The following is a 57,671-nucleotide window of genomic DNA, read 5'->3' as shown; positions in this document are numbered from 1 at the left end:
GGGATAAAACTCAGGGTAAATAAGGTGTTATATTTATCGTATAGTCGATACTCTACGCCAATACTTGAGGCAATTTGTTGCTCTCTAATCAAGGCTTTAGACAAGCCGTTATCCAATACATAAGCCAACATATCTAGAGCGTAAGCATTGTGTGTATTGTCTGTGGTTTTGAGGCTCGGCACAGAAAAAGATAAGATGTAAAAAGGCAGCTGTGCTTTGAGCTTTAACACACGAGTATTGCTGGTTTGAGCAATAGAGGGGTTGTCAACATTGGTTATATTTGGATTAACTTTATAGCCGCCAAAATACTGCCGAGCCAGCACAATTACCTCGGCAGGATCTACATCGCCCACCACCACTAATGAGGCATTATTAGGTGCGTAATATTTTTCATACCAAGTGCGTAAATCATGCAAATGATAAGACTCTATGTCCGCTTGAAAGCCAATAATTGGCGCGTGATAAGCGCCATTTTTGTCAAAAGAAATCAGCTTTAAATGCTCATACACTTGGGCATTCGGGTTGTCCTCTATGCGTAATCGACGCTCTTCAATCACTACTTGTCTTTCTTTTTCAAATTCATCATTAGACAGTTGCAAATGACGCATTCTGTCTGCTTCCATTTTGATAGCAAGTGCTAATTTTGACTTGTGCATTTTTTGATAATAAGCGGTGTAATCTTTGGAAGTAAAGGCATTATCATTGCCGCCATTACGGGCAATAATTTTTGAAAATTCGCCAACTTTGTAATCCCGTGTGCCTTTAAACATCATATGCTCAAGCATATGTGAGATGCCTGTATTAGGGCGAGATTCGTCACTAGCACCAACCCGATACCAAAGTTGAGAAATAAATACAGGTGCACGCTTATCGGTTTTGATGATAATTTTCAGCCCATTGTCCAAGGTCGTTTGGGTGATGTTGTGTTTTTCAAGTTCAATTGCACAAGCAAAAGCACTAAAAAAGAAAGCAAAGGATAGTAAAATCAAATTTTTCATTATCAATATTATAAATGTTTAATTTTTTCAAAAAAAATAAATCCGATTTAATACAGCAGCCAACTTCTTTAAAACAGCGCTTAGCTAAATCTAGGCAAAAATTAGGTGCTGGCTTGTCGTCATTACTATTGGGTAAAAAAAACATTGATGAAGATTTGTTAGAGGCGTTAGAAATACTACTCATTACCGCAGATATTGGTATCAACACCACTGATAAAATCTTAGAATCTGTGCGTAAAAATGCCTCTCGAAAAATCCTTAAAGACTCTGATGCCTTGTATGATTTCTTAAAAGATGAATTAGCCAAATTGTTGATTGAAGATAACCAACTCAACATCAATAGCAGTGAAACTTTTGTTATTTTAGTTGTCGGTGTGAACGGCGCTGGCAAAACCACCACTATTGGCAAACTGGCTAAATCATTCCAAAACCAAGGCAAATCAGTAATGTTGGCAGCGGGTGATACTTTCCGCGCCGCCGCTGTTGAGCAGCTCAAAGTCTGGGGTAAACGCAACGATATAACGGTCGTTGCACAAGGCACAGGTGCTGATGCCGCCTCAGTCATCTTTGATGCCTACCAATCAGCACAAGCCAAAAATATCGATATTTTAATTGCCGATACCGCAGGACGCTTGCACACACAGGACAATCTTATGCAAGAATTAACCAAAATCAAGCGTGTCATCACCAAACAAAATGAAAATGCACCGCATGAAGTAATGCTGGTAATTGACGGTGGCTCAGGGCAAAATGCCATCAATCAAGCCAAAGAATTCAACAAAGCAGTTTCTTTAAGTGGTATTAGTATCACTAAACTAGACGGCACTGCCAAAGGCGGCGTGCTATTCGCCATCTCTGATGAACTCAATCTCCCTATTCGCTACATTGGCGTAGGTGAAGGGATTGACGATTTAAAACCGTTTAAAGCAAAAGAATTTATTGAAGCTTTGTTTGATTAATTTTTTTCAATGAACTTGTTAAGTTTTTGTAAGCGCTCTGTCTCTTGGTGCTTATAAAATAGCCCAATGAAACACTTAACTTTTGACGAAAAATATGCACTTATTAAAGCAAACTCATTGTCGCCATACATAACTGCCGTTGTAACCACAGGTATTTTTTGCCGGGCATCCTGCCGAGCTAAAAAACCAAAAGTGCAAAATGTGGTATTTTACGACAGTCAAAATGATGCCATTAAAGCAGGTTTTCGTCCTTGTAAAATTTGTAAACCAATGGGGATTGAAGGTAAAACACCTGACTATGTTGAAAAAATTATCCATGATTTGCAAAACGATCCTTATCTAAAAATCAAAGATTATGATTTGAGAAAACGAGGTATTGAGCCTAACAAAATTCGCCGCTGGTTTAAGGTTAATCATAATATGACCTTTCACGCTTATCAAAGAATGTTCAGAATTAACAAGGCTTACAATCAAATAAAAGGCGGAAATTCTATCACTAATACCGCTTTTGGACTGGGCTATGAGAGTTTAAGTAGCTTTAATCAAGGCTGGAAAAAGCTCTTCGGAACAAGTGATAAAAAGACAAATAAAATCGTGATTAATATCATTCGTTTTCCTACTAAAATTGGCACCATGTTTGCTTGTGCTACCACAAAGGGCTTGTGCTTATTGGAATTTAGTGATAGACGAATGTTAGAGACTGAATTTAAGGATTTGTGCGCTCGACTAAATGCGGTGATTTTGCCGGGTAGCAATCCATATTTGGACTTAGTGCAAATACAAATCGCAGAATATCTGGATGGCAAACGCAAAAATTTTGACCTTGATTTACACATGGTAGGCACCGATTTCCAGCGACAAGTGTGGCAAACCTTACTTAAAATCCCATATGGAAAGACTTGGAGTTACAAATACGAGGCAGAATTTATGCATAAACCAAGCGCTATTCGTGCAGTTGCCAGTGCCAATGGTTGTAACAAAATTGGCTTAATTGTGCCTTGTCATCGTGTCATCGCCTCAGATGGATCGCTCGGTGGTTATGGCGGCGGATTAGACAGAAAACAGTTTTTATTAACCTTAGAAAATAACAATAATTAAAAGTCTTAATGACTGCTTAAATAAATGTTATCATTGCCTTTGTAACTTGAGGAGTGCTAATGAAAAAAATTTTATACTTATTGCTGATATTAGTTTTTTCTCATTCTACTTATGCGGTAGAGAATAACACGCTATTTGACCAGCACTTTAATGATTATTCTGAAAATCTAGAAGATGCTATTGATGCCAAAAAAGAGGGGATTTTTATCTTTTTTCACATGGAAGAGTGTCCATTTTGCCAAAAAATGCGCCGTAATGTTCTGAGCCAAAAGCCTGTGATTGATTATTTTAAGCAGAATTTCTTAAACTTTGAAGTAGATATAGAGTCCAGCGTGGATTTGACTGATTTTAACGGCAACGACACTTTAGAGAAAATCTTTGCTCAACGCCATAATCTAGTTGGTGCCACACCTGTGCTCGCTTTTTTTGACTTAACTGGCAAGCGCATGGTACGCCGTACGGGTTTTGCCAATGAAAAAGACTTTTTACTGTTAGCAAATTATTTCGTTGAAAAAGCTTATAAAGATGAAAAATTTATACGCTATAAACGCAAACATCGGTGATTTTACTAATACCTAACTACCGCCTAAAAAGCTTGATAATCTTTGGATTTTTTGCATTCTCATCGCTTACCACAGCCGCTAAAACCCCCAATCCACTAAGCTTAGAGCAAGCATTTAAAATTGGGGAAAATCAAAGTTTTGAGGTGCAAAAACAACAATTAGCCATCAACGAAGGTTTGATTGACTTGCAAAGTGCGCAATCCAGTTTTGATTTTCAAGCTAACTTGGATTTGCAATTAGCACAAAGAAAGGAATTTTCTAATGGTGTTAATAATTCTCATGCCTTTATTCGCCTTGAAAAAACCCTGTTTGAGCAAAATGCTGATATTGATATTGGCACGGCTCAGCAAACAATTACCAGTGCCAAACAAGCCTTAGCCTATCTAAAAAAAGAGAAAAATATTGATATTATGAGTCGTTTTTTTGAGGTGATTTTAGTAGATATGCAGCTTGAAACCATGCTTGAACGCTTGGCAATCTCCGCCATTCAGGCAAACGATGTGCGAGATGATTTTGATATTAATAAAGCATCAGAGGTAGAGTTACTTGGCAAGCAAGCCATCACTCAACTAGATGTGAGCAGGCGCATAAGAATTGAGGCGCAACAAATCCTTAAGCGTGCAGAATTAGCAGATATTTTAGGCATTAAATACGAAGATCGCCCCGATGATTTGGTAAAGCCCAAGTTAAAGCATTATTTTTCTAAAGTGTTGGCCTCACTTGACGAATTAAGAGAAAGCGCCTTTAAAAACAACGCCGAACTACAAATTATGCGCCAAAATTTATCCTCGCTAAAACGCCAAATTAGTCACCATAAAAGTGATTACGGCGTGGTTATTAAAGGCAATATCAGAGTAGGAGAGCAAGCCTATCAGCGTGATAAAAATAGCAATTTACGCTTTGGTATCAACTTAACTATGCCGCTCGGCGAAGACAACAGTAAACGGCAAACTATTGCAAAACTGAAAGTTCGGATGAAACAGGTTGCGCTTGAAATCAAACAATTCAAACAAAATCTATCCTCGAAAATACTCACCTTTTGGCTTACGCTAAACGAGCTAAAACAAGTTCAAATATCACTCGCCACTGAGCTTGATTATCGTGATTTATACCTTGAACGCGCCAGAGCAAATTACGAAATGGAGCTAGAAAGTGATATTGGCGATGCGCTCATTCAGCTCACCAATACCGAATATAAACTGGCAAAAAACCAGTTCGATTTTGTTATTTGGTTTGAAAAACTTGCCTTACTCACAGGAGAAATACAATGAAAAATAAACTAATATTTTTACTATCATTAATGAGCATAAATGCACTAGCGCTGGATATATACCCGCTGGTTTCTGGTGAGATTACCCTGATTAAGCCTGCGGGAACTGCTGTCAAGCAAGGGGATTTGTTGATACAAATTGACAACACGCAAGCAAAATTAGAGCTGGATTATCTAAAAGCACTGCAAAAAACTTACCAGCAAAATTTTGACGACAAGCAGTTAGAACTCCAACAAACGCAAGAGTTGTACGACCGCTTGGTCTCTTCACACAGGGATTTAGATATCGTACAATTGATTTTTGACAAAGCCAAACGCGAATTAGAAGCGCATAGTATTAAGGTCAAAATTGCTGAAATTGAATTGACAAAATACCAAATCCACGCCCCTATTTCTGGCACGATTCAAGCCACGCCAAATTTAAGAAATGCTGCCAATATCAACGCACCAAAAGTATTGATGGTATTGGAATAGACTACTTTCTAGTGTTTTTCTCAATACGCAATACAGCCAGCATAATCACCAATATCATAAATATAGCCAGCGCTTCCCAGATTGCAAAATAGGCTGATTTTTCTATTCTCAATGAGCCAATTTGTAAAAAATTGCGCTGGTCTTTTCCTTTCATCTTTTGGAAAAAAGCCCGATCATGCCATTTGATAAAATTATCCATATCAATTTCACCGCCAACATTTGCAACTTGTTTGGTTAATTTTGCCAAAGATTTAACATAAGTCAGTTGCAATGATTGGGGAAATTGATTTAATTTAGTCCTAGTTGAAATCTTAACTTTCTGCCTAAGGTCAGTCTTATCGACAACTTTATCAGACAAATTACTCAAAGCGTTAACAATGTTGTCTATATACACATTAAATGTTTGGTTAAAACGCTGGTTATTGCTTAGGTCTTTGCCAATCCTTGTCTCCTGAGTGCGTATTAGTTTTTGGTAATCAGCAAGTTTAATTGTCGGCATTTCAACCTTATCATCAGCTTTAATATTGATTTTGTTATAGCCTACAGAAACTGCCACAACCAATACAATAATTGCAAACAACAAACCTATGGTTTGCGTAATTTTAAGAAAACTTTTTTCGATAAATCCTAACATAGTACTGCCTCTTTTTTTTAAAAATATCGCTTATTTTAAAATATCTCGTGCACCCATTTCAATTAATTTATCTGCTAGCTGTGTGCCCAGCACTTCAGCAGCATCAGCATCAGCAGCATCAGCAGACATCTGATGCTTTAAAATCACCCCAGAATCTACATTACCCACTAAACCTGTTAAGCTGAGCTGGTTGCCACTCAGCGTTGCAAATCCTGCAATTGGCACCGAACATCCGCCCTCTAAGCGTGCATTCATTGCCCGTTCTGCACGCACTCTGTAAGTCGCCTCTTGGTCGATTAATGGGCTGATTAAAACTAGAATTTCCTCGTCATTCTCACGAATCTCAATACCAACTGCACCCTGCCCTACCGCTGGTAATGATTGTTCGGCGGGTATTTGCTGTTTAATTCTGTCTTCAAAACCTAGACGAATAAGCCCAGCACACGCCAAAATAATACCGTCAAACTCGCCATTATCCAATTTTTGTAACCGCGTATTAACATTGCCACGCAAATCTAGAATTTCTAAATCAGGACGAATGGCTTTAAGCTGGACAATACGGCGCATTGAGCAAGTGCCTACTTTGGCATTTTGTGGCAAATTATCAATACTATCAAAATGATTAGAAACAAAGGCATCGAATGGATTTTCACGCTTTAAAATCGCACCCAGTGTAAACCCTTGAGGGATTTCATACGGCACATCCTTCATAGAATGCACGGCAATATCGGCTACACCTTCCATCATTCCTACTTCTAACTCTTTAATAAACAAACCTTTTCCGCCAATTTTAGACAACGGGGAATTTAAAATCTGATCACCTTTAGTGGTCATTTTTACCAGCTCAACTGTCAAATCTGGGTGGTGATATTCCAGCTTTGACTTTACATATTCTGCCTGCCAAAGCGCCAAGGGACTTTTGCGTGTAGCGATTTTTAGTGTTTTCATATAAAATACTAACTTTAAAGAGTAAACTATTTTACTGATGTTAATAGACGCAAAAGATTTTTTTGCCGATGGGCAAACGGCAAAACGCAAACAAATACCCATTTTGGTCATATTTTCGGCACCAAATTGCCTCTACTGTGAGTTGGTTAAACAGGAAGTGATTGAACCAATGAGTGAATTAGAAGAGTATAGAGACAAGGTAATTTTGCGTCATGTTTTTTATTCTTCATTAAAAGATGTGGTTGATTTTTCAGGTCAAATCAGCAATCACTCTAAATTTAGTTTTATCTACGATGCTAATTTTTACCCAGCATTGATGCTACTTGACAATAAGGGCAATATCCTTGGTAAAAAAATCGGCGTTACCTTGATTGAGACTTATTGGACCGAATTAGACACCTTGATTGCACAAGCAACCAAACAACTTAAGGCAGTATTATGATACCAACCAATCAATCTTGGGGCGGACGCTTCAGCCAACCAACCGACGAATTTGTAAAGATTTTTGGTGCCTCAGTATTTTTTGATAAAATCCTTGCCCCTTATGATATCGCTGGCTCGATTGCACACGCCACTATGCTATACGAAGTTGGTATTTTAACCGATGAGGAAAAATCACAAATTATTAAGGGCTTGAATACCATTCTTGCAGAGATTAAAGCCGATAAATTTAACTGGTCAATCGACTTAGAAGATGTGCATATGAATATCGAAGCTCGCTTGGTAGAGATGATTGGCAATGCAGGCAAAAAACTACACACAGGGCGCTCACGCAACGATCAAGTGGCAACCGATATTCGTCTATATTTGCGCGAGCAAATTGATGCTATCAGCAGTGAAATCAAACGCCTGCAAATAGCACTACTTGATTTGGCTGAAACAGAAACCAACACTATATTACCTGGATTTACACACCTGCAAGCCGCACAGCCTGTGAGTTTTGCTCATCATATGATGGCGTATTTTGAAATGCTGTCTCGTGATGCTGAGCGCTTGGTCGATTGTCGCAAACGCATGAATTCTATGCCGCTAGGATCGGCTGCATTAGCGGGGACAACTTACCCCATTAATCGTAGTCGCACAGCAACATTATTAGGCTTTGAAAATAGTTGTAATAATTCATTAGACGGCGTTAGTGATCGGGATTTTGCCATTGAGTTTTTATCCGTAGCAAGCATCATTATGATGCACCTATCGCGTTTTTCTGAGGAATTGATTTTGTGGTCAAGTGCGCAATTTGATTTTATTGAGTTGCCTGATAGCTTCTGCACAGGTTCATCGATTATGCCACAAAAGAAAAACCCCGATGTGCCAGAATTAGTGCGTGGAAAAACAGGTCGTGTATATGGCAATTTGACTTCGATGCTAACGATTATGAAATCTCAACCACTGGCTTACAACAAAGACAATCAGGAAGACAAAGAGCCACTATTTGACACAGTTGATACCCTTAAGGCTTGTTTGCGTGTGTTTGGCGATATGGTGCCAACCATCCGAACCAAACGCGATAATATGTACAACGCCGCCAAAAAAGGCTATACCACGGCGACCGATTTAGCCGATTATTTGGTTAAAAAAGGTCTGGCGTTTCGTGATGCACACGAAGTGGTGGGAAAATCAGTCGCCTACGGTATTCAAGAGAAAAAAGACCTTAGTGAATTAAGCCTAGAAGAATTGCAAAAATTTAACGCAGATATTGAGAGCGATGTGTTTGATATTCTTTCTTTAGAAGGCTCACTTTGTGCACGCGACCATCTCGGTGGCACTGCGCCAAAGCAAGTCATACAAGCCATTAAAACTGCACGAAAAGCCCTTAAATGAAAATAGTTTTTGCAGGTACACCTGAGTTTTCAGTCGGTGTTTTAACGGCATTGATTGATGCTAGGCACGATATTGTTGGCGTATATTGCCAGCCCGACCGCCCCAAAGGTCGTGGCAGAATACCAACCCTTTGCCCTGTTAAAGTAAAAGCACTGGCGCACAATCTGCTTGTTTTACAACCAGAAAGCCTTAAAGACGAAAGCACACAAATTGAACTCAAAAACCTAAACGCCGATATTATGGTAGTGGTGGCTTACGGTCAACTATTGACAAAATCTATATTAGACACACCAAAATACGGATGCCTCAATATTCACGCCTCACTATTGCCTCGTTGGCGTGGCGCAGCGCCAATTCAACGAGCTATTCTCGCAGGCGACAAAACCACAGGTATCGGTATTATGCAAATGAACGAAGGCTTGGATACGGGCGATATTTTGCTAGAAAAACCCTGCGAAATTACCAATACCGACACCGCACAATCTTTGCATGACAAACTCGCTATACTGGGTGCAGATGCCATTGTTGAGGCTTTAAAAAATCTTAAAGATTTATCGCCCACAGCGCAAAACAAGGCAGGGGCTACTTATGCCAAAAAACTCAAAAAAGAAGAGGCATGGGTAGATTGGACGCAATCCGCCGTACAAATTAGTCGCCAAATCAGGGCGTTTAACCCCTATCCCATCGCCCAAACCCATGCGAGTAGTGACAAATTTGATACCCAAGTTTTGCGTATTTTATCCACTTCTATAATAGACAATTTTAGAAGCAAGGCCTCTAAAAGTCCGGGAGGAATCATTGAATCCACTAAAGGTACTTGCTTCGTGACAACGGGTGACGGGCTGTTAAGTTTAGAGACTGTGCAGCTGGCAGGCAAAAAAGCACTCAATATTAAAGACTTTAGCAACGCCTACCAACTGACAAAACTCAAATAGAGACCTTTGCATAAATAGGGATGATTAGCAAAATTCAATTTTTGCCAGATTGGTGATTTTATTAAACCTTGTCCTAGCAGGGCTAAGGCTGGGTTTAAAAAATCGCCAAGCGGGTGAAAAGTGGATTTTTGATGATTATTCATATTTATGCAAAGGTCTCAAATAATCATACCACTCAAATCTGATAAATAAATTCGATGCTATCACCCATCACTCTATCCTACCTTTCATTGGACTAATCATCAATATTGCATTTATTCCCGCCTATCTTATTCTTTAATATTAGGATTAATCCACTGAATACTGTGCCAGTGGTATCTGCCTTTTTGTTTGCTAGGCAAGGTGCAGTTGTATTTACTACGACGATGTGTTAAAGGTTTTTTGGCAGTAATAGTAACACTTTGGCTACCTTGCCACACCATGGTTACGCCGCCATTGGCAAAGCAATTTAGGTTGGCTTTTTGGTGTTTGTTAAGGGATTTAGAGAATTCTAGAGTTAAGGTTGGTGGATTTTGAGTAAAGATTGGATGGGTGATTTTGGCTTTAATTGGCATGGGTAAAGTGTTAACTTTGGTTTTAAAACTGGGCATTTTGGCATAATGTGCTGCCATAGGAAAGCGGGGGAGATTTTGCTGATGACTGGCTTTGGAGATTACGCCAGAATGTTGTCCAAATGCCGTGTAACCCATTTTTTTAACTTGTTCTAAGATGGTTAAACTCGCTTCACCATAAGGATAAGCAAGGATTTTATGACGCTTGCCTAATTTTTGATTAAGTCGTTTTTGCGCTTGTTGGATTTGCGTTTGAATTTGCGATGCGTCTAAATCTAAAAAATGCGAATGGTCGGTGCCATGGTTGTAAAATTGCATGGTTTCACCTTGGATATCACGCATTTGTTGCCACGACATCATAGCTTTATATTTCTTATCAATAGCCTCGGTAGGGACAAAAACACTCATCGACATTTGATATTTTTTTAGCAATGGATAGGCATTTTTAGCAATGGATTGATAAGCATCATCGGCTGTTAATACCACACATTTGTTAGGTAGATTGTCATTATCTAAGCGCTCAAGCATGGTGTTGAGCTTAAGCACCTGAAAATCATTGTCTTGCAAATATTGTAAATGTTGCTCAAATAATTTAGGGCTGATACTGGTTGATTTTGGTGTGGTGTCAGAAAAATGATGATACAACAAAACCACGCAGTTATTGGCGCTTACAGACAACGGAAACAGCATTAATATAATGAGACCTTTGCATAAATAGGGATGATTAGCAAAATTCAATTTTTGCCAGATTGGTGATTTTATTAAACCTTGTCCTAGCAGGGCTAAGGCTGGGTTTAAAAAATCGCCAAGCGGGTGAAAAGTGGATTTTTGATGATTATTCATATTTATGCAAAGGTCTCATAATAAACTTAAACATTTTTAGCCCCCTTAAAACCGATTTGTCGCCAAGCCTCATACGCCACAATAGAGGCGCAATTAGACAGATTTAAACTACGAGAGCCCTCTTGCATTGGTAAAGTAATGCCTGTAAATTTATCCAGTATTTCTATTGGCAAACCTCGTGTTTCTGGACCTAAAAGTAGCGAATCATTGACTTGATATTCAACCTCTGTATAAACGGTTTTAACCTTAGAACTCACAGCAAAAATACGCTCAGGTTTGGCTTTGTCTAAATAATCCTCAAAATTCTCATATTCACGCACGCACACAAGCTCTTTGTAATCTAGCCCTGCCCTGCGTAATTTTTTATCCTCCATTTCAAAGCCATAAGGTTTAATAAGGTGTAAATTTGCACCCATATTGGCACACAGGCGAATAATGGCACCGGTATTGTTGGGTATTTCAGGCTCAAATAACACTAAATTTAACATAATATTTTATTTTTTTGACTTGATAAGTTGATAATCATCCCATAAATAATGTTTAGATAATTAAAAAAGTAAAATGAAATGGACATTAATAAACTAACTTCACAATTTCAGCAAAACTTGGGCGCTGCGCAATCTATTGCGATTAACAAAAATCATACCGTTATCGAAGGTGTGCATGTATTAAGTGCGATGCTCAGCGATTATGCTTCCAGTGTGAGTAATATCATTAGAACACTGAGCATAAATACCAAACAGCTTAAAACCAATGTCGATAAAGCCATTGATAATTTAGCCGTGGTGAGCAATCCGAATGGTGATATTAACATCTCGCAAAACTTATCAAAACTGTTAAATATCGCTGAAAAATTAGCAACAGACAAAGGCGACAGTTATTTGTCCACTGAGTTATTTTTACTGGCAATTATTGATGGTAGTGATGCCACTACAATATTGTTAAAAGACTTAGGTGTTGATAAGCAAAGTTTATCCACTGCCATTGACAACCTTAGAGGAGGAGAAACCGTGAACGACCAAAATGCAGAAACCCAAAGAGAATCCTTAAACAAATACACCCTTGACCTTACTCAGCAAGCACAGGATGGAAAACTTGACCCTGTGATTGGGCGAGATGGTGAAATCCGCCGTGCCATTCAAGTTTTACAACGCCGTACCAAAAATAACCCTGTGTTAATTGGCGAACCTGGTGTGGGCAAAACTGCAATTGCCGAAGGCTTGGCACAACGCATTATCAACAATGAAGTGCCAGAAGGTATTAAAGGTAAGCGGTTATTGTCACTAGATATGGCGGCATTAGTGGCAGGAGCAAAATACCGAGGCGAGTTCGAGGAACGCCTCAAAGCGGTATTAAAAGAATTAGAAGCTGAGCAAGGGCAGGTGATTTTATTTATTGACGAATTACACACCATGGTCGGCGCAGGAAAGGCCGACGGCGCAATGGATGCAGGTAATATGCTCAAACCAGCACTGGCTCGTGGTGATTTGCACTGTATGGGTGCAACCACGCTGGATGAATATCGCCAATATATCGAAAAAGATGCCGCCTTAGAGCGTCGTTTCCAAAGAGTGTTAGTAGATGAGCCGACCGAACAAGACACGATTGCCATTTTGCGTGGACTGAAAGAAAAATACGAAGTGCATCATGGGGTGGAAATCACCGACCCTGCAATTATTGCCGCTGTTAGCTATTCAATCAGATACATTACTGACAGACAACTGCCTGATAAAGCCATTGATTTAATCGATGAAGCGGCCTCACAAATTCGCATGGAAATTGATTCAAAACCAGAATCAATGGACAAACTTGACCGCAAATTAGTACAACTCAAAATTGAGCGTATGGCGCTTAAAAAAGAGAAAGACAAGGCCTCTAAAGTACGATTCAAGGAATTACTTGAGTTGATTAAATCCTTGGAAAAAGAATATGCCGATTTGGAAGAGATTTGGAAAAAAGAAAAATCCGTGGTGCAAGGTGCGCAACACTTAAAAGAAGAGCTGGAACAAGCAAAAGCAGCGCTTGAGTTGGCAAGTCGCAATAATGATTTAGCCAAAATGAGTGAACTGCAATACGGCAAAATTCCAGAATTAGAAACCAAAATCACCGAAGCAGAATCTGCTAGCGTAGAAGAAATGACGCTACTTCGTAACAAAGTTACCGAAGACGAAATCGCCCACATTGTTGCCCGCTGGACGGGAATTCCTGTGGATAAAATGATGGAAGGCGAGCGGGATAAACTGTTGCAAATGGAGCATATTATTCACCAGCGACTGGTTGGTCAAGATAAGGCGGTTAAAGTGATTTCTGATGCAGTTCGTCGCTCTCGTGCTGGGTTGTCTGACCCAAATCGCCCTGATGGCTCGTTTATGTTCATGGGCCCAACTGGTGTGGGAAAAACTGAACTCACCAAAGCCTTGGCGGACTTTTTATTTGACACCGAACAGGCTATTATTCGAGTGGATATGAGCGAATTTATGGAAAAGCACTCAGTCGCTCGCCTAATTGGCGCACCCCCAGGCTATGTGGGCTACGAGCAGGGTGGGGTTTTAACCGAGGCTGTTAGACGCAAGCCATATTCTATTATTTTGCTTGATGAAGTGGAAAAAGCCCATCCGGATGTATTTAATATTTTGCTTCAAGTGCTAGATGACGGTCGCCTAACTGATGGGCAAGGTCGCACCGTGGACTTTAAAAACACGGTAATTGTGATGACCTCTAACCTTGGATCTCACCTTATTCAGGAAAATCCTGGCAAGGACATGACCCAAGAACTCACGCAAATTGTTGGTGAACATTTTCGTCCTGAGTTTGTCAATCGTATTGATGAAATTGTTATCTTTAACAATCTTGAAAAAGAGCAAATCAAAGGCATTGCTGCATTGCAAATTGAGATTTTACAATCCCGTTTGGCTAAAATGGATCTCAAACTTGAACTGGATGATGGGGCAATGACATTAATTGTTGACCGAGGCTACGACCCCGTATTTGGCGCCAGACCACTCAAACGCACCATTCAAAGATTGCTTGAAAATCCACTTTCTCAAAAAATACTGGCTGGCGAATTTATCTCAGGGACAGTCATTCACGGTAGCGTGGTGAATAACGAGATTGTATTTGCTTAAAGAAATAACTTGATATAATCAACCACCATGGAAGATTACATCAAAATCACAAAAAACGGACTGTGGAACAATAACCAAGCCCTAGTTGCACTTTTGGGCTTGTGCCCTTTACTCGCAGTAACCAGTAATATCGTCAATGCGATTGGGCTAGGACTGGCAACTACCTTTGTTTTGGTGGCCTCAAACACCACTATTTCGATTTTTCGCCACTATATTCGCAAGGAAATTCGCATTCCTGTGTTTGTCTTGCTCATCGCCTCGTTTGTTACCATTGTCGAGCTGGTTATGCAGTCATATTTCTATGATTTGTATTTAATATTGGGCATTTTCGTGCCGCTGATTGTAACCAATTGTGCTATTTTAGGCAGGGCTGAAGCGTTTGCTAGCAAAAATTCGTGGGATAAATCCCTGTTAGATGGGCTAATGATGGGTGTCGGCTTTTCAATTGTGCTTGTTATTCTCGGTGCTATGCGTGAGTTGATTGGCTCTGGCACCTTGTTTGACCAATCGGCTTTATTATTGGGTGATTTAGGCAGCACATTGAGCGTTACCGTATTTACAGACTACCAAGGTACATTAATGGCAGTTCTGCCGCCGGGCGCATTTATTGGCTTGGGTTTAATCGTTGCAATCAAAAATCTCATTGATCAAAAATTATCTCAAAAATCAGTCTAAAGACATCGCTCAGTTATTGTCTTTAACACTGGGGAAAAACCACGCATGGCTACTGGCAAATGACGATTATCAACTCAGTGAAACGCAGGCGTGCCAGCTCAATGCACTGATAAAAAAGCGTGAACAAGGCGTGCCATTCGCCTATTTAAGTGGTACAAAGGGGTTTTATCACTTGGATTTTAAAGTAACGCCTGACACCCTTATTCCCCGCCCAGAAACTGAACTTTTAATCGATATTGTGCTAGATTTATTCGCCGACAAAACCAAACCTTGTCATTTACTAGATTTAGGCACAGGCAGTGGCATCATCGCTATTACGCTAGCAGACAAAAATCCACATTGGCACATTACAGCCACTGATTTTTCCAAAAAAGCACTGACAGTGGCAAAGCAAAATGCCACGATTGTTACTAATGAAATTGATTTTCAACAAGGTAGTTGGTTTGAAGCTGTGCCCAATACGCATTTTGATTTGATTATTTCCAATCCGCCTTATATCGAACAAGGCAGTTCCTATCTAAAGAATTTAACTTACGAACCTCAAAGCGCACTGACCTCTGGTAAAGACGGCTTAGACGCTATTCGCCTGATTATTGAGAACGCACCTAAATACCTTAACAAACAAGGTTATCTTTTATTAGAACACGGCTTTAATCAGCAGCAAGAAATCGCACAATTATTGGAAAAAGATTTTTTTAATATCCAAACATTTAATGACTATAATTATAACCAACGCGCCATCTTCGCACAACTTAAACTTTGAGGAAAGAAAATGAAACAAATAATCCAAATATTCGCCCTATCAATATTAAGTGCATCTGCTGCCGCTGGCTGGTTTGGCGATGATGACAAAGCAACCAGCACAAAACAAGATACCCAAACCTACACACTTAACTTAGCTGAAACTTGGCCAAGCAATTTCCCAATCTTTGGCGATTCCACTAAAAATTTCAAAAAACTGGCAGAGACTATGTCAAATGGCAGATTAAAAATCCGTATTGACTCTAAAAACAAACACAAATCCGCACTCGGTATTTTTGACTTTGTCAAATCAGGGCAATACGACCTCGGGCATTCTGGCTCATATTATTGGAAAGGCAAAGACATCAACACCCTGTTTTTCACCTCTATGCCCTTTGGTATGACCACCCCCGAACAACACGCTTGGTTTGAATACGGTGGCGGACAAGAACTGATGGACAAAGTCTATGCCAAACATGGACTAAAATCCATCATCGGCGGCAGCACAGGCAACCAAATGGGTGGCTGGTTTCAAAAAGAAATCAACTCAATTGCCGACCTTCAAGGCTTAAAAATGCGCATCCCCGGCTTTGCAGGTGAAATCATGGCAGAAGTCGGCGCCAAACCCACCAATATCCCAGCAGGCGAGCTCTACACCGCACTAGATCGTGGCACAATTGATGCACTGGAATGGGTTGGCCCTTCATTAGACCTAAGAATGGGTTTCCACAAAGTTGCCCCCTATTACTACACTGGTTGGCACGAACCCGGCGCCGAGTTACAATTCTTAATTAACCTGAAGAAATACAACGCTTTGCCCAAAGACTTGCAAACTATTCTAATCTCGGCAATGAAGTTATCTGCCTATCAGATGTACGCACAATCCGAACACGAAAGCGCCAAAAACTGGGCAACGATGAAACAAGACTATCCCAACATTAAAGTCAAAACCTTCCCCAAACCCGTCTTTGATGCACTCAGAACAGCAAACGACAAATTACTCAAAAGACTAGCTGCAAACAACCCACTCTCCAAAGAAATCATTAAATCCCAATCCAACTATCTCAAAAAAGCGCGTGCTTGGACGACCATCTCAGACCAAGCCTACCTAAACTCCCAATCCAAATAAATTGAAGTATTACACCCAATGGTTAGAGCGCCTAATCGTTGGGCTACTGTTACTCACGATTTTCAATGTTTTCCTTGATGTCGTGCTTCGTTACGCCTTCAACGCCTCCTCCATCGCCTTGCAAGAGATGGAGTGGCACCTATTCTCAGCTATGTTTCTGCTTGCAATCTCCTATACCCTGCAAAAAGACGCTCATGTCAGGGTGGATATTTTCTACGCCAACTTTGCCAAAAAAACACAAGCCCTAATCAACATCCTCGGCTTCATCTTGTTCATCCTGCCCATCAGCCTGCTCATCACCTATTACGGCATTGATTTCGCCTACAACGCTTATACTATCAACGAACAAAGCGGCGACCCTGGTGGATTAACCCAGCGTTTTATCATCAAGAGTATCATCCCCATCAGTTTCATCCTAGTCATCATTTCCGGCACAATTTTTGCCAAAAACAACTACGAAGTGCTAAAACAATGATTGGCTTAATCATGTTCGCCATCACCTTAATACTGCTAATGGTCGGCTTCCCCGTGGCATTCACCTTCGCAGGTGTAGCCGTTATCTTCGGCATCTTCTCCGAGGGCATTGATTTATTCGGTTTTATGCCTTATCGCATTATGAGCGTCATGCAAAACACCATTCTCATGGCAGTCCCGCTGTTTATCTTTATGGGTATCATCCTACAAAAAACCCGCCTCGCCGAGCAACTATTAGAAGCCATGGGCGATTTATTCGGCAATATCCGTGGTGGCTTGGCCGTCTCCACCATCCTAGTCGGCTCACTGCTCGCCGCCTCCACAGGCGTTGTCGGTGCCAGCGTCATCGCCATGGGGGTGATTTCCCTGCCCGTTATGCTCAAACATAACTACAAAAAAAACCTAGCCACAGGCGTTATCTGCGCCTCGGGCACACTGGGGCAAATCATCCCACCCTCTATCGTCTTAATCATCTTGGCAGATGTCTTAGGTGTGCCAGTCGGGGATTTATTCCACAGTGCAGTTATGCCTTCTTTGGTTTTGGTCGGGGGCTATATCACCTATGTTTTGTTTATCGCCCATTTTGACAAAACAGCTGCCCCCGCCTTTGTCAGCAAAAGCCAGCACTTACCCAATATTCAAAAATACATCCTAGTCGCCAAAGCCATCATTCCCCCCATCACTCTTATCATTGCTGTGCTCGGCTCCATCTTCTTAGGCATTGCCACCCCCACAGAATCCGCCTCCATCGGTGCCGTCGGCGCTTTAATCCTCGCCCTATTCTACCAACGACTAAACTGGGACATCCTCTACCAATCAAGTATTGAAACCCTCAAAGTCAGCGCCATGGTATTTGCCATTCTCATCGGTGCCACCGCCTTTTCCATGGTTTTCACCTACAGCGGCGGCGACACATTAGTAGAGGAGTTTGTGATGGGTTTGCCCGCCAAAGAAATGAGCTTTATCCTCATCTCTATGGGCATCATTCTCATCCTCGGCTTCTTCATCGATTTTGTAGAAATCTCACTCATCATCGTCCCTATCTTCTACCCCATTGCCCTCTCACTCGGCATTGATATGCAATGGTTCGCCATCCTCATCGCCATGAATCTACAAACCTCATTCCTCACCCCGCCCTTCGGTTTCAGCCTGTTTTATCTCAAAGGTGTTGCCCCAAAATCCATCCAAACCACCGACATCTACCAAGGCGTTATCCCCTTTATCATCATCCAAGTCGCCGTCCTACTCAGCCTGATAATCTTCCCACAATGGTATGGCTTTACTGGATTTTAAACCAGATGTTTTTACATGAAAATAGCTAAGAAAATTAATGAATACTCACGCCGTACTGCCTGCCTCTATTTGTAATCATATTTATTATTATTTGCCTACAAGCACCCAAAATGACTTTTATTGAGCATAATAAAAGAATCTTTGTAAAAGGAAAAGAGTCTTTATGAGACCTTTGCATAAATATGAATAATCATCAAAAATCCACTTTTCACCCGCTTGGCGATTTTTTAAACCCAGCCTTAGCCCTGCTAGGACAAGGTTTAAGAAAATCACCAATCTGGCAAAAATTGAATTTTGCTAATCATCCTTATTTATGCAAAGGCCTCATAAAGAATAAATTAGGGAAGTCGGTCTATAAGCCGGGTTCTGTAGTTGATGGTCATTCATCTACACATATTGTTACCAATATGCTTTAGCACTCTACCCGCCACCTTGCACGAGCCACACCATGGGTGGCCTATTTGAGCTTGCTCCAAGTGGGGTTTACCTTGCCACAGTTGTCACCAACTGTGCGGTGCGCTCTTACCGCACCTTCTCACCTTTTCCCATTAATGGGTAGTCTAAATCTCTGCAGCACTTTCCGTTATGTCGCCATACCTAGCCGTTAGCTAGCACTTTGCTCTGTGGAGCCCGGACTTTCCTCTGATAGGGAAACCTACCAGCGACCATCCGACCAACTTCGTGGGTAATTATATAAGAATAATAAGCGCTTCTTTTTATATTAGAATGCTATAATATAAATATATTTTAAAAGGAGTTACAATGAAAAAAATAATACTTATGGCGTTAACTTTATCCTCTTTGAGTGCAAATGCAGCCATTTATTTAGAGTTTGAAAAATTGGAAGATGCGACTGGTGATGTCGAATCAGGTATTACTAAATGTATAGATGCCAGAGACTGTATGAGCAAGGTTAATTGGGCATGGAGGACGGGTAAAGCCGTTGATTGCGCTAGATTAACTATGTGGAGAAAGGATGCAGGCAGAGAAGCCATTAAGATATGGACAAGAGACTTTCGTTCACCTTATTGGAAAGCCAAACAAGAGGCGTTAATGTGGGGAGACGACGAAGATTAACCTAGATTTTGCACATGGATATTTGCACCCTGAGTATCCACGGCGACTGTTACTGGCATATCTTTAACTTCGAACTCATAAATAGCTTCCATGCCCATTTCTACAAAGGCTATTTTTTTGGCTTTTTTAATGGATTTAGAAATCAGGTAAGCCGCACCGCCCACGGCAATCAAATAACTGGCCTGATGTTTTTTGATACTTTGCGTGGTTGCCGTACCTCGCTCGGCTTTTCCAATCATGCCAAGTATGTCCGTCTCCTCTAGCATCATATCAGTGAATTTATCCATGCGTGTGGCTGTGGTAGGACCCGCAGGACCAATTACCTCATCGCCCACAGCATCCACCGGACCAACATAATAAATAAATTTATTCTTAAAATCTACACCTTCAGGCAGGCCTTCGCCATTGCCTAGCATTTGCTTAAGACGGTTATGTGCTGCGTCTCTGCCAGTAATAAGTGTGCCAGTGAGTAACAAGGTGTCACCAATATTCCACTGAGTCATTTGTTGACGAGTGAGTGTGTCTAAATCAACTTTTTTATACTTAGAGTAATCCATTTCTAGCTCAGGATAGATACTCATATCTACTTCTGGCAGAGTTGCTACGCCTGAGCCGTCCATAGAAAAATGCAGATGACGAGTAGCAGCACAGTTTGGAATCATAGCAACAGCTTGAGAAGCGGCGTGGGTTGGGTAGTCTTTAATCTTGACATCTAACACAGTAGTTAAACCGCCTAAGCCTTGAGCACCAATACCAAGATTGTTGATTTTTTCCATCAATTTTAGGCGTAGTTTTTCTAGATTGCTTGGGTTTATTTTTTGGGCAATGTCTTGAATATCAATCGGATCCATTAAGCTTTCTTTTGCCATAAGCATGGCTTTTTCAGCCGTACCGCCCACACCAATACCAATAATGCCTGGCGGACACCAGCCTGCACCCATGGTTGGAATTGTCTTAATAATCCAATCAACCACATTGCTGTCAGGCTGTAAGATGGTAAATTTTGCCTTATTTTCTGAACCACAGCCTTTGGCAGCGACGATAAAGTTAAGTCGATTGCCTTTAACCACTCTCGTATGAATAACGGCTGGCGTATTGTCTTTGGTGTTGACTCTGCTAAACAGCGGGTCTTTGACGATTGAAGCACGGAGGGGGTTTTCTGCTTTGGTGTAGGCTTGGCGAACGCCTTCATTAATCATATCCTCTAAGGACAAATCTGCCACCCAAACAATGTCCATACCTACTTCAACAAATACATTAACAATGCCTGTGTCTTGACACATTGGACGCTGTCCAATCGCTGCCATTTTTGAATTAATTAAAATTTGAGCAATGGCATTTTTAGCAGTCTGATGGGTTTCCTTCTCGTAAGCGCTTGCCATCGCTTGAATAAAATCAGGACTGTGATAGTAAGAAATATATTGCAAAGCATTAGCAACACTTTTAATTACATGATTTTGCTGGATGTTCATATTGCTTATTATCTAAGTTTTACCAATAAATCATTGAATTTTATAGTATTATATCCCTTTATTTTTATCTAATACATAAACGGAGTTTTTATGTTTAATTTTTTCAAGCCTCAAAGCCTTTCTATTGACCTTGGCACAGCCAACACACTTATTTTTATGGACGGTGAAATCGTATTAAACGAGCCCTCTGTTGTTGCCATTCATCATGAAAAAGGCGCAACAGAAGCAACTGTTATCGCAGTCGGTCAAGATGCCAAGGACATGTTAGGCAGAACACCTGGATCAATCGAGGCAATTCGCCCAATGAAAGATGGTGTTATTGCTGACTTTAAAATCACGGAAAAAATGTTGCAGCACTTTATTAAGAAAGTCCTACATTCTAGATTTTTCTCACCCAGCCCTAAAGTGCTTATTTGCGTACCTTGTGGTGCCACCCAAGTAGAACGCCGTGCAATCAAAGAAAGTGCAGTTAGTGCAGGTGCACGAGATGTGTATTTGATTGAAGAACCAATGGCAGCGGCACTGGGTGCTGGCATGGCAATTAACAAAGCCTCAGGCGCTATGGTTATTGACATCGGTGGTGGTACAACAGAGATTGCGATTATGTCACTCAACGGCATTGTTTATTCTGACTCACTGCGGGTGGGTGGTGATGTATTTGACGACCATATTGTTAAATTTGTGCGTAGAGAACACGGTATTATTATTGGCGAATCTACTGCCGAAAAAATCAAAAAAGAGGTGGGCTCAGCTTTTACAGCAAGTGCGGTTAAAAAAATACAATTTAGAGGTCGAGATGTTGCTAAAGGCATTCCAGTAGCCTTTGAAGCTACCAATACAGAAATTCGAGGCGCTCTACAAGAGCCTCTGGCAACCGTTGTTGGTGCAGTTAGGATAGCATTGGAGCAAACACCGCCAGAACTGAGCTCTGATATTGCAGAAAATGGCTTGGTATTAACCGGAGGTGGTGCGCTGTTAGATGGTTTAGATAAACTTATCGGTAAAGAGACTAAGCTACCGGTGCGTATTGCCGATGACCCTTTAACTTGTGTGGCTCGTGGTGGTGGTATCGCCCTAGATATGATTAGCCAACACAACATAGGATTCTTAGCAGCGGAATAATATCCCATAAGTATTTAGGGGTTTTATGCAAGGATTTTTAAAACTTTTTACACCCATCATGATTGCGATTTTTATGATCTTTTCAGATTATAAATTTTCCTATCTAGATAGCCTAAAACAATCCATTGCTATACTTATCTCACCCGTATACTTAGTGGTCAATCTGCCCTCTCAACTCTATATTTGGATTAGCGATCAAGGTACCACAAAGCAACTTCTATTAAGCCAAAATAAGCAATTTAAGGCTGAATTAGCACGCTTAAAGGTTAGCTTGCAAGACCATAGCGCCCTACTATTAGAGAACCAAAAACTCACTCAATTATTAAAATCACGCTATCAACTTGATAAAGAGGAATTTATATTAGCGCGCATTAGCTCCATCGCTCAATCGCGATTAAAAAAACAAATTGTTGTTAATAAAGGTAGTAATGATGGTATTAAAATCGGTCAAGTTGCACTAGGCGCTGACGGCATACTTGGGCAGATTATTCAGGTAATGCCCTTCTATGCAACCATATTACTGATAACTGACCCAACCCAACATATCCCTGTTAAAAACCAACGCAATGGCATCCGTGGTGTTGGTAAAGGTGTGACCTCTCATCGAGGAAAGTTAATGGTGCGATTTATCGAATCTGGGCTGGATGTGGCGCTTGGAGATGTCTTTTTAAGCAGTGCTATCGGCTCAAAATTCCCAGCAGGATATCCAGTGGGTCATGTTAGTCATATAGAAAAACAAGCAAATGATTCATTTTTAACGATTGAACTCACCCCCACTCAAACCATTGAACAGCTGGAATTTGTTTTAATTAATAACGCTATTGATAACTAGATATGGACACTCAAAGACCTTATATTTTTCTTGCTAAAATTACATTATTTACGCTCATTATCAGCGCATTGCCTTTGCCTGAAATCGTTTTAGATATTGCCCCTTTTTGGGTGTTGCTATTTTTTACTTATTGGCTGATTTATTTTAAACTTCAAGGACAATTCTTTTTTGCCTTAATATTAGGCACTTTAATTGATGTACTATATGGAGATATTTTAGGGCAAAATGCCTTAGCACTCATCTTGAGCAGTGTTTTTATTATCAAGATAAAACAATCCTTTGCTGTTTCTAATCTTAGCACCCAACAAATTTATATATTTAGCGCATCTGCCATCTATTTACTTGTATTGCTGTTGGTGCACGCCCTATCCACTCAGAGTTTTAATTTTAATTACTATTTGTTAGCTACCCTCCTATCAGGTGCATTATTTTGGCCTGTGGTGCAATCAATACTCTCGAAATGCAAACACTGATAAATATCCATGGATAAAATTAGCAACCCCGCATTAGAAAATAAAATTTTTTCTAATAGATTGATTCTGGCATTTGTTTTTATCTTTATCTTAACTTTGGTCTTAATTTCAAGACTTTACAATCTGCAAATTATCCATTACGACTATTACACCGAAGAATCTTTGGGCAATCAAATGCGACTACTGCCGATTACCCCAGTTCGTGGGAAAATTTTTGATCGTGATGGAAAAGTTATTGCCAGCAATCAACTTGCCTATAGACTCACGCTCACGCCTGAGAAAACCAAAAATATTGACGAAACATTACTATTGCTCAAGCAATATGATTTTATTAATGACAAGGATATTGGCGTTTTTAATAAAAATAAAAAACGCTATAAAAAATTCCACAATATTCCACTCAAACACAAATTAAGTGAAAAGCAAGTGGCAGAATTTTTGGTCAGTAACCGATTTATTGGGGTTGATATTGAGACTTATTTTCATCGCACCTACCCCCACAACGACTCTAGTGTTCATGTAACTGGCTATATATCCAGAATGAACAAAAAAGACAAAGCCTTCTATAACAAGAAAAATTATTTAGGCACTTCTTTTGTAGGCAAAACTGGCATTGAAAAACAATATGAAGCGCTTTTACATGGAAAAAATGGCAAGAAACAAATTGAACGCAATGTAACCGGCAGAGTGATTAATACACAGATTATTCAAGCAGCAGAAAAAGGCGCAGACCTATATCTTAGTATTGATTTAGAATTGCAAAAAAAAGCAGAATCTTTACTCAAAGGTAAGCGTGGCGCTATTGTGGCAGTAGACACCACGAATGGAGAAGTGCTGGTAATGGTAAGCACCCCAATTTATAATCCCAATTGGTTTGTAAACGGCATCTCACACAAAAATTACAAAAAATTACAAACCTCAAAAGATATTCCGCAACTTAATCGCACTATTCAAGGCTTGTATCCACCAGGCTCAACGATTAAGCCGATGGTTGCATTGGCAGGGCTTGAACAAGGTGCTATTGTTACTCATACCGAAACTTATTGCCCAGGTTTTTTCAAACTGTCTAACTTCAAGCGCAAATTTAACGACTGGAAACGCAGTGGACATGGTGTGATTGATATGAAGGGTGCAATCGCACAATCTTGCGATGTGTTCTTTTATGAACTGGCGGATAAAATGGGGATTGATGCATTACACGATGGCTTAGCATATTTCAATTTCGGACAAAAAACGGGCATTGATATCCCCGGAGAACGAGGCGGAATTCTACCTTCAAAAGCTTGGAAAAAAATCAACAAAGATGAGCCTTGGTATCGAGGAGAAACCTTGATCGCTGGGATTGGACAAGGTTTTATGACCACCAGCCCATTACAACTTGCCGTTGCTACAGCGGCTTTGGCAAATAAAGGGATAATTTTTCAACCTAAGGTGCTAAAAAGCATACAAATCCATGGGGAAACTATCAAAGAAGTAGAGAAAGGCACTCAAAGGCAAATCCCCATCAAAGACATTCATAATTGGGAAGAGGTGATTGAGGGTATGAAACTAACCATCTATGCGCCGAAAGGCACAGCCAGAAAATTAAACAAGGGCTTAAAATACACCTTGGCTGGAAAAACAGGTACGGCACAAGTATTTGGCTTAGATGCAGAGGAGCAATATATTGCCGAAAACTTAGCTGAGAACTTACGAGACCATGCGTTATTTACTGGCTTTGCGCCGATTGAAAATCCACAAATTGCGATTGCTGTTATTGTAGAAAATGCTGGTAGTGGTAGTTCAAAAGCCGCACCACTCGCTAAAGCGGTATTAGATGTTTATTTTAACAAGCATCCAGTCCAATAGATTGACGCAATAAATTTTTGTCAATTGGAAATTTTAAGGTCGTATCCATACGATAGCGCGCCTTAAGTTGGTCTAATTGTGGTTGATTAAGCTCATCGTACAGAATTATAATCTTGGCATCGGGAGATTTTCCTTCCAGCGTTGCTAAAAGTGATTCAATATTACTCACTCGGTCACGAAACTCTGGATTATGGCTAAATTCTGCCACCAATACTTGATAAATATTTTTCTTGGCAAGTTTGGTTGCTTTGCGTTGAGAGTCTTCAAAATCAACCGAAAACCCTTGTTCAATAAATAAGGTCGTAGGGTCTTCAAACCCACCTTCATCAACAAAAAACAATAAGTTAGGCATCTTGCATCTCGTAAAAAGATTGCTTAAATGCCAAAAATGTATTATTCTCAATCGCTGTGCGCATTTGTTGCATTAAATCTTGGTAATAATAAAGATTGTGAAGGGTGTTAAGCCGTGCGCCTAAAATTTCGTTTTTTCGTTGTAAATGATGTAAATAAGAACGGCTGTAATTCTGGCAAGTATAACAGCCACAGCGTGCGTCTACAGACTTGATATCTAACTTGTATTGGGCATTACGAATTTTCACAACACCACTTGAAGTGAATAAATAGCCATTTCGTGCATTGCGTGTTGGCATGACACAATCAAACATATCAATGCCTCGTTCAACTGCCTCAACTAAGTCGCTTGGCGTACCCACACCCATCAAATATCTGGGCTTGTCATCTGGCAATTGTGCGGGCAAATAGTCCAAAACTTTTATCATTTCCTCCTTTGGCTCGCCCACACTCAAGCCCCCAATTGCGTAGCCATCAAAGCCAATATTGATGAGTGCTGCGGCTGATTGGTGACGCAAATCCTCATGCATACCTCCTTGGACAATGCCAAATAATGCGCTCTTATTATTTACTTCTTGATGTGTATTTTTTGAGCGTTGTGCCCAACGCAAAGACAATTGCATAGATTGGTCTGCTGTTATTTTATCGGCTGGATAAGGCGTACATTCATCAAAAATCATGACAATATCTGAGCCCAAATCGGACTGAATTTTGATTGATTCTTCTGGACCCATAAAGATTTTAGCACCATCTTTAGGTGAGCGAAAATCTACCCCTGCTTCGCTGATTTTTCTCATCTCGCCCAAACTAAACACCTGAAAGCCACCTGAATCAGTCAAAATTGGCCCCTGCCAATGCATAAAATCATGCAAATCACCGTGTGCTTTAATCACCTCAGTACCTGGGGTAATAGACAAATGAAAAGTATTACCCAACAGTATTTGTGCACCGGTTTCTTCAACCTCTTCAGGAGTCATTGCCTTGACCGTGCCATAAGTGCCAACTGGCATAAAAGCTGGCGTTTCAACCACGCCTCGTTCAAATATTAGCGTGCCTCGTCTGGCTTTTTGATTGGTATTTTTTAGTTCAAATTTCATCACTCTCGCTTATTTGTATTTGCCACAATTTGGCGTATTTACCCCTAGATTTTAACAACTGCGTGTGGGTGCCGATTTCTTGCACCTTGCCATCACCAAGAACGATAATTTTATCAGCATCCACAATGGTAGAGAGACGATGTGCAATTACCAAAGTAGCGGTCTTTTTGCTGAGTGTATTAATGGCTTTTTGCACCATTTTTTCACTATAAGAATCCAGTGCCGATGTTGCTTCATCAAAAATCAAAATAGGAGGGTTTTTAAGCAAAACTCTGGCAATTGCCATGCGTTGTTTTTCACCCCCTGATAATTTAAGTCCGCGTTCGCCAACCAAAGTATCGTAACCCTGAGGCAATGCGTCAATAAATTTATCAATAAAGGCCGACTTTGCCGCTGCTTCTACTTCTTGTCGAGTTGCCCCCTGCTTTCCATAAGCAATATTGTAATAAATACTCTCATTAAACATCACTGTATCTTGTGGCACAACACCAATGACTGATTGTACCGAGTGTTGATTAAGGGTCTTAATATCCTGCCCATCAATCAAAATTGCACCGCTATTCACATCATAAAATCTAAATAATAATTTTGCCAATGTTGATTTTCCAGAGCCAGATTGCCCAACAATTGCCACTTTCTGTCCCGCTTCAATCGCAAAACTTACCTCTTTTAGCACTTTTTCCTTGCCTTCATAGGCAAAAGAAATTTGCTTAAACTCAACCTTGCCCTGACTTATTTTTATATTTGGTGCGTCTTTAGGGCTACACACCTTAGCGCGGCGATCAAGTAAATCAAACATATTATTCATATCAATAAAATTATGTTTGATTTGCCGATAGACAATACCCAAAGAACCTAGTGGTATAAATAGTTGTAGCAATAAAGCCTGAATCATAATCATATCACCAAGGCTCAGATTTTTGTCTGCCACGCCTTGAGCGGCAAAAATCAAAACAATTGTAACACCTACAGCAATAATTGCACCTTGAACAAAATTAAGCGCCGTCATTGAGGTAAAACTTTTGGTAGCAACATCTTCCCAGCGACCCATAGTTTCGTCGTAACGATTCACTTCAAAATCCTTGCGATTAAAGTACTTGACCGTTTCATAATTAATTAAACTGTCCACCGCATTGGTATTTGCCTCAGATTGCATATCGTTCATTTCATAGCGATATTTCATCCGCCAAGTGGTAATTGCCAAAGTGAATGCCACATAAAATACCACGGTCAATAACGAAACGCCTGCAAAGAAAATATCATAATTTACCCACAACAAACCAATCACTAAGATGATTTCAAAAAATGATGGCAGAATATTAAAAACAAAAATGGACAATAGCGTGGAAACACTTTGCGTACCACGGTCAATATCACGAGTAATACCGCCAATACGGCGATCTAAATGAAAAGACAAATCCAATGTATGTAAGTGCTTAAAAACACCAAGTGCAATCAAATGCATAGCATGATAACGCACACGCGCAAACACTGCATCTCTCAGTTCATTAAACAAAGAACTGCTTAAACGCAACGCACCATAAGCAAACAACAATCCCAAAGGCAACACCACCAGCACATCAGGCTGATCAAGCGCATCCACAATCCCCTTAAGTGCCACTGGCACAGCTACATTTGCCAATTTAGCGGCAATTAAAAATAAGGTTGCCAAAATGACACGAGTACGCATCTTTAGTAAGTAGGGTATCAGTTTTTTTAGAACTTTAATATCTTGAGTTTTAAAATCACTTGCCTTGGTTTGTTTGTTAAATCCCTGCATTTTCTAAAACCTTTTATCGTTTACTGGATAATCATAAGGCAAAACAGCACCTTTTTCTAAAGCAATTTTTACCACATCTCCAACCCTAAATTGATCAGAGTTTTGCAACAATTCCTGTTGCCAAAAACTGTGCATTTCACACATTTGTGGATGCGTATGATTGCACCCCAATACATGAAAACTACATTCACCCACTCGCCAAGGTCCATCACCTGTTATCTCACCCTCAATCAAATGAATACTATATTTTGGGTCTTTTTCCCAAAACAATTCAAAATACAAAATGCCTTTTGGATGCTGAAAAATATCCTCAATCACCCGAGTTTCACCATTAGGATATTTGATATACAATGGTGATTTCAGGGTAAATATTTTATTCATTTTATCTAGATTTTCAATAGCCTGTTCAACGATAGTTTTAGTCAATTCCAATAATGTCTTACTTTTTATCTGTAGTTTATAACTAATTACCAAACTGGAAAAAAGTGGATTCTTGATAATTACTCATCTTTCTACCATTCTATTTTTTGCTTAATAAATCATTAGTTTTTTAGTTGTTTCATCGGCTTAACAATAAAGCCAATAATATTGCCCCACCAGCGATTACTAAACCAGCTGTTAAGTCTGTATTTTTTTATTTTTACTAAAATGTTCTTGCACCTCTTCTATTGAATTAAAACCAATAGTTTGCATATACTCTAACATTTCTAATTTATTGCCACTTTTCACAATTAAGCCTAAAAATATTGTTATTTCATTAGACTTCACAGTGCCTTTAATAATTTTTTCTTGAATTTCTTCTAATTCTTTATATTCTCGCTTCAATAAAATCATTACTTTTTGCTCCTATCAAATAATTTCAACATTTTTTTAGTAATATCTTCAGACATTGTTTTGGCTATTTTTTTTAATTCTTCATCTTTTATACTGTCTATTATTTTTTGTTGTTTCTCATTTTCTACAACTAATTTAAATAGTTTATCCATACTCTTAATAAATTCTGTTGTATCCATAAAATAATTTGGATAAGATTGTCGTAATTTTTTAATATCTTGTGAGACCTTTGCATAAATATGAATAATCATCAAAAATCCACTTTTCACCCGCTTGGCAATTTTTTAAACCCAGCCTTAGCCCTGCTAGGACAAGGTTTAAGAAAATCACCAATCTGGCAAAAATTGAATTTTGCTAATCATCCCTATTTATGCAAAGGTCTCCTTGTATTGATAACAATACAACTTCAACTGCATTATTATCAAAGTACTCTAATTCCATTTTTAAATAATCTTCATTAGCTTTTTCAAATTTAGCATCCGAATACTTGGATGCACTTATTTCTTTTTTTTCAAAGTTCATTTTTAACAACAAATATTTTCCTTTTGAATTGTTCTCAACAAGTTTGCTAGCAATAGTAAAACTTCTCAACTTATCCAATAATTGTGCATTTTCAATATCTTGCTTTACTTCTTTTACAAATTCATTATCTATCTTTTTTTCTTCTAAACTGATAAATAATTTACTAATTTTTTTAAAAATATTTAAATATTTCTTATTTCCAAGACTTTGCTTTAAAAGTTGGTTTGAAAATGTCCCAGTTACCTCTACTGCTGTTGCCCAAGCGTGCTGTAGTCGCGTTCTTATTTGTATCTCTACTCTACATTGTTTTCTTAATTCTATGCCTTTATCATATTTATATACCATGTGAATACTTCTATAGCCACTATCTGCAGGTGTTTCTATATAATTTTTTTCATTTGCAAAAGTAAATTTGAAATTCCTGTGTTTTTCTACTTTTTTAATCTCATCTCTAATTAAATTCGCCTCTTGTATTGTATCAACAACAATTCTCAAACCCCCAATATCTTGCATTCTAGATAATTGCATGTTTTCTTGTATTTCTAGCTTTTTAACAATTAATGGTATTCTTTTTAATCGCTGAGAAACAAGGGCATTAATATTGTGTTTCTTTAATTTTCTATCTATTGTATGCCTAAATAAAGTCATTGGATGTTGATGGATGAGCCTAAAGCCTTTTAGAGACCTTTGCATAAATATGAATAATCATCAAAAATCCACTTTTCACCCGCTTGGCGATTTTTTAAACCCAGCCTTAGCCCTGCTAGGACAAGGTTTAATAAAATCACCAATCTGGCAAAAATTGAATTTTGCTAATCATCCCTATTTATGCAAAGGTCTCTTTTAATATGTTGTCAGCATCATTTTTAGAAAGATTATTTGACTTTCCAATAAAACAATATCCAGCTTGATTAATTTTCTCTTTAGTTATCATTAAATTAACTCCAAAAACTCAATTTCTGTTTTTACGCCCACTTCTCAAACGCACTTGCAATTTTTTTTTAAATCATGCTTTTGGATTAAGTGATTATACTCGCCTAATAATCTTTCACCAGATTCATCAACTTCGTAAATTTCTTTGATGGAAAAAATACATTTCTAGTGCTAAATAGATACTTCTCCTAGCATTAAAAGTCAGTTATTAAAAATACTAAAATTAACAATCAATAAATTTAGAAAAAACAAAGTAGCACACCTAACAAATCATTTTAGCCGAATGCTAATGCATTGGCTAAATTCTAACGATAGGTGTTTTCTTGGCTTAAAATTATGGTTCAAAAGAAAACTTAATTTCATCAAAGCCAAAGCCTCGAGATTGTAAAAAGCGTTGTTGTTTGGCTTTTTCTTTGTAGTTACTTGGGGTTGCTTCGCTGTATTTTGATGTTCTAACTTCTTTTGCTAGGGTGAAAAAATCATATGCAGATAAATCAAAATTTTCAATGCCTCGTTGCTTTAAATCAATGGCTATTTTGATTGGGCCTTTGCCTTGATTAAAACGCATTTGAATAAATTCGTTGGTAAATCGCTCATCAGACTGGTAATTTTGGTTTTTAAGTTTTTCCAGTGCTTGTTCTACTTCGTCTACTTGATAATATTGCGCAAGTTTTTTAGTCAGTTCCAAATAAGAATGCTCGCGTTTGGCGAGCATTGTTAAAGCACTGTTATAGACTGACTTATTCAGAGTCTGTGTCCTGATTTAAATCATCGTCTTTTGCCATAAGTTTGTCGCAAATTTGCCCTTCAATTTTTTGGCTGAGTTTGGCATTTTGTTTGAGATAGTCTCTGGCATTGTCTTTGCCTTGTCCAATTCTCTCACTGCCAACACTATACCATGCACCTGCTTTTTCCACAAATCCGTGTTTTACGCCCAAATCAATAATTTCACTTTCACGAGAAATGCCTTCGTTGTAAAGAATTTGAAACTCGGCTTGTTTGAAAGGAGGTGCGACTTTGTTTTTCAACACTTTAACACGGGTTTCATTGCCCAATATCTCGTCGCCTTTCTTAATCGCACCAATGCGGCGAATATCCAAACGCACTGAAGCGTAAAACTTCAACGCATTGCCACCAGTCGTGGTTTCAGGATTGCCAAACATTACCCCAATTTTCATACGCAATTGGTTAATGAAAATCACCATGGTATTGGTTTTTTTAATATTAGAAGTCAATTTTCTCAAGGCTTGAGACATTAAACGCGCCTGCAAACCCATATGTGATGCACCCATTTCACCTTCAATCTCTGCCTTCGGCGTGAGTGCTGCAACAGAGTCAATCACTACAATATCCACACTGCCTGAGCGCACCAACATATCGGTAATTTCTAGCGCCTGTTCGCCTGTGTCAGGCTGGGAAATTAACAACTCATCGGTATTAACGCCTAATCTTTTAGCATATTGAGGGTCAAGTGCATGCTCTGCGTCAATAAAAGCCGCAGTACCACCAAGTTTTTGCATCTCAGCGATTACATGTAAGGTTAAGGTGGTTTTACCGGAGGATTCAGGGCCGTAAATTTCAACCACACGCCCACGAGGTAAACCGCCAATACCAAGTGCAATATCCAAACTCAAACTACCTGTAGAAACTGCTTCAATGTCAGCACTCGCCCCTTCGTCGCCCAAAAACATTACCGAGCCTTTGCCAAACTGCTTATCAATTTGCGCTAATGCAGCTTTTAGGGCTTGTTTTTTCTGCTCATCCATTGCGTTTCTCCTTAGGTAAAATGTGGTGTAATTATATACGAAATATTATGACAACTTTTTCAAAAAATGACACGCATTTTATGTCGCTAGCACTCCAGATTGCACGCAAAGGTCGATACGGTGTTGCATCCAACCCTATGGTGGGTTGCGTAATTGTTAAGGATAATGAAATTCTTGCCAAGGGCTACCACCAGACTTTTGGTGAGGCACACGCAGAAATTAACGCACTGGCACAAATCAATCACCAAGCAAATGGCACAACACTTTATGTGTCTTTAGAGCCTTGCGCCCACCAAGGCAAAACACCACCTTGTGTGCAGGCAATTATTGATACCGGTGTTAAAAAAGTTATTATTGCCACACTTGACCCCAATCCCTTAGTTAATGGCAAAGGCGTGGCAATACTAGAAAATGCTGGCATTGTTGTAGAAATTGGCCTACTTGAAGCCGAAGCCAGACAACTTAATCGTGCTTTTATTAAGCGTATACAAACTGGATTGCCTTTTATTACCTGTAAAATTGCTATGAGCTTAGATGGCAAAACTTCGATGGCATCTGGTGAAAGTAAATGGATTACAGGCGAGGCAGCAAGGCAAGATGTACAAAAATTACGCGCCGCCAACCAAGCGATTATGACCGGCTCTGGTACAATATTAGCAGACAATCCGTCAATGACGCTACGCCTTGATGGCATTAATAACGCCCCACTTCGTGTGGTGATTGATGGCAAAAATCAAATCACCAACACTGCGTTAAAAATATTTTCCAGCGATGCCAGCACCCAAGTTTTTACCCCTACAAACACACAAATTAAAAGCACAGGAAAATTGGATTTAGTCAATGTTATGTCGCAATTAGCAGTGCAAAATATCAATAGCATTTTACTAGAGGCTGGGGCTGGCTTGATTGGTGCTATGAAGGCAGAAGGGCTGATTGATGAGTTTGTCATTTATACTGCACCGATATTAATGGGCAGCAACGCTAACTCAATGATAAGCCTGCCAATTGACACACTGGCAGATAAAATTGAACTCAACATTAGCGACATAAGAATGCTAGGCAATGATATTAAAATAACCGCAACGCCAAAATGACATTAACCAATAAAAATATTATTCTAGGCGTTAGTGGCTCAATTGCTGCTTATAAAGCGCCTAATATTGTGCGCCGATTGCAAGATTTGGGCGCACAAGTGCGTGTTATTCTCACTCAAGGTGGCGCACAATTCATTACTGAATTGTCCTTACAAGTGGTTTCTAAAAACAAAGTGCACAACAATTTATGGAACAAAGAGGCCGAATTATCCATGGGGCATATTGAATTAGCCAAATGGGCAGATGCTATTTTAATCGCGCCAGCCAGTGCCCATACTATTGCTAATTTAGTCTCAGGCAAAGCTGGTAATTTACTTGGCAGCGTTATTTTGGCGAGCGATTGTCCAATCCTAATTGCACCAGCAATGAACCAACAAATGTATACCGCTGATAGCATGCAAGCAAACTTAAAAATATTACTCGAAAGGCAAATAACACTCATTGAGCCTGACAGTGGCAAGCAGGCTTGTGGCGATATTGGCAAAGGTTGTCTAGGCAAACCAAGTGCGATTGCTGAGCAAGTAGGATTGCTTTTTCAACATACCAAACTTAGTGGCAAAAAAGTGTTAATCACCCTCGGTGCAACCATTGAGGCGATTGACCCTGTCAGATATTTATCCAACCATTCTAGTGGGAAAATGGGCTCAGCGCTTGCAAATGCTTGCATTGAAGCGGGTGCACAAGTAACACTTGTGCATGGCAATATTAGTGTTACGCTCAATCAAAAAGCGCAACTAATCTCAGCAATGAGCGCTGAAGAAATGTATCAAGCAGTAATGGATAATATTACTGAGCAAGATATCTTTATTGCCTGTGCTGCCGTAAGTGATTATTCGGCTCAAGCCATCAAAAAAGACAAAATCAAAAAGTCTGAAAAAAATCTAATTTTAGAGCTTACCCCCACCAAAGATATTTTAAAATCTGTGTGTCAATTAACACCAAAACCTCTGTGCATTGGCTTTGCCGCAGAGACACAAAATTTGCTCGAAAATGCCAAAAATAAGCTTAAAAATAAGGGTTGTGATGCCATTATTTTAAATGATGTTTCTAGAAACGATTTAGGCTTCAAAAGTGATGAAAATGAGGTGTTATTTTTAGACCATAAAAATACCATAAAAATCGAAAAAAACAGCAAACAAAAACTGGGTCGAAAAATTGTCGAAATACTGAGTGAAAAATTTTTATAAAACACGGAAAACCTTGTTAAATCAACACTCAATAGAGTTACCCACAAAACTGTGGATAACTCTGTTAATATCTTCATAAAAATCAGAAAAAGTGTTGCTGTATTGCGTGTTTTTATGGTTTTGAATAAAAAACAATCACTTATTTTTTTTAATTAAAAATCAATGACTTATAAAATAAATGAAAACCAATAAACTTTAATAGTATGTGTATTTTTTAGTTTTACTTTGTAATGGGGAAAACTTTTAAAGTTTTACGCATTAAATCAGGTGTTTCACAGAATATTAAACAATCACAAACTTGTAACATTATGATGTTATTTTATTACCCATCTTTATGCTAATTTATGCCTTAAATTTTCTCCTTGGAATCGGCTTGTTTTCACTCAAAAACACCCTGCAAATAAGCCCTGTAGAATGGGGGTTATTTTTTACCTTTATTTTGGTAATTTTTGTGAGTTTTAAAAGGCACAAGGCACTGAGTTTAAATTTAGTGGCTTTGGTGCTTGGTTTTGTGTGGATGAGCCTAACATCAACACAAGTTCTCAAAAATCAAATCAAGGATATTTACCTTAATAAACCCATACTTGTTACAGGTGAAATTATCGAATTACCTGAAAAAACCGTGCGCAACACAAAGTTTATTTTCAAAGCACACTCGCCCTTTCAAGGGCACTTAAAATTGGCTTGGTACAATCACCCTGATAACCCAAAAGTGCCTACTTTACATACGGGCGATACTTGGCAACTGCTGCTAAAATTAAAACACAATAATGGCTACCAAAATCTAGGCGGTTTTGATTATGAAAAATGGCTGTTTTACAAGCGCATTGATGCAACGGGTTATGTTCGCTCTTCGTCTGCCAACCAGCATATTAGTGCTGCTGACAAAGTGCCATCAGCCGACAGACTTAGACAAAATATCCGCTATTCTTTATTGCCAATTTTAGAAAAACAAGCGTTTGGCGGTGTAATCAATGCACTCATTATTGGCGACCGCTCTTTAATCACCGACAAACATTGGTTATTGTTCAAGGCTACCAATACCACTCACCTTAGCGTTATTTCTGGCCTGCATATTGGTCTTATCTCTGGCTTTGTATTTTTGTTGGTGCAGTTTTTATGGCGCTACTCCACACGCCTGAGTTTGGTGGTGCCAGCACCAGTTATGGCTGCTTATTTTGGGCTATTGTCTGCTTTTTTATATGCACTGGTTGCTGGCTTTTCAGTCCCAACAGGTCGTGCTTTTATAATGGCAAGCGTGGTTTTTGCCTCCATTATTTTCAAACGCCATCACCATATTTGGCAACTCTATAGCGCAGCGCTACTTTTGGTATTAATCAACAATCCACTGAGTGTCTTTAGTGTTGGTTTTTGGCTGTCATTCTATGTAGTAGCAGTGATTATTTACGGCGTTGGACAATATCAGAACAAATCTTGGCTCTATCGCCTACTCTACATCCAGTTGCTGATTAGCATTGCCACACTACCACTCACGATTTGGTTCTTTTCCGCAGGCTCGGTGCTCTCACCCATTGCCAATTTGGTTGCCATACCTGTATTTAGTTTTATCGTAACACCGCTATCGCTCATCGGCGCATTGCTGACTTTTAGCGAACTGTTGTATTTATCAGAAATAAGTTTTTCTATTGCCAATCAGGCACTTATTTATTTGTCTTATATACTGGAATATTTACAACAATTCGATTTTAATCAATGGCATTACGCACAAACCTCGCTGATAGATTTAACCTTCTTTATCGGCATCGTATTTATTGCCATCTTACCCAAGGCACTAAAACTACGGTGGCTATCCGCTCCTATGTTGGTATTGATCTTATTTGCGCCTAATAACCACATAGAAGACAATTCAGTATTGATTACCACACTCGATGTGGGTCAAGGATTGGCGAGCGTGGTGCAAACCAAACATCACACATTGTTGTTTGACACAGGCGCAAAATATCGCTCTGGCTTCAACCTTGGCGAAAGCGTGATTACGCCTTACCTCCAAGCCCAGCACATTCAACATCTAGACAAGGTGATTATTTCCCATGGCGACAACGATCATATCGGTGGACTTGATAATATTTTAGACAATTTCAAAGTGAGTGAAATATTAACCTCGGTACCTGAAAAAATTCAACCCACAACACTTCCTTGCCAAACGGGGCAAAATTGGCAATGGGATGGGGTAATATTTGAAATACTCAGCCCTGATAAAAACACTCATTTTAAGGGCAACAATGCCTCTTGCGTGCTCAAAATCTCCACACCAAAACATAGCGTACTACTGACTGGAGATATTGAGAGAGAAGCCGAACACCATCTAGTAAAAAACAACAAAGAAAAACTAAAAAGTACAGTATTGCTCTCACCACATCACGGCAGTAAAACCTCCTCAACACAAACATTCTTAGAGGCAGTATCGCCTTCATTGGTTATCGTTTCTAGCGGTTTTAAGAACCGTTTTCACCATCCTGCTAAAACCATTATTAAACGCTATCAACTCAACAACATCAAAGTTTTACAAACCAATTGCTCTGGACAAATTAACATCCTGCTTGATGATGGCGTTGAATTTAAAGAATACAGGAGAGATTTTTCACGCTACTATTTGCGTCAATGTGAATAATTAATACGACTGGTGCGACTGCCTAACAAGGCATCAACTGCATTAATTAATTGTTGACTTGGCTTAACAGAATACGCTTGATTTAACGATATAGAGCCTCTGGATTGTTCTAGTTGGTAATGTAGTTTAACCAAGCATTGTCCTTGGTTTTGTTTAAGCAGCATTGAAAGCTGTTCAAACTGCAATAGATGTTGATTGTTGAGCGATATTTCAAAACTTCTGGCGTATTTTTCTTTCACCTTATCAATACTTTCAATGCTATCAACCACCAATTGCCATTCATCACGGTAATCTTTGTTGATTTTTCCAGATGCCACAACCACGGTATCAGCAATTAGCACATCGCTCACTGAGCCTGACTCTAATGCCTTGGCAAAAATAACACCATTCAGTTTAATTTTACTGTCTTCAAGTGTAATTAAAGCCATTTGCCTACCATTCTTAGTGGTCCGATGACGCACTTCAGAAAGAAGTGCCAATACTTGCACTTCTTTATTATTTCTAAATGCTGTGTTCTGTGGTAAAACAGCAAAAATATTTTTTAAATCACCTCGATACTCATCTGTCGGATGGTAGTAAAAGTAATAGCCCATCACACTCTTTTCAAATTCTAGTGTTTGCCTAAAGGAAAAAGGTGGTACTGACAAATAATGTGCCTCATATTCGTTACAACCCTCCACATCGCCAAACAGCCCACTTTGCCCGCTTGATCGGTCATTTTGTTGTTGTTCTGCTTGTTTCATGGCACTTGGATAAGTCTGAATCAAGATTGCCCTATCAACTTTAAATTCATCCAAAGCACCGCTATAAATTAATGCCTCAAGCGTGCGCTTGTTGAGAAATTGCTTCTCTATGCGCATACAAAAATCAAACAGGTCTTGATAACTGCCATGCACATTTCGTTCGGCAACCAACGCCTCAACAGCGCCTTCGCCTACCCCTTTAAGCGCACCCAAGCCATAAGTAATGGCTTTATCATTCTGAATGCTAAATTCATAAAGCGATTCGTTTACATTTGGGGCTTGAATAATAAGCCCCATAGCCCGCACATCATTCACAACAGAGCTAACTCTATCGGTATCGCCCATCACTCCTGAGAGCACACACGCCATAAAGGCAGCGGGATAATGCGCCTTAAGCCATGCAGTTTGATAAGATATATAAGCATACGCCACTGAGTGAGATTTGTTAAAACCATAGCCTGAAAACTTATCGATTAAATCAAAAATTTCATTGGCTTTTTTCTCATCAATATCATGTTTAGCAGCACCTTCAACAAACACTCCTCTCTGTGCATCCATCTCTGCAGCAATCTTTTTACCCATTGCTCGGCGCAATAAATCTGCCCCACCGAGTGAATAATCTGCCATCACTTGTGCAGATTTCATCACTTGTTCTTGGTATAAAAACACGCCGTTGGTTGGCTTTAAAACCTCTTTTAACATTGGATGCGGATACTTTACTTTTTGTTTACCATGCTTGACATTGATATAATCATCTACCATGCCAGCATCAAGTGGTCCTGGGCGATACAAAGCCAACATTGCCACAATATCCTCAAATGAGTCGGCTTGCAGTTTTTTTAAATAACTACGCATCCCTTCTGACTCTAACTGGAAAATACCCGTGGTATCACATCGCTGTAATAATTCGTAAACACCTTCATCTTCTAACGACAAAGCATCGATATCAATTAAATTTTCGCTCAATCCTTTGGCATGAATGAGTTTGACAGCTTTATCAATTACTGTTAAATTTGACAAACCTAAAAAATCAAACTTAACCAATCCAACTGCCTCAACATCTTTCATATCAAATTGCGAAACTACGCCGTCCTCTTCGCTGGCCTTATAAACCGGACAAAAATCGCTAATTTTACTTGGTGCAATCAGCACGCCACCCGCATGAGTGCCTACATTACGCACCAAACCCTCTAATTGCAAAGATAAATCAATCAGTGTGGTTACATCTTCTTGAGAATCATATCGCTGAGCCAACTCCTCTGAAAACCATTTGTCTTTATTTTCTTGCGAATCATCTTCTGCAAAACGACCCAGTGCACGCGATAAATTGATTTTTAAATCATTTGGAATAGATTTAGAAATACCATCGCTGAAGCCATAAGGATGCCCCAAAACACGCCCAACATCACGCACCACTCCTTTTGCCGCCATGGTGCCGTAAGTGATAATTTGAGATACTTTTTCAGTGCCATATTTTTGTGACACATACTCAATTACTTCATCACGGCGTTCGGTGCAAAAATCCACATCGAAATCTGGCATAGAAACCCGCTCAGGATTTAGAAAGCGCTCAAACAGCAATTCATGCTTAATCGGGTCAACATTCGTAATACCAAGTGCGTATGCCACTAATGAACCCGCACCAGAGCCACGACCCGGCCCCACAGGTATGCCATTGTCTTTAGACCAGCGAATAAAATCAGCAACAATTAAAAAATAACCAGGGAAATCCATCTGAACAATAACACCCAATTCAAACTTTAGGCGTTCATCGTAAATTTGACGCTCAACTTTTATTCCTTCTAAGCGTTGGTTTAGCCCTGCTTCTGACTCTTGAGAGAAAAACTGTGCCATATTGAGCCCTTCAGGCACAGGGAAATCTGGCAAATAATTCTTTTTGTATAGTTCAAAATGCACATTACAGCGTTTAGCAATTTCAACACTATTAGCAATCACTTCAGGAATATCGGCAAACAAATCACTCATCTCATCAGCTGATTTTAAATATTGATCAATACAATAATGCTTCTCACGCCGTGCATCATCCAACAACCCTCCTTGGGAAATACAAATACGCGCTTCATGCGCTTCAAATTCATCTTTTTCTAAAAATTGTACATCATTACTTGCCACCAAAGGAATATCAAGTGCCAATCCTAACTCCATACAAAGATGTAAATGTTGTTCGTCATGAATACGACTAGTGCGTTGTACACCTAAATAAAATCGGTCTGCGAATGTCTGTTGCCAAAATTTGGCTTTTTCTTGTGCCTCGGAGATTCGATTCCCAGTTAATGCCTGTGCCACATCGCTATGTACAGGCAGTGCAATCAATATTAAACCCTGACTGTATTGACATAGTTGCTCAGTTGTAACACTCACATCGTCTATACCCTGTCCTTCCAAATAAGACAAAGAAATCAACTCAGATAAATTTAAATACCCCTGTTGATTTTGGCAAAAAAGCAACAAAGAAGAGGCTTTATTTTCATCTCTAAGTGTAATTTCAGCGCCAAAAATCGGTTTAATGCCAGCACTTTTTGCCGCCTTATAAAGCTTAACAGCGGCAAATAAATTATTATTATCCGTTAGTGCAATCGCACTCATGCCTAACTTTTTAACCTGATTGACTAATGCTGGTATGCGAATCAAACTGTTTTCAACCGAGTATTCGCTGTGACAATGAAGGTGGACAAATTCAGCGGACATTTAAAAATATAATGACATAAAAAATTTCTATTTTACAGGCAAAAAAATACCCCAATAAAGGGGTATTTTTTTTTCTAAATAACTAAACAAGTCTAGAAACTAGGTCCTGCATTGGCTTGATCTTTAGCTTGCTGCTGACCAAGCATTGCTTGGGTTTTAGCTTTTTTAACTAATTTCATCGCACCTTTGGTATCGCCTGCTTTGTGCATCTTAGCAGCTTTTTTCAAAAACTTGCCAATATCACGCCACTCAAAACCTGCTTTTTTAGCTCTCCTTTGTTCAGCTTTAGCAGATCTTACTTCAACTTCAAATACAATGGGCGAATTGCTCCAATTGTGACCACGATCTACTGAAGTCAAATCAGCCTGAGCCGACAATGCAAATACAGTTAATGTTGTTAATAATATCTTTTTCATCTTTATCTCCTTTATTGTCTGTATTCAGTGCCAGAAATCTCCATACCATTACTCATCACTGTATGGAAATATTCTAGATTGTTGTATTGACTCTTATGTCTTTTAAATGGCTTGGCACGAACTTGCTTGTTACAACCGCCATAACGACGCTGAATAGTGCCAAAACCATCTCCTTTCTTCCTAGCCCATTTACCGCGCCATACTGGAAAGTGGGTAATTTGACCAAGTGCAGGGGAAAGTATGTCACCACGAATACGCATTCCCGGATTGTCAACATGACAATTCGCACAAGACAAGTTAAGCTGTCCGCGCTTAGCGTAGAAAAACTTTTTACCCTCTTTATAAGCCGCTAATGCTTTGGCATCACCTTCAGGCACAATCACATTGATTTTTTGACCTTCAGCAATAGTGGTTAAATAAGCCGACATCCATGCCAGCCTGCCTTTGCCAGTACCAATTTTCTTCTCGCCATTTTTAACACGACAATCAACAATGGCTTGCTCTAAAGTATCTACTTTACCTTTGGTAGCATTCCATCTTGGAAACTGCGTACGCAAAGTTATATCGTCACCTGAGAAACAACTAGAGTAAGTCTTGCCATTTTTAAAAGCAGTTTTCCATAATTCCTCACCTTTATCCACATGGTCTTCAAATGGAGGCATATCCATCGCTGCCTCAAACTGCAACATTTTATCTTCATCCATTGCATAAGGACCTTTAGAAAAGTCATTTAACGATAAATCAGGAAACCTTTTTTTAAAATAATCTTGAAAGACATCAATATCAGCTTGTACGACTGATGATTGTTGCACCGAAAATACAGCGGTAGAACTTAACAAAGCCGCTGCCGCTATTGTTGTTATTAATTTTTTCATTAATCTCTCCTCAATAATAAAAGCAAACTACTTAGACTTTACAGTCTTAGAGCCTGTTTTTCCTAGATTGTCCTTATATTCAAGTTTAATAGTATCGCCTTTAGCACCAGCAACTCTGAACTTAAAGAAAGGGTTTTGAGACACTGTACTGCCGATATCTGCATCAATCACTTTGTTGCCATTATGCAATATAACCATATGTTCAATGTGATTTGCAGGCACTAATTTACCTTTCTTCTTGCGAAGACCAGTTTCCATTGGGTGTTTAATGAGTGCTTTAATAATGATAACGCCTTTTCTAGCCTTCGACTTTAGTTTAATCTTTGCCATAATATATTCTCCTATTAATATGTTGAATTAACCGCCGCAGCCGCCAATTGTTACTTTAACTTCTTTCGTTACTTTCGTCGTAGAACCATCTGCAGTAACCAGCGCATCTACTTTTGAAGTTTTACCCATCTTAACGCGAGCAGAAGCAAAACCAACTGCTCCAAACAGATTGAATGATACCGCTAATGGCGTGCTATTTTCCCTTACCAAGAAAGAAATATTAGTCACATTACTCATCTTAGAGGCATTGACTTCCATTGGAACGACTGCACCATTTTCAGCGATTTTAGGTGTTTTAAATTTAAACGAACCTTTGCCTGCGCTTGATGCATTTTTCATTGCCGTATCAGATTTTGCTTTAAAATCTGCCGTTGCAGCAAAAACTGCTGATGGTGTTAGTAAGCCTGCACCTACCGCTGTTACAACAGCAGAACCTGCCATTGCACTTTTTAAAAATAATCTTCTTTTCATTGTGATCTCCTTAAAATTATAATGAATGAATAAAATCTGTAACCTTATCAATCTGGTTTTCAGATAATGCTTTATGCTTACCAAATGGCGGCATTAAAGAATTTGGATTTTTAACCGTTGGATCCCAAATTTGAGCCCTTAATACAGCCCTATTTGGGAATCTTGCTTTCATCGCAATCAACGGCGGCCCAACATTGCCTGGTTGCGATCCACCTGCAATCGAATGACAACTTAGGCAATTGCCCAATTTACGATCAAAGGCAATCTCTTTGCCTGTCATTGCGTCTTTAGCGGCTACTTCCATTGGCATTACAAATAATGTCGCCAAGGTGACAACCACTGAGACAGAAATGCTTTTTTTCATACTTCTCTCCTCACTTGTTTAAAAAAAATAAAACTTATAGTCAAATTCATAAAAACTAACTAGATACGCATAATACTCAAATTACAAACGAATGCAAGACTATTATTAAAGCCTAATATTATGATATGCTAAACTCGTTCTGCGGCTTTGATTAATGCACGCGCCTTATGCAAGGTTTCATCCCATTCGGGCTGTGGCACTGAATCATGCACAATACCTGCACCCGCTTGAATATATATCATTTCATCTTTAATAACTGCTGTGCGAATAGCGATTGCCATATCCATACAACCGTGCCAAGAAAGATAGCCAATTGCCCCTGAATAAATATTGCGTTTCAACGGCTCAACTTCGTTAATAATCTCCATTGCTCGCACTTTTGGCGCACCACTCAGTGTGCCTGCGGGGAAAGTGGCTCTTAGCACATCAATCGCACTCATTCCCTCTTGCAATTCACATTCAACATTTGAGGCAATATGCATCACATGTGAATAGCGCTCAATAAACATTTTATTAGTAAGTTTAACGCTGCCAGTCTTGGCAATCCGTCCAAGGTCATTACGCCCCAAATCAATCAACATCAAATGCTCAGCAATTTCCTTTTCATCTGCTAGTAACTCTTTTTCCAACGCCAAATCCTCTTCTTCGTTTTGACCACGAGAACGAGTACCAGCGAGCGGACGCACTGTTGCTCGTCTGTCTTTATCAACACGGGTTAAAATTTCAGGCGATGAGCCAACAATCGTAGTATCGCCTAAATTAAGATAATACATATAAGGTGATGGGCTTAGGCGGCGCAATTGACGATACAATTCAATTGGTGGAGCGCTAAATTTGGCACTTAGTCGCTGCGATAGCACCACTTGCATTACATCCCCTGCCACAATATATTGCTGAATTTTTTGAACTGCTGACTTGTAATTTTCCTCGCCAAAACTTGAAACAAAATCTTGTTCACTCAGATTATCCGATTGATACTGTGTATGTTCAAATGGCACTTGAATTTGGGTTGAAATTTCATCCAATCTCACTTGTGCATCTTCGTAACTTTGTTTGTTTGGATCGATATGGGTAATAACAAATGCTTGATTTAATAGGTTGTCAAACACCACCAAATCATCAGACAGCATGAGTAAAATATCAGGTGTATTCAATTCATCTGGTTTGTTGATTGTGGATAATTTTGGTTCGATATAACGAACAATCTCATAACCAAAATACCCCACCAAACCACCATTAAAATCCGGCAATTCATCTAATTGTGGCACCTTGTATTGTGCCAAATACTGCTCAACCCACACTAATGGGTCTGCCACTGTATTGGACTCAAGTAATTCACCCTGATGCTCAATACGCACATTAAAATCAAAGACTTTAATAACAGTTTTTGCCGCCAAACCAATTATAGAATAACGACCCCATTTTTTACCACCTTCAACCGATTCAAAAAGATAAGAATAAGGCTTGTTGGCCAATTTTAAATACAAGCCTAATGCGGTGTCTGTATCAATTTCTAAGGATTTATAAACTGGGATGTGGTTATACCCCTCAGTCACATATTTATCAAAATTTACTTTATTCATAATCATATTTTAAACCACTAATATGAATACTTTATACAATTATGCAAACCTTGAAACATAAAAAACCGCACTAACTTACATTAGCACGGTTTTTTATTTAGCAATGACAAGACTTAAACCTTGTCAAAGTCTATAACACTCATTCCTCAGCAGGCACTTGCACCTCTACTTTTGCCTCTGCTTCACTCAATTCAGCCGAAAGCGCTGCTTCTGCTTCTGCTGCTTGCACGATGTTTTCTGCACGGCGTGCACGGCGTGCACGGCGTTCTTGGTGATACACAAAGCCTGTGCCCGCTGGAATTAAACGACCAACAATAACATTTTCTTTAAGTCCCAGTAAATTATCAACACGACCTGTAGTCGATGCCTCAGTTAACACACGCGTTGTCTCTTGGAATGATGCTGCAGAAATAAATGACTCTGTCGCCAATGATGCCTTAGTAATACCCATCAACAACCTTTGATAAACCACTGGGTCTTTGCCTTGCGCTACTAATTGTTTGTTCATTTCAATCACACGAGCATACTCGGCTGTTTCACCGTTCACTAAGCTAGAATCACCTATATCAAGCACTTCTACCTTGCGTAACATTTGCTTAACAATTACTTCAATGTGCTTATCAGAAATATTAACGCCTTGTAGACGATAAACATTCTGCACTTCTTTAACCACATAGCTCGCCAATGCCTCTACTCCTAATAAGCGTAGAATATCGTGTGGATTTGAGGGTCCATCAGAAATCACATCACCTTTTTCGACCGTTTCGCCATCAAATACATTGATTTGACGCCATTTATGAATCATCATCTCAATGACCTCGCCTTCTTCTGAGGTGATGATTAGGCGTTCCTTGCTCTTGGTTGGATTGCCAAAACTAACAATACCACTTGCTTCTGCAAGAATAGAGTGATCCTTGGCTTTTCGTGCTTCAAACAAGTCTGCAACACGCGGCAAACCCCCCGTAATATCACTGGTTTTAGATTGGTCTTTAGGAATTTTTGCCAATACCTCACCTGCGGTAATCACTTGGTTGTCTTCTAAGGTAATCTTAACCTCTGATGGCAAATAATGTGTGGACAACATCATCTCAGAATCTTGCTCATCAACCACCTTAATCATTGGCTTCAATCCTTTTGCCATTGAAGAGCGTTCGCCTTCATCAATCATTTCAAAAAAGTTAAGTCCAGTAAGTGGATCGGTGTTTTTATTAACGGTAACGCCTTCTACAAAATCAACAAAAACCACACGACCTGCTTGCTCGGAAATAATTGGATGTGTGTGTGGATCCCAATCAGCAATTTTATCTTTTGCTTTAACTGCACCACTATTTTGAATGTGAACAATCGCACCATAAGGAATCTTATAGCGTTCAACTTCTTGACCTTTGGCGTTACGAATAGTAACCTCAGAAGAACGGGAAATCACCACCAAATCACCACTTGCATTAGTAATCGATTTAAGGTTTTCAAAATGTGCCACACCATCGTTATCAATATTAACGCTACTCACTACCGTTGATGCAGATGCTGCACCACCAATGTGGAAAGTACGCATTGTTAACTGTGTACCAGGCTCGCCAATTGACTGCGCTGCAATTACACCCACAGCCTCGCCAACACCAATTTTGTGTCCTCGTGCCATATCGTTACCGTAACAAGAAGAACACACGCCATAACGCGCACTACAAGTAATGGTAGAGCGTGCCTTAATAGACTCTACGCCTAACTCATTAATTTTGTCTGAATCCTCTAAGGTAACTAAATGACCTTTAGGTAATAATACTTTTGTCGAATCTGGCACCAAGATATCTTCGGCCATTACTCGACCTAATACTGCATCACCTAAGGTTTGTACAATATTGCCACCTTCAATAGTCGCCTTCATCATCAAGCCATTTTCTGTACCGCAATCATCTTGATTGACCACCAAATCTTGTGCAACATCAACCAAACGACGCGTCAGGTAGCCTGAATTCGCTGTTTTAAGTGCAGTATCAGCCAAACCTTTTCGTGCACCGTGTGTTGAAATAAAGTATTGCATATTATTCAAGCCTTCACGGAAGTTTGAAGTAATCGGCGTTTCAATGATTGAGCCGTCTGGTTTTGCCATTAAACCACGCATACCTGCTAATTGACGCATTTGTGCAGGAGACCCCCTAGCACCAGAATCAGCCATCATATAAACCGAGTTAAAGGAAGGTAATTTTTCAGTTTTACCTTCGGCATTAACAAAATCATCAAAACCAATTTCGTCCATCATCGCTTTTGCCACCTTTTCGGAAGTGCGTGACCAAATATCAATCACTTTGTTATAGCGCTCGCCATCGGTAACCACACCTTGTGCATACTGTTTTTGAACCTCTTTGACTTGTGTTTTCGCCTCGTCAATCATGCCTTCCTTGGTATCTGGAATGGTCATATCGTTTGAACAGAATGAGATACCTGATTTAGTTGAATACTGGAAGCCCATATACATCATTTGATCAGCAAAAATCACAGTGTCTTTTAATTCTTGCGTTTGATAGCAAATATGAATTAATTTTGATACAACTTTTTTACTGATGGCTTGATTAATCAAGTCAAATGACAAGCCGTTTGGTAGAATTCTTGAGAAAATCGTACGACCAACAGTGGTATCAACAATGCGTTTACTACTTGGCTGATATTTACCATCAACTTTTTCATAATCCTGAATACGCAATTTAACTTTTGCATGCAAAGTAGTTGCACCTGACTCATAGGCATTCAGCGCCTCAGCTGCATTGGCAAAAATCATGCCCTCACCTTTTTGGTTTATCATATCACGAGTCATATAGTAAAGACCCAAAATCACATCCTGCGAAGGTACGATAATTGGCTCACCACTTGCGAGGTGTAAGACATTGTTAGAAGCCAACATTAAGGTTCTTGCTTCTAATTGCGCCTCTTCAGATAGCGGCACATGTACTGCCATTTGGTCACCATCAAAGTCGGCGTTAAATGCACCACAAACCAAGGGGTGTAATTGAATTGCCTTACCTTCAATCAATAACGGCTCAAACGCTTGGATGCCCAAACGGTGCAAGGTAGGTGCACGGTTTAGTAACACTGGATGTTGATGTACAACTTTTTCTAAAATATCCCAAACTTCTGGTGTTTCTGCTTCTACCATTTTTTTTGCCGCTTTAATAGTTGATGCTAAATTCTGTGCTTGCAAGCGATTGTAGATAAATGGCTTGAATAATTCCAATGCCATTTTCTTAGGTAGACCACACTGATGTAATTTAAGATAAGGACCACAAACAATCACCGAACGCCCTGAATAATCAACTCGCTTACCTAGTAAGTTTTGACGGAAACGACCTTGTTTGCCTTTAATCATGTCAGCAATTGACTTAAGCGGACGGCGATTATTGCCCATCACTGCACGACCACGACGACCGTTATCAATCAGTGAATCTACCGCTTCTTGTAACATTCTTTTTTCATTACGCACAATGATTTCAGGTGCATCTAATTCCAACAAACGCGCTAAACGGTTGTTACGATTAATCACTCGACGGTATAAATCATTCAAATCAGAAGTGGCAAATCGTCCGCCATCTAACGGCACTAATGGGCGCAAATCTGGCGGCAAAATTGGCAACACATTAAGTACCATCCACTCAGGTTTGTTACCTGATTGGATTAAAGAATCAATCAACTTTAAACGCTTATTGTACTTTTTGAGTTTGGTCTGACTCTTGGTATTTAGACTGTCTTCACGCAAATTAGCTGCTTCTTTTTCAAGCTGCATATCTTTGAGGACATCTTGAATGGCTTCTGCACCCATTTTTGCCTCAAACTCATCGTCACCAAATTCATCTAATGCATCAAAATACATCTCTTCAGTCAATAATTGTTTATGCGTGAGCGGTGTGTTGCCTGGATCAGTAACTAAAAATGCTTCAAAATACAACACTCGTTCAATGTCTTTTAGGGTCATGTCCATCAATAATCCCAAGCGAGATGGAAGTGATTTTAAATACCAAATATGTGCCACAGGTGCTGCTAAGTTAATATGACCCATGCGCTCACGACGAACCTTTGATAGCGTTACTTCAACACCACATTTTTCACACACCACATTGCGAAACTTCATACGCTTGTATTTACCACATAAACATTCAAAGTCTTTCATAGGTCCAAAAACTTTGGCACAGAACAAACCTTCGCGTTCAGGCTTAAAAGTACGATAGTTAATGGTTTCAGGTTTTTTTACCTCACCATATGACCATGAACGAATCTTCTCAGGAGAAGCCAGTCCAACTCTAATTGCATCAAAATCTTGCTCTTTGTTTTGATTTTTTAAAATCGCTAATAAATCTTTCATACAACTCTCCTAATTTTGTTCCAATTCAACATCAATACCCAGCGAGCGAATCTCTTTAATCAATACATTAAAGGATTCTGGCATCACTGATTCCGTTAAGTTCACACCATCAACAATACTCTTATACATCTTCGCACGACCTGCCACATCATCTGATTTGACCGTTAACATTTCACGCAATGTGTGTGCCGCACCATAAGCCTCAAGTGCCCAAACTTCCATTTCACCAAAGCGTTGACCACCAAATTGCGCTTTACCGCTTAGTGGTTGCTGTGTGACTAATGAGTAAGGGCCTGTTGAACGCGCATGCATCTTGTCATCAACCAAGTGATTGAGTTTTAACATATGCATATAACCCACCGTTACTGGGCGGTCAAATGCTTCACCTGTACGACCATCATAAAGCTGCTCTTGACCAGATTCTGGTAAATCAGCCAACCTTAATAATGATTTAATATCGTCTTCTTTAATGCCGTCAAATACTGGCGTTGCCATCGGCACGCCTGTGCGCAAGTTATTAGCCAATTCAATGATTTCATCATCATTAAACGAGTCTAAATTTTCTTTCTTGCCATGAGAATTATAAACTTTATCCAAGAAATCTCTAATTTCTACTACCATTTCAGTGCGTTTTTCATCCAACATAGCAGCAATCTTGTAACCTAAGCCTTTGGCTGCATAGCCCAAGTGAACTTCTAATACCTGACCAACATTCATTCGAGAAGGAACGCCTAATGGATTAAGTACCACATCAACAGTAGATCCATCTGCTAAATAAGGCATATCTTCCACTGGAGAAACGCGTGAAATAACACCCTTATTACCATGACGACCTGCCATTTTATCACCCACTTGCAATGTTTTACGCGTTGCCACATAAACTTTAACCATCTTCATTACACCTGGTGGCAATTCTGCACCTTCATCAATCTTGGTGCGTTCGTTTTCAAAGAATACATCAAATTCATCTCGTTTTACTTTGGCTTGTTTGACTAATGCTGCCACTTCTTTATTAACAGCGGCATCTTTTACCCTAAGTTTGGCAAAATCAATTTCTTCTAAAGGTCGCATTATTTTGGCATTTAATTTATCACCTGCCTCAATATTGCCCACACCTTTTGTTACCATATTGCCTGAAAGTTTTGTACGAATACGGCGGTAAATATCGCCATCAATAATACCAAACTCATCGTCAATATCTTTTCTGATTTTTGCCAAACGACTTTCGTCAATACTCAACGCTCTGGTATCTTTTTCAATGCGATCACGGGTAAAGATTTGCACATCGATAACCACACCGGATTTTGATGCACCAATACGCAATGAAGAGTCTTTAACGCTGCTGGCTTTTTCGCCAAAAATAGCACGCAATAATTTCTCTTCTGGAGAAAGCACCGTTTCACTCTTAGGGGTTACCTTGCCCACTAGAATATCGCCACCCTTGACCCTAGCACCGACATAAACTACACCCACTTCGTCCAATTTAGACAAAGCAGATTCACTAACATTTGGAATATCAGCGGTAATTTCCTCAGGACCTAGCGTGGTGTCTCGTGCGTAGGCAGTAAGCTCTTCAATGTGAATTGTGGTGTAGCGGTCTTCTTGTATCACTCGCTCAGAGATTAAAATTGAATCTTCAAAGTTATAACCATTCCATGGCATAAAGGCAATTTTCATATTTTGACCTAATGCCAATTCCCCTAAATCAGTTGAAGGACCGTCAGCCAAGACATCACCTGCCACTATTTTATCGCCAGCTTTAACCAAAGGTTTTTGGTTAATACAGGTATTTTGATTAGAACGAGCGTATTTAGTAAGATTGTAAATATCAACACCCAGTTCGCCTGCTTTAGCTTGTTTAGAATCCACACGAATCACAATGCGAGAAGCATCAACTGCCTCAACCACACCGCTATGCTTAGCTGTCACGCAAACACGAGAATCAATTGCCACCACTCGCTCAATACCTGTGCCAACCAAAGGCTTTTCGGCTTTTAATACAGGAACAGCTTGGCGTTGCATATTTGAACCCATTAAGGCACGGTTTGCATCATCGTGCTCTAAGAAGGGAATCAACGACGCTGCCACCGATGAGATTTGCTTAGAATCAATATCAATCAAAGTTACATCTGTGGAATTCACCAAAACAAATTCATTTTTATGACGACAAGAAATCAAATCATCCATCAGTTTGCCTTTTGTATCAATATTGGCATTTGCCTGTGCAATCGTATGTGCGATTTCATCAATCGCAGAAACATAGATAATTTCGTGTGTCACTTTGCCGTTCTTAACTATCTGATAAGGAGTTTCCAAGAAACCATAATTATTGGTTTTAGCGTAAACTGCCAAAGTGTTAATCAAGCCAATGTTTGGACCTTCTGGCGTTTCAATTGGACATAGGCGACCATAGTGCGATGGATGCACATCACGCACTTCAAAGCCAGCTCGCTCACGAGTCAAACCGCCGGGACCTAAGGCAGAAATACGGCGCTTATGTGTAACCCCTGATAACGGGTTAACTTGATCCATAAACTGCGACAACTGAGAAGAACCAAAAAACTCTCTAACAGCAGCGGATACTGGATTCGAGTTAATCAAATCTTGTGGAGTCAGTTCGTCTGTTTCAGCCAAGTTCAAGCCTTCTTTGACTGCTTTTTCAACACGCACTAAACCGATTCTAAATTGGTTTTCAATCATTTCACCAATCGCTCTAACGCGTCTGTTAGCAAGCGTATCAACATCATCAACTGAATCTTTACCATCTTTAATATCAATCAGTAATTTAATAACATTCAAAATATCTTCGTTTGCTAATACATGTATGCCCGTTTCCGAGTCAATACCCAAACGGCGGTTAAGCTTCATACGGCCTACTTTAGAAAGGTCATAGCGTTCATTCTTAAAGAACAAATTATTAAATAATAAATTAACCGCATCTTCTGTTGCTGGCTCACCTGGGCGCATCACATGATAAATGGACATGCGTGCTTCAATTTCAGTTTGTGTCTCATCCAAGCGCAAGGTGTCAGAAATATAAGCCCCTGTCTCAGATTCATTGACATATAGAATTTCAAGTTTTTTAACTTTATTGCCAGTGATAACTGCCAGTACTTCTTCAGTAACCACACTATTAGCAGCGATTAAAATTTCACCTGTTTCCTTATCAATTAAATCTTGCGAAACCACTTTATCTAATAAATACTCAAGCGGCATGTTAATGAATTTTATGCCCGCTTTTTCTAGAAGTTTTGCGTGTTTGGCAGTAATACGGCGACCTTTTTCAACCACCACATCTTTACCTGAGGTAATATCAAATTCAGCAATCGTGCCTTTTAATTTTTCAGGCGACAAACTCACATCACAAGATTTTGCCTTAAGTTTGACATTAACTTTCTCAAAAAAAGTATCAAGAATTGTATTTGAGTCAAGACCCATTGCACGCAATAGTGTGGTTACCGGCAACTTACGACGACGGTCAATTCGCACATATAAATGCTCGTGATGGTCAAACTCAAAATCCAACCACGAACCGCGGTAAGGAATAATACGAGATGAGAATAAAATCTTGCCTGAAGAGTGCGTCTTGCCTTTATCGTGTTCAAAAATCACACCAGGAGATCTGTGCAGTTGAGACACCACAACTCGCTCTGTGCCATTAATAACAAAGGTGCCTGTTTCGGTCATCAAAGGTAATTGACCTAAATACACATCTTCTTCAATAATTTGCTTAACTTTGCGTTTTTTCTTTAAAGTTGAGCCATTCTTATCAAATAAAACTAGGTTTAGTTTAACCCGCAATATTGAGGCAAAAGTAGCACCACGCAATTTACATTCTTCAACATTAAACTTTGGTTCTTGTAATTTATAATTCACATATTCAATTTCTGCATAGCCGTTATTTGCCGTGATTGGAAAGACAGATTGAAAAACTGCATGCAAACCAGCATCCTCTTTTTCTTTTCTGCCAGCCTGAATAAAACCATTGAATGATTCAATCTGAATAGCCAGTAAATCTGGTTCAGTTAAAATTGATTCTCTTGAGCCGAAATTATTTCTAATTCGCTTTTTTTCAGTAAATGAATAAGCCATGAATACCTCGCATTATTTAATCTTACAATTTAACATCTTTTAAAAAACTTTCTTCTAAGAAAGTCTTTTTAGTAATTAGGTCGGTCTATAAAAAATCTATAGACTGAAAGCACTTATTGGGAGTGCAAAAAAACACCAAAATCCCCTTACGGGGATTATGGCGTTTACGCAAAACTAATTATTTAAGTTCTACGCTAGCACCCGCTTCTTCAAGCTGCTTTTGAGTGTCTTCAGCATCCGCTTTAGGTACACTCTCTTTAACCGCAACAGGCGCTGACTCAACCATATCTTTTGCTTCTTTAAGCCCAAGACCTGTGATGCTGCGCACTACTTTAATAACAGCGACTTTCTTCTCACCAAAACTAGTTAACATTACATTAAATTCGTCTTTTTCTTCTACTGCTACGCCAGCATCTGCTGCTACTGCTACTGGTGCTGCTGCCGCTGCTGCCGAGACACCGAACTTCTCTTCCATTGCTGAAACCAGCTCAACTACATCCATTACTGACATATCAGCAATTGCATTTAAAATATCTTCATTGGTTAATTTAGCCATGATATTTACTCCTTTTTTTATTTATTATTGTTTTTATTGTGCCATCGCTGAAACCACTCGAGTTACTTGGCTAGGAATGTCATTTAGACTTCTCGCTAGTTTCTCAACTGGTGCCAACATCAATGCCATAACTAAGCTAATCGCTTGATCTTTGGTTGGTAAATCTGCAATGCGTTTAAGTTCATTTGCTTCCACAAAATTACCTGAAACGCCTAGACCCTTAACAACTAAATCTTCGTTTTCTTTAACGAAATCATTGAATACACGCGCTACTGCACCCGGATCTTCTTGTGAAAAACCAAGAATTACCGGCCCACTAAGCACAGGCATTACACACTCACATGCCGTATTCTCTAACGCTCTTTTTGCCAATGAATTCTTTACCACGCGTAAAGAAACATTCGCATCTATTGCACTAGCACGAAGATTAGTCATTTGTTCAACTGTTAATCCACGATACTCAGCTACGCCAACAGCGATACACCCATCAGCGAGTGCATTTACTTGTTTGACAACAACTTTTTTTGCTTCAAGATTTAGAGCCATTTTGTCTCTCTCCTAAAAAACAGTTTAAAAAAAGAAAGCCATACATCTGTATAACTTTCATCCTAGAGTATTCTCATACCCTCTACATAGGCTGAGTGTGTTACCACTCAATTAAACAAATACTCCAGAAGGAATATTTGCACCTATGGTCTTTGAGGTCATAGAACAATCTAAGACCCAAAAGAATTCTTGCTACTTAAATATCAACCGACGCCAAATCAACACTTAGACCTGGACCCATGGTTGATGAAATGCTCATTTTTTTGAAATAAACACCCTTAGCTGAGCTAGGTTTTGCTTTTTTCAACGCTTCCATTAAAGCGGTAATATTTTCAGCCAATGCCTCTGCGCTAAACGATGCCTTACCAATGCCAGCATGAATAATACCTCCTTTATCGGTGCGATAACGCACCTGACCCGATTTCGCATTATTAACTGCAGTAGCAACATCTGGCGTTACTGTACCAACCTTAGGATTGGGCATTAAGCCTCTAGGGCCTAACACTTGACCTAGGCGACCCACAACACCCATCGCATCTGGAGAGGCAATCACCACATCATAATTCAGGTCGCCATCCTGCATTGATTTCATCAACTCATCCATGCCAACAACATCAGCACCTGCTGCTTTTGCTTTTTCTACATTGTCGCCTTGGGTGAATACTGCAACACGAACTGATTTTCCAGTGCCCTTTGGCAATACTACTGCGCCACGCACATTTTGGTCAGATTTATTTGCGTCAATACCAAGATTAATACTGATATCAATAGACTCGTCAAATTTTGCCATTGAACAGTCTTTTAATAAATTAAGTGCATCAATAATTGGATAGCGTTTTTCTGCTTCAATTTTTGTTGCAAACTCTTTTTGTTTTTTTGTTAATTTAGCCATTTTCTCAACCCTCTACTTCAATACCCATTGAACGGGCTGTGCCAGAAATAATATTCACCGCTGCATCCATATCATTTGCATTCAAATCTTTCATTTTAATCGTTGCAACTTCTTCTAATTGTGCGCGAGTAATCTTACCAACCTTATCAGTATGTGGCATACCGCTACCTTTTTTAACGCCAGTTACTTTTAAAATCAACAATGCCGCTGGCGGTGTCTTGGTGATAAAAGTAAAACTACGGTCACTATAAACCGTGATAACCACTGGCACTTTCATGCCTTTATCGATATCTTGTGTTGAAGCGTTGAACGCTTTACAAAATTCCATGATATTCACACCATGTTGACCCAATGCTGGACCTACTGGCGGTGAAGGATTTGCCTCTTGTGCTGGAATCTGCAGCTTAATATATGATTCAATTTTTTTAGCCATTTTTTATCCTTAGTTTTGGGTGCAAACGCTTAATACAAGATTAGGCTCCCCTGTTAAATCACAACTCGAAAGTTGTTTTATTAAGTTTTCTGCACTTGAGAAAACGCCAACTCTACCGGTGTAGAACGCCCAAAAATCAACACTTCTACTTTCAGTAAATTCTTTTCATAATCCACCGCTTCAACCGTACCATTGAACTCATTAAAAGGTCCGTCAATAACCAAAATTTCTTCACCCGGCTGATAAGCAACCTTAGGTTTAGGTTTGTCAGTGCCTTCTTGAACGCGTGCCATAATCTTATCAACTTCTCGTTGAGTGATTGGCGATGGTTTGCCTGAAGAGCCACCAATAAACCCAATCACATTATTGGTATTTTTCACCAACAACCAACTTGGCTCAGTTAATTCCATATTGATTAACATATAGCCTGGGAAAAATTTACGCTCAGCTGTTTTCTTTTGACCATCTTTAAGCTCTACCACTTGCTCAGTCGGAATCATAACCTCGCTAAGCAAGTCTTCCAAGCCCTCTCTGGCAACCCCCTCTTCAATGGCAATCTTTACTTTCGCTTCATAACCGCTTCTTGCATGGAGCACATACCATCTCTTAGCCATCTAAAACTCCTCTTAATTTATTAATAGCTGCACAGCCCAAGTGAAAAATGCATCAACAATCCACAAGAAAATCGCAACAATAACCACTGCTACCATAATCATACCGGTTGTCTTAATAGTTTCATCTTTCGTCGGCCAAACAACTTTGCGTAGTTCAATTTTTGTTTCTTTAAAAAATGCATTTAATCGGATGCCCTGCGGTGATTTGAAAAATACAAATCCTGCCAGTACCAAACCCGCCAATAAAACCAGCACTTTATACAGCGTTGTATTTAACTCAAACGGATCTAAATAAAAAAGCACAAGAAAGCCTACCACAATTAGGATTGATGCAATCATTCCTATTGACGATCCTGTTTTTACTTGATTCTCTACACTCTTGCTCACATTACATCCTTAAAAAATATGGCAGGCAAGGAGGGACTCGAACCCCCAACCAACGGTTTTGGAGACCGCCACTCTACCAATTGAGCCACTTGCCTAAATTTAAAAAAAATTCCTTTAGTAGTCATATGAGCCACTAAAGGTATTTTATAAGACTTGAGAACAACTCAAGCCACTTACTCTTTTATCCTTAATCCGTCACCTTAGAAACCACACCCGCACCCACTGTGCGACCGCCTTCTCTAATGGCAAATCTTAAACCATCTTCCATGGCGATTGGAGAGAGAAGTTCTACTTCCATCTTCACATTATCACCTGGCATAACCATCTCTACATCTTTGGGTAATTGACAAGCACCTGTTACATCTGTGGTTCTGAAATAGAACTGTGGACGGTAGTTGTTAAAGAATGGAGTATGTCGTCCACCTTCGTCTTTGCTTAAGATATAAACTTCTGCTTCAAACTTTGAATGTGGCTTGATTGAACCGGGCTTAGCCAATACTTGACCACGCTCTACATCTTCTCGCTTTGTGCCACGAAGTAGGACGCCAACATTGTCGCCTGCTTCACCTGAATCAAGTAGTTTTCTAAACATTTCAACACCTGTACAAGTGGTAACCTGTGTATCTCTAATGCCAACAATTTCTAATTCATCGCCGACATTAACAATACCTGCTTCAATACGACCTGTTACTACCGTACCACGACCAGAGATTGAAAATACATCTTCAATCGGCATAATAAAGGTTTTGTCTGTGTCT

At 39.5% G+C, this 57,671-nt stretch carries 57 protein-coding genes, 1 tRNA gene and 1 other RNA gene (1 of these 59 running past the window's edge); 24 read left to right on the top strand and 35 right to left on the bottom strand.

All coding sequences use genetic code 11. The features are described from left to right. On the bottom strand, positions 1 to 998 hold the 5' portion of the coding sequence (locus tag CRYPD_RS00635) for a M16 family metallopeptidase (RefSeq protein WP_244610216.1). It extends 328 nt beyond the left edge of the window; 998 of the gene's 1,326 nt are visible here — the first part of the coding sequence; its start codon is at positions 996 to 998; the stop codon falls past the left edge of the window. 14 nt (positions 999 to 1,012) lie between these two features. Between CRYPD_RS00635 and ftsY the strand changes: the two genes are divergently transcribed. From ftsY to CRYPD_RS00610, 5 genes are all read left to right on the top strand, one after another. Further along, the gene (gene ftsY, locus CRYPD_RS00630; RefSeq protein ID WP_138145640.1) at positions 1,013 to 1,957 is read left to right on the top strand and encodes a signal recognition particle-docking protein FtsY; all 945 of its coding nucleotides are present in this window, start codon (positions 1,013 to 1,015) and stop codon (positions 1,955 to 1,957) included. Positions 1,958 to 2,023: 66 nt separating this feature from the next. Beyond that, on the top strand, positions 2,024 to 3,055 hold the full coding sequence (locus CRYPD_RS00625) for a bifunctional transcriptional activator/DNA repair enzyme AdaA (protein WP_138145639.1): 1,032 nt from the start codon (positions 2,024 to 2,026) through the stop codon (positions 3,053 to 3,055). A gap of 59 nt (positions 3,056 to 3,114) precedes the next feature. Next, positions 3,115 to 3,618 carry a thioredoxin family protein gene (locus CRYPD_RS00620; RefSeq protein ID WP_138145638.1) on the top strand — a complete coding sequence of 168 codons (504 nt, stop codon included), beginning with the start codon at positions 3,115 to 3,117 and terminating at the stop codon, positions 3,616 to 3,618. Continuing rightward, complete coding sequence (locus CRYPD_RS00615; protein ID WP_138145637.1) at positions 3,615 to 4,889, top strand: TolC family protein; 1,275 nt, start codon at positions 3,615 to 3,617, stop codon at positions 4,887 to 4,889. Before CRYPD_RS00620 ends, CRYPD_RS00615 begins: the two co-directional genes overlap by 4 nt. Then, positions 4,886 to 5,362: an efflux RND transporter periplasmic adaptor subunit gene (locus CRYPD_RS00610; RefSeq protein WP_138145636.1), complete on the top strand. Its 477-nt coding sequence runs from the start codon at positions 4,886 to 4,888 to the stop codon at positions 5,360 to 5,362. Before CRYPD_RS00615 ends, CRYPD_RS00610 begins: the two co-directional genes overlap by 4 nt. Before the next feature lies 1 nt (position 5,363). Here the strand turns inward: CRYPD_RS00610 and CRYPD_RS00605 are convergent, their stop codons facing one another. Beyond that, on the bottom strand, positions 5,364 to 5,996 hold the full coding sequence (locus CRYPD_RS00605) for a hypothetical protein (protein ID WP_138145635.1): 633 nt from the start codon (positions 5,994 to 5,996) through the stop codon (positions 5,364 to 5,366). 30 nt (positions 5,997 to 6,026) lie between these two features. After that, on the bottom strand, positions 6,027 to 6,944 hold the full coding sequence (gene hemC, locus CRYPD_RS00600) for a hydroxymethylbilane synthase (RefSeq protein ID WP_138145634.1): 918 nt from the start codon (positions 6,942 to 6,944) through the stop codon (positions 6,027 to 6,029). Between the two features lie 37 nt (positions 6,945 to 6,981). Between hemC and CRYPD_RS00595 the strand changes: the two genes are divergently transcribed. The 3 genes from CRYPD_RS00595 to fmt are packed head-to-tail and all read left to right on the top strand — an operon-like array spanning position 6,982 to position 9,700. Continuing rightward, positions 6,982 to 7,386: a thioredoxin family protein gene (locus CRYPD_RS00595; protein ID WP_138145633.1), complete on the top strand. Its 405-nt coding sequence runs from the start codon at positions 6,982 to 6,984 to the stop codon at positions 7,384 to 7,386. Continuing rightward, the gene (argH, locus tag CRYPD_RS00590) at positions 7,383 to 8,765 is read left to right on the top strand and encodes an argininosuccinate lyase (protein ID WP_425290256.1); all 1,383 of its coding nucleotides are present in this window, start codon (positions 7,383 to 7,385) and stop codon (positions 8,763 to 8,765) included. Before CRYPD_RS00595 ends, argH begins: the two co-directional genes overlap by 4 nt. After that, the gene (gene fmt, locus CRYPD_RS00585) at positions 8,762 to 9,700 is read left to right on the top strand and encodes a methionyl-tRNA formyltransferase (RefSeq protein ID WP_138145631.1); all 939 of its coding nucleotides are present in this window, start codon (positions 8,762 to 8,764) and stop codon (positions 9,698 to 9,700) included. The genes argH and fmt overlap by 4 nt, the downstream gene beginning before the upstream one ends. On the opposite strand, the gene CRYPD_RS07775 is transcribed toward fmt, so the two are convergent. From CRYPD_RS07775 to CRYPD_RS00575, 3 genes are all read right to left on the bottom strand, one after another. Continuing rightward, the gene (locus CRYPD_RS07775; RefSeq protein ID WP_171004255.1) at positions 9,676 to 9,843 is read right to left on the bottom strand and encodes a hypothetical protein; all 168 of its coding nucleotides are present in this window, start codon (positions 9,841 to 9,843) and stop codon (positions 9,676 to 9,678) included. The two genes, fmt and CRYPD_RS07775, sit on opposite strands and share 25 nt — an antisense overlap. Positions 9,844 to 9,969: 126 nt before the next feature. Further along, on the bottom strand, positions 9,970 to 11,094 hold the full coding sequence (locus CRYPD_RS00580) for a polysaccharide deacetylase family protein (RefSeq protein ID WP_138145630.1): 1,125 nt from the start codon (positions 11,092 to 11,094) through the stop codon (positions 9,970 to 9,972). Positions 11,095 to 11,120: 26 nt separating this feature from the next. Next, on the bottom strand, positions 11,121 to 11,582 hold the full coding sequence (locus tag CRYPD_RS00575) for a tRNA (cytidine(34)-2'-O)-methyltransferase (protein ID WP_138145629.1): 462 nt from the start codon (positions 11,580 to 11,582) through the stop codon (positions 11,121 to 11,123). Positions 11,583 to 11,660: 78 nt separating this feature from the next. Between CRYPD_RS00575 and clpB the strand changes: the two genes are divergently transcribed. From clpB to CRYPD_RS00545, 6 genes are all read left to right on the top strand, one after another. Beyond that, positions 11,661 to 14,219, top strand: a complete 2,559-nt coding sequence (clpB, locus tag CRYPD_RS00570; protein ID WP_138145628.1) for an ATP-dependent chaperone ClpB — start codon at positions 11,661 to 11,663, stop codon at positions 14,217 to 14,219. A 27-nt stretch (positions 14,220 to 14,246) separates the two neighbouring features. Further along, positions 14,247 to 14,894 (top strand): electron transport complex subunit E, encoded by a 648-nt coding sequence (locus CRYPD_RS00565; RefSeq protein ID WP_138145627.1) that lies wholly within the window; start codon positions 14,247 to 14,249, stop codon positions 14,892 to 14,894. Next, on the top strand, positions 14,863 to 15,657 hold the full coding sequence (prmC, locus tag CRYPD_RS00560; protein ID WP_244610215.1) for a peptide chain release factor N(5)-glutamine methyltransferase: 795 nt from the start codon (positions 14,863 to 14,865) through the stop codon (positions 15,655 to 15,657). Before CRYPD_RS00565 ends, prmC begins: the two co-directional genes overlap by 32 nt. A 9-nt stretch (positions 15,658 to 15,666) precedes the next feature. Then, positions 15,667 to 16,764 (top strand): TRAP transporter substrate-binding protein, encoded by a 1,098-nt coding sequence (locus CRYPD_RS00555; protein WP_138145626.1) that lies wholly within the window; start codon positions 15,667 to 15,669, stop codon positions 16,762 to 16,764. A 127-nt stretch (positions 16,765 to 16,891) separates the two neighbouring features. Continuing rightward, positions 16,892 to 17,239 carry a TRAP transporter small permease subunit gene (locus CRYPD_RS00550; protein WP_483189281.1) on the top strand — a complete coding sequence of 116 codons (348 nt, stop codon included), beginning with the start codon at positions 16,892 to 16,894 and terminating at the stop codon, positions 17,237 to 17,239. Next, entirely contained in the window at positions 17,236 to 18,531 is a 1,296-nt protein-coding gene (locus CRYPD_RS00545) for a TRAP transporter large permease (RefSeq protein ID WP_138145624.1), read from the top strand. Before CRYPD_RS00550 ends, CRYPD_RS00545 begins: the two co-directional genes overlap by 4 nt. A gap of 117 nt (positions 18,532 to 18,648) precedes the next feature. Here CRYPD_RS00545 and CRYPD_RS07770 read toward each other — a convergent pair whose 3' ends face one another. Together CRYPD_RS07770 and rnpB are read right to left on the bottom strand one after the other, a co-directional pair. After that, the gene (locus CRYPD_RS07770) at positions 18,649 to 18,804 is read right to left on the bottom strand and encodes a hypothetical protein (RefSeq protein WP_171004254.1); all 156 of its coding nucleotides are present in this window, start codon (positions 18,802 to 18,804) and stop codon (positions 18,649 to 18,651) included. 66 nt (positions 18,805 to 18,870) lie between these two features. Then, positions 18,871 to 19,212, bottom strand: an RNA gene (rnpB, locus tag CRYPD_RS00540) — RNase P RNA component class A. An 81-nt stretch (positions 19,213 to 19,293) separates the two neighbouring features. Here rnpB and CRYPD_RS00535 point away from each other — a divergent pair. Next, the gene (locus CRYPD_RS00535) at positions 19,294 to 19,608 is read left to right on the top strand and encodes a hypothetical protein (protein ID WP_138145623.1); all 315 of its coding nucleotides are present in this window, start codon (positions 19,294 to 19,296) and stop codon (positions 19,606 to 19,608) included. Here the strand turns inward: CRYPD_RS00535 and CRYPD_RS00530 are convergent. Further along, positions 19,605 to 21,080 (bottom strand): fumarate hydratase, encoded by a 1,476-nt coding sequence (locus CRYPD_RS00530; protein ID WP_138145622.1) that lies wholly within the window; start codon positions 21,078 to 21,080, stop codon positions 19,605 to 19,607. The genes CRYPD_RS00535 and CRYPD_RS00530 overlap by 4 nt on opposite strands. Positions 21,081 to 21,170: 90 nt before the next feature. On the opposite strand from CRYPD_RS00530, the gene CRYPD_RS00525 reads away from it, so the two are divergent. Genes CRYPD_RS00525 through mrdA form a run of 4 tightly spaced genes read left to right on the top strand, consistent with a single transcriptional unit; the run spans position 21,171 to position 25,355 of the window. After that, on the top strand, positions 21,171 to 22,202 hold the full coding sequence (locus CRYPD_RS00525; protein WP_138145621.1) for a rod shape-determining protein: 1,032 nt from the start codon (positions 21,171 to 21,173) through the stop codon (positions 22,200 to 22,202). Positions 22,203 to 22,227: 25 nt separating this feature from the next. Then, positions 22,228 to 23,034, top strand: coding sequence for a rod shape-determining protein MreC (gene mreC, locus CRYPD_RS00520; protein ID WP_138145620.1), 807 nt, complete (start codon positions 22,228 to 22,230; stop codon positions 23,032 to 23,034). A gap of 2 nt (positions 23,035 to 23,036) precedes the next feature. After that, positions 23,037 to 23,507: a rod shape-determining protein MreD gene (gene mreD, locus CRYPD_RS00515; RefSeq protein ID WP_138145619.1), complete on the top strand. Its 471-nt coding sequence runs from the start codon at positions 23,037 to 23,039 to the stop codon at positions 23,505 to 23,507. A 9-nt stretch (positions 23,508 to 23,516) separates the two neighbouring features. After that, positions 23,517 to 25,355 carry a penicillin-binding protein 2 gene (mrdA, locus tag CRYPD_RS00510; protein ID WP_138145618.1) on the top strand — a complete coding sequence of 613 codons (1,839 nt, stop codon included), beginning with the start codon at positions 23,517 to 23,519 and terminating at the stop codon, positions 25,353 to 25,355. Here the strand turns inward: mrdA and CRYPD_RS00505 are convergent. The 6 genes from CRYPD_RS00505 to CRYPD_RS00480 form a co-directional block, all read right to left on the bottom strand. Then, on the bottom strand, positions 25,333 to 25,707 hold the full coding sequence (locus CRYPD_RS00505) for a hypothetical protein (protein WP_138145617.1): 375 nt from the start codon (positions 25,705 to 25,707) through the stop codon (positions 25,333 to 25,335). The genes mrdA and CRYPD_RS00505 overlap by 23 nt on opposite strands. Next, positions 25,700 to 26,803: a tRNA guanosine(34) transglycosylase Tgt gene (gene tgt / locus CRYPD_RS00500; protein WP_138145616.1), complete on the bottom strand. Its 1,104-nt coding sequence runs from the start codon at positions 26,801 to 26,803 to the stop codon at positions 25,700 to 25,702. The genes CRYPD_RS00505 and tgt overlap by 8 nt, the downstream gene beginning before the upstream one ends. Then, positions 26,793 to 28,583 carry an ABCB family ABC transporter ATP-binding protein/permease gene (locus tag CRYPD_RS00495; protein WP_138145615.1) on the bottom strand — a complete coding sequence of 597 codons (1,791 nt, stop codon included), beginning with the start codon at positions 28,581 to 28,583 and terminating at the stop codon, positions 26,793 to 26,795. Before CRYPD_RS00495 ends, tgt begins: the two co-directional genes overlap by 11 nt. Positions 28,584 to 28,586: 3 nt before the next feature. Then, entirely contained in the window at positions 28,587 to 29,009 is a 423-nt protein-coding gene (locus CRYPD_RS00490; RefSeq protein ID WP_138145614.1) for a hypothetical protein, read from the bottom strand. Positions 29,010 to 29,201: 192 nt separating this feature from the next. Then, positions 29,202 to 29,417: a hypothetical protein gene (locus tag CRYPD_RS00485; RefSeq protein WP_138145613.1), complete on the bottom strand. Its 216-nt coding sequence runs from the start codon at positions 29,415 to 29,417 to the stop codon at positions 29,202 to 29,204. Further along, positions 29,417 to 29,668, bottom strand: a complete 252-nt coding sequence (locus tag CRYPD_RS00480; RefSeq protein WP_138145612.1) for a hypothetical protein — start codon at positions 29,666 to 29,668, stop codon at positions 29,417 to 29,419. Before CRYPD_RS00480 ends, CRYPD_RS00485 begins: the two co-directional genes overlap by 1 nt. Between CRYPD_RS00480 and CRYPD_RS00475 the strand changes: the two genes are divergently transcribed. Beyond that, positions 29,657 to 29,878, top strand: a complete 222-nt coding sequence (locus CRYPD_RS00475) for a hypothetical protein (protein WP_138145611.1) — start codon at positions 29,657 to 29,659, stop codon at positions 29,876 to 29,878. The genes CRYPD_RS00480 and CRYPD_RS00475 overlap by 12 nt on opposite strands. Here CRYPD_RS00475 and CRYPD_RS00470 read toward each other — a convergent pair. Then, complete coding sequence (locus tag CRYPD_RS00470; RefSeq protein WP_138145610.1) at positions 29,772 to 30,632, bottom strand: RelA/SpoT domain-containing protein; 861 nt, start codon at positions 30,630 to 30,632, stop codon at positions 29,772 to 29,774. The two genes, CRYPD_RS00475 and CRYPD_RS00470, sit on opposite strands and share 107 nt — an antisense overlap. Positions 30,633 to 30,636: 4 nt before the next feature. On the opposite strand from CRYPD_RS00470, the gene CRYPD_RS07765 reads away from it, so the two are divergent. Beyond that, the gene (locus CRYPD_RS07765) at positions 30,637 to 30,786 is read left to right on the top strand and encodes a hypothetical protein (protein WP_171004253.1); all 150 of its coding nucleotides are present in this window, start codon (positions 30,637 to 30,639) and stop codon (positions 30,784 to 30,786) included. Between the two features lie 420 nt (positions 30,787 to 31,206). Here the strand turns inward: CRYPD_RS07765 and CRYPD_RS00465 are convergent, their stop codons facing one another. Together CRYPD_RS00465 and recA are read right to left on the bottom strand one after the other, a co-directional pair. After that, entirely contained in the window at positions 31,207 to 31,620 is a 414-nt protein-coding gene (locus tag CRYPD_RS00465) for a regulatory protein RecX (RefSeq protein WP_425290257.1), read from the bottom strand. Continuing rightward, positions 31,613 to 32,638 carry a recombinase RecA gene (gene recA / locus CRYPD_RS00460; RefSeq protein WP_138145608.1) on the bottom strand — a complete coding sequence of 342 codons (1,026 nt, stop codon included), beginning with the start codon at positions 32,636 to 32,638 and terminating at the stop codon, positions 31,613 to 31,615. The genes CRYPD_RS00465 and recA overlap by 8 nt, the downstream gene beginning before the upstream one ends. Before the next feature lie 47 nt (positions 32,639 to 32,685). Between recA and ribD the strand changes: the two genes are divergently transcribed. From ribD to CRYPD_RS00445, 3 genes are all read left to right on the top strand, one after another. Next, positions 32,686 to 33,732 (top strand): bifunctional diaminohydroxyphosphoribosylaminopyrimidine deaminase/5-amino-6-(5-phosphoribosylamino)uracil reductase RibD, encoded by a 1,047-nt coding sequence (gene ribD / locus CRYPD_RS00455; protein WP_138145607.1) that lies wholly within the window; start codon positions 32,686 to 32,688, stop codon positions 33,730 to 33,732. After that, positions 33,729 to 34,919 (top strand): bifunctional phosphopantothenoylcysteine decarboxylase/phosphopantothenate--cysteine ligase CoaBC, encoded by a 1,191-nt coding sequence (gene coaBC, locus CRYPD_RS00450; protein ID WP_138145606.1) that lies wholly within the window; start codon positions 33,729 to 33,731, stop codon positions 34,917 to 34,919. Before ribD ends, coaBC begins: the two co-directional genes overlap by 4 nt. Positions 34,920 to 35,292: 373 nt before the next feature. Further along, the gene (locus CRYPD_RS00445; protein ID WP_171004252.1) at positions 35,293 to 37,551 is read left to right on the top strand and encodes a DNA internalization-related competence protein ComEC/Rec2; all 2,259 of its coding nucleotides are present in this window, start codon (positions 35,293 to 35,295) and stop codon (positions 37,549 to 37,551) included. On the opposite strand, the gene dnaE is transcribed toward CRYPD_RS00445, so the two are convergent. The 17 genes from dnaE to CRYPD_RS00360 form a co-directional block, all read right to left on the bottom strand. Then, positions 37,539 to 41,003, bottom strand: coding sequence for a DNA polymerase III subunit alpha (dnaE, locus tag CRYPD_RS00440; protein ID WP_138145604.1), 3,465 nt, complete (start codon positions 41,001 to 41,003; stop codon positions 37,539 to 37,541). The genes CRYPD_RS00445 and dnaE overlap by 13 nt on opposite strands. A 92-nt stretch (positions 41,004 to 41,095) precedes the next feature. After that, the gene (locus CRYPD_RS00435) at positions 41,096 to 41,419 is read right to left on the bottom strand and encodes a hypothetical protein (RefSeq protein WP_138145603.1); all 324 of its coding nucleotides are present in this window, start codon (positions 41,417 to 41,419) and stop codon (positions 41,096 to 41,098) included. A gap of 11 nt (positions 41,420 to 41,430) precedes the next feature. Beyond that, complete coding sequence (gene soxA, locus CRYPD_RS00430; protein ID WP_138145602.1) at positions 41,431 to 42,294, bottom strand: sulfur oxidation c-type cytochrome SoxA; 864 nt, start codon at positions 42,292 to 42,294, stop codon at positions 41,431 to 41,433. 27 nt (positions 42,295 to 42,321) lie between these two features. Then, positions 42,322 to 42,624, bottom strand: a complete 303-nt coding sequence (gene soxZ, locus CRYPD_RS00425) for a thiosulfate oxidation carrier complex protein SoxZ (protein ID WP_138145601.1) — start codon at positions 42,622 to 42,624, stop codon at positions 42,322 to 42,324. 27 nt (positions 42,625 to 42,651) lie between these two features. Beyond that, positions 42,652 to 43,095 carry a thiosulfate oxidation carrier protein SoxY gene (locus CRYPD_RS00420; protein ID WP_138145600.1) on the bottom strand — a complete coding sequence of 148 codons (444 nt, stop codon included), beginning with the start codon at positions 43,093 to 43,095 and terminating at the stop codon, positions 42,652 to 42,654. A 16-nt stretch (positions 43,096 to 43,111) separates the two neighbouring features. Continuing rightward, on the bottom strand, positions 43,112 to 43,459 hold the full coding sequence (gene soxX / locus CRYPD_RS00415) for a sulfur oxidation c-type cytochrome SoxX (RefSeq protein WP_138145599.1): 348 nt from the start codon (positions 43,457 to 43,459) through the stop codon (positions 43,112 to 43,114). A gap of 128 nt (positions 43,460 to 43,587) precedes the next feature. Beyond that, positions 43,588 to 45,042 (bottom strand): anthranilate synthase component I, encoded by a 1,455-nt coding sequence (gene trpE / locus CRYPD_RS00410; RefSeq protein WP_138145598.1) that lies wholly within the window; start codon positions 45,040 to 45,042, stop codon positions 43,588 to 43,590. A 139-nt stretch (positions 45,043 to 45,181) separates the two neighbouring features. Further along, complete coding sequence (gene rpoC / locus CRYPD_RS00405) at positions 45,182 to 49,393, bottom strand: DNA-directed RNA polymerase subunit beta' (RefSeq protein WP_138145597.1); 4,212 nt, start codon at positions 49,391 to 49,393, stop codon at positions 45,182 to 45,184. 9 nt (positions 49,394 to 49,402) lie between these two features. Next, a complete protein-coding gene (rpoB, locus tag CRYPD_RS00400) occupies positions 49,403 to 53,485 on the bottom strand; it encodes a DNA-directed RNA polymerase subunit beta (RefSeq protein ID WP_138145596.1) in 4,083 nt (1,360 codons plus the stop codon). 178 nt (positions 53,486 to 53,663) lie between these two features. Next, entirely contained in the window at positions 53,664 to 54,041 is a 378-nt protein-coding gene (rplL, locus tag CRYPD_RS00395) for a 50S ribosomal protein L7/L12 (protein WP_138145595.1), read from the bottom strand. A gap of 33 nt (positions 54,042 to 54,074) precedes the next feature. Beyond that, positions 54,075 to 54,587, bottom strand: coding sequence for a 50S ribosomal protein L10 (rplJ, locus tag CRYPD_RS00390; protein WP_138145594.1), 513 nt, complete (start codon positions 54,585 to 54,587; stop codon positions 54,075 to 54,077). Positions 54,588 to 54,783: 196 nt separating this feature from the next. Continuing rightward, positions 54,784 to 55,479 carry a 50S ribosomal protein L1 gene (rplA, locus tag CRYPD_RS00385; protein ID WP_138145593.1) on the bottom strand — a complete coding sequence of 232 codons (696 nt, stop codon included), beginning with the start codon at positions 55,477 to 55,479 and terminating at the stop codon, positions 54,784 to 54,786. Between the two features lie 4 nt (positions 55,480 to 55,483). Beyond that, entirely contained in the window at positions 55,484 to 55,912 is a 429-nt protein-coding gene (rplK, locus tag CRYPD_RS00380) for a 50S ribosomal protein L11 (RefSeq protein WP_138145592.1), read from the bottom strand. Positions 55,913 to 55,992: 80 nt separating this feature from the next. Then, the gene (gene nusG, locus CRYPD_RS00375; protein ID WP_138145591.1) at positions 55,993 to 56,526 is read right to left on the bottom strand and encodes a transcription termination/antitermination protein NusG; all 534 of its coding nucleotides are present in this window, start codon (positions 56,524 to 56,526) and stop codon (positions 55,993 to 55,995) included. 12 nt (positions 56,527 to 56,538) lie between these two features. Beyond that, on the bottom strand, positions 56,539 to 56,913 hold the full coding sequence (gene secE / locus CRYPD_RS00370) for a preprotein translocase subunit SecE (protein ID WP_138145590.1): 375 nt from the start codon (positions 56,911 to 56,913) through the stop codon (positions 56,539 to 56,541). A gap of 19 nt (positions 56,914 to 56,932) precedes the next feature. Further along, positions 56,933 to 57,008: transfer RNA gene (locus CRYPD_RS00365), tRNA-Trp, on the bottom strand. 92 nt (positions 57,009 to 57,100) lie between these two features. After that, positions 57,101 to 57,671 (bottom strand): EF-Tu C-terminal domain-related protein (locus CRYPD_RS00360; protein ID WP_244610214.1); only part of this gene is annotated, 571 nt, incomplete at its 5' end.

Source organism: Bathymodiolus heckerae thiotrophic gill symbiont (genome assembly GCF_900180345.1).
Lineage (GTDB): Bacteria > Pseudomonadota > Gammaproteobacteria > PS1 > Pseudothioglobaceae > Thiodubiliella.
This window is presented reverse-complemented; position numbering and strand designations above follow the sequence as displayed.

What these genes read in the sequence shown, in the direction of transcription:
- ftsY (WP_138145640.1), top strand. Translation starts at nt 1,013, where the DNA reads ATGTTTAATTTTTTCAAAAAAAATAAATCCGATTTAATACAGCAGCCA.
- CRYPD_RS00625 (WP_138145639.1), top strand. Translation starts at nt 2,024, where the DNA reads ATGAAACACTTAACTTTTGACGAAAAATATGCACTTATTAAAGCAAAC.
- CRYPD_RS00620 (WP_138145638.1), top strand. Translation starts at nt 3,115, where the DNA reads ATGAAAAAAATTTTATACTTATTGCTGATATTAGTTTTTTCTCATTCT.
- CRYPD_RS00610 (WP_138145636.1), top strand. Translation starts at nt 4,886, where the DNA reads ATGAAAAATAAACTAATATTTTTACTATCATTAATGAGCATAAATGCA.
- CRYPD_RS00605 (WP_138145635.1), bottom strand. Translation starts at nt 5,996, where the DNA reads ATGTTAGGATTTATCGAAAAAAGTTTTCTTAAAATTACGCAAACCATA.
- hemC (WP_138145634.1), bottom strand. Translation starts at nt 6,944, where the DNA reads ATGAAAACACTAAAAATCGCTACACGCAAAAGTCCCTTGGCGCTTTGG.
- CRYPD_RS00595 (WP_138145633.1), top strand. Translation starts at nt 6,982, where the DNA reads ATGTTAATAGACGCAAAAGATTTTTTTGCCGATGGGCAAACGGCAAAA.
- argH (WP_425290256.1), top strand. Translation starts at nt 7,383, where the DNA reads ATGATACCAACCAATCAATCTTGGGGCGGACGCTTCAGCCAACCAACC.
- fmt (WP_138145631.1), top strand. Translation starts at nt 8,762, where the DNA reads ATGAAAATAGTTTTTGCAGGTACACCTGAGTTTTCAGTCGGTGTTTTA.
- CRYPD_RS07775 (WP_171004255.1), bottom strand. Translation starts at nt 9,843, where the DNA reads ATGAATAATCATCAAAAATCCACTTTTCACCCGCTTGGCGATTTTTTA.
- CRYPD_RS00580 (WP_138145630.1), bottom strand. Translation starts at nt 11,094, where the DNA reads ATGAATAATCATCAAAAATCCACTTTTCACCCGCTTGGCGATTTTTTA.
- CRYPD_RS00575 (WP_138145629.1), bottom strand. Translation starts at nt 11,582, where the DNA reads ATGTTAAATTTAGTGTTATTTGAGCCTGAAATACCCAACAATACCGGT.
- clpB (WP_138145628.1), top strand. Translation starts at nt 11,661, where the DNA reads ATGGACATTAATAAACTAACTTCACAATTTCAGCAAAACTTGGGCGCT.
- CRYPD_RS00565 (WP_138145627.1), top strand. Translation starts at nt 14,247, where the DNA reads ATGGAAGATTACATCAAAATCACAAAAAACGGACTGTGGAACAATAAC.
- CRYPD_RS00555 (WP_138145626.1), top strand. Translation starts at nt 15,667, where the DNA reads ATGAAACAAATAATCCAAATATTCGCCCTATCAATATTAAGTGCATCT.
- CRYPD_RS00550 (WP_483189281.1), top strand. Translation starts at nt 16,892, where the DNA reads ATGGAGTGGCACCTATTCTCAGCTATGTTTCTGCTTGCAATCTCCTAT.
- CRYPD_RS00545 (WP_138145624.1), top strand. Translation starts at nt 17,236, where the DNA reads ATGATTGGCTTAATCATGTTCGCCATCACCTTAATACTGCTAATGGTC.
- CRYPD_RS00535 (WP_138145623.1), top strand. Translation starts at nt 19,294, where the DNA reads ATGAAAAAAATAATACTTATGGCGTTAACTTTATCCTCTTTGAGTGCA.
- CRYPD_RS00530 (WP_138145622.1), bottom strand. Translation starts at nt 21,080, where the DNA reads ATGAACATCCAGCAAAATCATGTAATTAAAAGTGTTGCTAATGCTTTG.
- CRYPD_RS00525 (WP_138145621.1), top strand. Translation starts at nt 21,171, where the DNA reads ATGTTTAATTTTTTCAAGCCTCAAAGCCTTTCTATTGACCTTGGCACA.
- mreC (WP_138145620.1), top strand. Translation starts at nt 22,228, where the DNA reads ATGCAAGGATTTTTAAAACTTTTTACACCCATCATGATTGCGATTTTT.
- mreD (WP_138145619.1), top strand. Translation starts at nt 23,037, where the DNA reads ATGGACACTCAAAGACCTTATATTTTTCTTGCTAAAATTACATTATTT.
- mrdA (WP_138145618.1), top strand. Translation starts at nt 23,517, where the DNA reads ATGGATAAAATTAGCAACCCCGCATTAGAAAATAAAATTTTTTCTAAT.
- CRYPD_RS00505 (WP_138145617.1), bottom strand. Translation starts at nt 25,707, where the DNA reads ATGCCTAACTTATTGTTTTTTGTTGATGAAGGTGGGTTTGAAGACCCT.
- tgt (WP_138145616.1), bottom strand. Translation starts at nt 26,803, where the DNA reads ATGAAATTTGAACTAAAAAATACCAATCAAAAAGCCAGACGAGGCACG.
- CRYPD_RS00495 (WP_138145615.1), bottom strand. Translation starts at nt 28,583, where the DNA reads ATGCAGGGATTTAACAAACAAACCAAGGCAAGTGATTTTAAAACTCAA.
- CRYPD_RS00485 (WP_138145613.1), bottom strand. Translation starts at nt 29,417, where the DNA reads ATGATTTTATTGAAGCGAGAATATAAAGAATTAGAAGAAATTCAAGAA.
- CRYPD_RS00475 (WP_138145611.1), top strand. Translation starts at nt 29,657, where the DNA reads ATGAATAATCATCAAAAATCCACTTTTCACCCGCTTGGCAATTTTTTA.
- CRYPD_RS00480 (WP_138145612.1), bottom strand. Translation starts at nt 29,668, where the DNA reads ATGATTATTCATATTTATGCAAAGGTCTCACAAGATATTAAAAAATTA.
- CRYPD_RS00470 (WP_138145610.1), bottom strand. Translation starts at nt 30,632, where the DNA reads ATGCAAAGGTCTCTAAAAGGCTTTAGGCTCATCCATCAACATCCAATG.
- CRYPD_RS07765 (WP_171004253.1), top strand. Translation starts at nt 30,637, where the DNA reads ATGAATAATCATCAAAAATCCACTTTTCACCCGCTTGGCGATTTTTTA.
- recA (WP_138145608.1), bottom strand. Translation starts at nt 32,638, where the DNA reads ATGGATGAGCAGAAAAAACAAGCCCTAAAAGCTGCATTAGCGCAAATT.
- ribD (WP_138145607.1), top strand. Translation starts at nt 32,686, where the DNA reads ATGACAACTTTTTCAAAAAATGACACGCATTTTATGTCGCTAGCACTC.
- coaBC (WP_138145606.1), top strand. Translation starts at nt 33,729, where the DNA reads ATGACATTAACCAATAAAAATATTATTCTAGGCGTTAGTGGCTCAATT.
- dnaE (WP_138145604.1), bottom strand. Translation starts at nt 41,003, where the DNA reads ATGTCCGCTGAATTTGTCCACCTTCATTGTCACAGCGAATACTCGGTT.
- CRYPD_RS00435 (WP_138145603.1), bottom strand. Translation starts at nt 41,419, where the DNA reads ATGAAAAAGATATTATTAACAACATTAACTGTATTTGCATTGTCGGCT.
- soxA (WP_138145602.1), bottom strand. Translation starts at nt 42,294, where the DNA reads ATGAAAAAATTAATAACAACAATAGCGGCAGCGGCTTTGTTAAGTTCT.
- soxZ (WP_138145601.1), bottom strand. Translation starts at nt 42,624, where the DNA reads ATGGCAAAGATTAAACTAAAGTCGAAGGCTAGAAAAGGCGTTATCATT.
- CRYPD_RS00420 (WP_138145600.1), bottom strand. Translation starts at nt 43,095, where the DNA reads ATGAAAAGAAGATTATTTTTAAAAAGTGCAATGGCAGGTTCTGCTGTT.
- soxX (WP_138145599.1), bottom strand. Translation starts at nt 43,459, where the DNA reads ATGAAAAAAAGCATTTCTGTCTCAGTGGTTGTCACCTTGGCGACATTA.
- trpE (WP_138145598.1), bottom strand. Translation starts at nt 45,042, where the DNA reads ATGAATAAAGTAAATTTTGATAAATATGTGACTGAGGGGTATAACCAC.
- rpoC (WP_138145597.1), bottom strand. Translation starts at nt 49,393, where the DNA reads ATGAAAGATTTATTAGCGATTTTAAAAAATCAAAACAAAGAGCAAGAT.
- rpoB (WP_138145596.1), bottom strand. Translation starts at nt 53,485, where the DNA reads ATGGCTTATTCATTTACTGAAAAAAAGCGAATTAGAAATAATTTCGGC.
- rplL (WP_138145595.1), bottom strand. Translation starts at nt 54,041, where the DNA reads ATGGCTAAATTAACCAATGAAGATATTTTAAATGCAATTGCTGATATG.
- rplJ (WP_138145594.1), bottom strand. Translation starts at nt 54,587, where the DNA reads ATGGCTCTAAATCTTGAAGCAAAAAAAGTTGTTGTCAAACAAGTAAAT.
- rplA (WP_138145593.1), bottom strand. Translation starts at nt 55,479, where the DNA reads ATGGCTAAATTAACAAAAAAACAAAAAGAGTTTGCAACAAAAATTGAA.
- rplK (WP_138145592.1), bottom strand. Translation starts at nt 55,912, where the DNA reads ATGGCTAAAAAAATTGAATCATATATTAAGCTGCAGATTCCAGCACAA.
- nusG (WP_138145591.1), bottom strand. Translation starts at nt 56,526, where the DNA reads ATGGCTAAGAGATGGTATGTGCTCCATGCAAGAAGCGGTTATGAAGCG.